Raw genomic sequence first — 57671 nt, 5'->3', positions numbered from 1 at the left:
ATTATCTAGGGCATAGGGATCTAGGTTTGCGTCAAAGTTAAGGTCTATGTTCTTAGTTATGGGTATGACACCACGTAGGGTGACTGGACTCCAGTTAAGGGAATCTCCTGCAATGTTGTATGAGGTGTTAAAGGACAGTGATTTAAGTATTTGTACTTTACGTAGATCGGTTTTTGTAGAATCGCGATCGCGCACTTTTGCCTCTATGTTGTTTTGTATACCTAGACTAACGCTACTAGAAAAATTACGTCCTGGCGCACCGAACAAGGTTCCTTCAAAACGGCTGAAGAACTGCTCTTCTTCGGTAGGAGCGTCTAGACCTTGCTCTGTTAACACACGGTCGTAGTATTGCTCAAAACTAGGGTTTGCACTATAGCTTAAATTAGGACGTATGATGTGGCGTATGGCCTGTATTTTTGATTCTGGATTTTTTGATTTCCAGCTACCATAAACGGTAGTACCTACACTGGCTCCATAACTATAGGTGCGGTAAGCGTCAAAACCGCTTATGGTGTCTGTCACGGTTTCAAAAACACCGTCTTCATCTTCTACAAGACTTTGTCTGAAGGTTTCAAACACCCAGTTTTCTTGATAATTTGCATTGGCACTAAAACTGAAGTATCCTACTTTAAAGTTAGTCGCCACCGGTATGCTGTGTTGTAAACCAGAAACAGCGTTATCAAACATTTTTTCTGTCAGGAAGTCGTCTCCATTTGTGGTAATGCGATTTTCTCCTCTTAAATTGTACTGTAAATTTATATTTTGAATCACTCCTTTTTTTACACCTTCTTTGGGTGCAAATGGATAGACTCTAGAAACACTACCTTGTAGAGTAGGTAGGGTTAGGTTTACGACGTCTGTGTTGGTATTTTGGTTTTGAGTCACACTGGCGCTCACATTTACTTGCGGCTCTCCACTGAAGGATTTTGAATAAGATATGGAACTGCTCAGGTTATTTACTAACGTAGCACTCTGGTTGATCTGGTTAAAAGACTCTCTATAAAACTCACTACTACCCAGGTTTACACTAGCGCTAAATGTGGAACTAGGGCTGGACTTGCTGTCTTGTGAGTGCTGCCAGTTAATGTTGTAACGAGAGGTTTGTGAAAAGTCAGAAAAACCGCGCTCGCTTTGTAGCTGGTTTTCATATAAAAATCTCAAGCTACCGTTATATTTATACCGCACGCGGTAATTGCTTTCTACTCGTGCACCATAACTACCGTTAGTAAAATAATCACCTAATACGGTAAGGTCCATGTAGTCGTTAACGGCAAAATAGTAACCACCGTTTTGTAAAAAATATCCCTGCGTGTTGTTGTTACCGAAGGATGGAATAACGACACCACTCTTGCGCTCTGTAGTCATAGGGAAATAAGCAAAGGGTAAACCTAGCGGTGTAGGCACGTCTGCAATGTACATGTTTACCAGACCGGTGACGATCTTTTTACCTGGGACAAATTTTATTCTACGCGCCAGAAAATAATACTCTGGATTATCTGGATTCTTTGAAGTGGTAAAACGTGCGTTTTTCATGTAGAAAACAGAATCGTTTACTTTTTTAGTCACGTCTGCCACGACATTAAATTCTCCTTGTGTGGTGCTGGAATTATAGGTAAGTGCCTTTTGAGAATCTTTATTAAATACTATAGAATCTGGTTTTACGATATTGGTACCTTGTGTAAAGACCGGTTTTTGTGTGTAACCTAGAGAATCTTGCACGATACCATAGGCTGTTATATTACCAGTATTATTATTTATAATTATAGTACCAGCTTCTATAGTAATGTCTCCATAAGTAATTTTTGCCTCGTTATAAAGGGTAACGGTATTTGCTCTTCTATCGATGCGTTTATAGTCCTTTGCGGTAGATTCTACCACATATTCTAGAACGGCTTTTGGTTTTTTTATAGAATCGTTAACGACAGTGTCGTTCTCTTTTTTAAGGTCTTCTATATTCACCACAGATTTGGCAGGTTTTTTTTCTTGCTCTTTTTCAGTAGGTTGTGGCGCTGGTGCAGGTATAGGTATACCTTTTTCTGGTAGCTCTTGTGCTATTGCAGTAGCAGCACTTATTAAAAAGAGCGTTAAAAAAATTATATGCTTTAAATGTAAATGCAATCTAGGTTGTACTATTTTCGTTGTTAGAAATGGTCTGGTTTTTGAAATGTCAAAACTACATATAAATTTTAAGCGTTTTTTGATAATTACGCTTTCGCGAAAGCGAATTAATAAACAACACATTCACAACTCATAAGTTTAATATGAAAACGAAGTTATATCTTATTATTGCCTTAATCATTATTCCAGTGTTATCGATTGCAAATATACCCATCGATTCTACAAAAACTAATGTTAAAAAGGTTTTTACCGTTGTACTGGATGCAGGCCATGGTGGTAAGGACTCTGGTAAATTTGTAGCCAATACAAAAGAGTCGGATATAGCGCTTAAAGTTGTTAAAATACTGGGAAAACAACTCGAGTCACACGCCGATATTAAGGTGGTTTACACTCGTACGACAGATAAATTTTTAGAATTATATCAACGTGCAGACATTGCAAATAATGCAAAAGCAGACCTTTTTGTATCGGTACACTGTAATGCTGCTGCGGCAACACAGGCCAAAGGAAATGAAACATGGGTGCTAGGAATACATAGAAATGCAGATAATCTAGAGGTGGTGCAACGAGAGAACTCTGTTATTTTATTAGAAGAAGATTATAAGGAAAAGTATGTAGGTTTTGACCCAAATGATCCATCTAGCTTTGCTACTAACCTGATGATTCAAGAGGAATACCTGGATAATAGTATAGAAATGGGTGCCAATGTTCAAAAAAGATTTGCCGAAGATTTAAAGCGTAAGAATAGAGGTGTGAAGCAAGCAGGATTTGCCGTTTTGAGACTTTCTTATATGCCTAGTGTACTTATAGAGACTGGTTTTCTTACCAATAAAGAAGAGCGTACTTTTCTTAAAAGCAGCGCTGGACAGAAAAAAGTAGCAGCCTCTATTTATGACGCGATATTAGATTATCAAAAGAATAGAGATATCAACCTTTTTGAGGTAGAACAGGTAGATACTTCTAGTCCTACGGTTATAAAACCAGCTGCTAGTAATGCTATTTATAAAGTGCAAATAAGTGCCAGTAGTAAGAGACTTGAAGCAAAGTCCTACAACTTTAATAAGCTGCCAGAAATCTCTAGAGAGAAGGATGGTGGCATATATCGATACTTTACTGGTAATTTTTCTAGCCTAAAAGATGCCTCTGATTTACGTAAAAAAGCCATCGCAAAAGGTTATAAATCAGCGTTTATCGTGGTTTATGAGAATGGAGAACGTCGCAGGTTGTAATAACTCATAAAAAAATGTTAGTCCATATAAATTAAGCTTGCCGTATCTTTACCTTCGTAGAAAAGGACATAAATGAAATTATCAAAGGAAATTAAAGTTGGAATGCTTACTGTGGGAGCAATAGCACTCTTTATTTTTGGGTATCAATATTTAAAAGGCCGCAATCTTTTGAGTGATGATCGTTCCTTCTATGCTGTGTATGATAATGTAGAAGGACTTACATCATCTGCGCCAGTGACTATTAACGGTTTACGTGTCGGTAATATCGATAACATAGACTTTCTAGACAGCTCTGGTAGATTGCTGGTTAAGTTTCATGTAAATGAATCTTTTAAGTTTTCTTCAGAAAGTGTAGCCTCTGTTTATAGCACGAGTATTATAGGTGGTAAAGCGCTAGCTATTGTACCTAATTATCAAAGTAAAGCAAGACCTGCACAACCTGGTGATACTCTTAAATCTAGTACAGACGAAGGTTTACAAGGTAAGGTAATGGAAGAGTTTTTACCTTTAAAGGATAAAATAGAAAGCATGATCGTTAATGCAGATTCTGTTCTTTCTGCAGTAAATCAAACATTGAATCCAGATACTAGACTTGCGATTACTAACAGCCTAGACGAAGTGAATAAAACGCTTGTAGAAATAAGAGGGCTTTCTAAAAATGCAAGCTCTTTACTAGTTGATAATAAAACAGAACTTAATAGCACGATTAAGAATCTAGATGTTACTACTAGAAACTTTGCCGCTATATCTGACACATTAGCACAAGTAGAAATAGCCGGTACGGTAAAAGAATTAGAAAATGCTATTTCTAAATTTAATGTAGTTCTAGATGATGTGGCGTCAGGTAAAGGAAGTCTCGGTAAATTAATGACCGATGATAAGCTTTATAACAACCTAGAAAGAACCACACGACAGGCCGAAATGTTGATGCAGGATATCAAATTAAATCCTAAGCGTTACGTACACTTTTCTGTATTTGGAAAAAAGCCTGGAGAGTATGAAAAACCAGAAGATAGAGACCAATAATAGACCATGGAATATATACCTAATATAATTTTTACTTTACTCCTTATTGCTGGAGTAGGATTTTTTGCGAGCAACATTAAGAAAATGATTCGCAACATTAAACTAGGAAAAGAAGTAGATCGCTCTGACCGTAAAGGAGAACGATTTGCTCAAATGGCACGTATCGCTTTAGGGCAGTCTAAAATGGTGCGCCGTCCAGTTGCTGGTTTCTTACATATAGTAGTTTATGTAGGATTTGTAATTATTAACATAGAAGTTCTGGAGATTATCATCGATGGGATTACAGGACAGCATAGAATATTTGCTCCTTTCTTGGGTGGTGTTTACGATTTCTTAATAGCAACATTTGAGATTCTAGCATTTTTAGTTCTAGCCTCTGTAGTCGTATTCTGGATAAGAAGAAATGTAATGAACATTAAACGTTTCATTATGGGTGAGCTGAAAGGCTGGCCTAAAAATGATGCCAACTATATTCTTTATTTTGAAGTAGTTTTAATGTCGTTGTTTTTAACCATGAACGCCGCAGACTTTACGATACAACAAGGTGTTCTAACTGGACAATTTACTAGCGAGGCAGCTTTGCATTATATCAACGCAGGTAGTTTTCCTATCAGTGGTTTTATAGCGCCGTTATTTGATGGTTTAAGTTTTGAAACTTTACATATTATAGAAAGAGCTTGCTGGTGGTTGCACATCGTAGGTATTCTTATTTTCTTAAACTATTTATACTGGTCTAAGCATTTACATATTATGCTTGCCTTCCCTAATGTATATTTTGCAAAACTTACCCCTAAAGGGCAGTTGACTAACATGGAGGCTGTTACTAAAGAAGTAAAAATGATGATGGATCCAGACGCAGATCCATTTGCAGCACCAGACCCAAGTGAGGCAGACGAAGTTCCTGCAGCGTTAGGAGCAAATGATATTTTTGATCTCGATCAAGTACAGTTACTTAACGCATATACGTGTACAGAATGTGGTCGTTGTACCTCTGAGTGTCCAGCAAATATTACTGGTAAGAAATTGAGCCCGCGTAAAATCATGATGGAAACTCGTGATAGACTAGAAGATGTAGGTGCGGTAATTAATAAAGAAGGTGAGTGGAAAGATGACGGTAAGACCTTGTTAAACGATTACATCACACCAGAAGAATTATGGGCTTGTACTACATGTAATGCATGTGTAGAAGCTTGTCCTATAGGTATCGATCCATTAAGTATCATAATGGAAATGAGAAGGTATTTAGTATTAGAAAATAGTGCGGCACCTACAGAACTTAATGTTACTATGGGTAACATAGAGAACAATGGTGCGCCATGGCCGTATAACCAAATGGACCGTTTAAACTGGTCAAAAGAGTAATTTATGAGTGAAGAACAGTTTAATGAAGCCCTTAATGAAGATGGATCTCTAGCTAGTCCAGTACTTCCAGAAGGAGTAAAGAATTATTTAATCGATATAGATGGTACCGTTACAGAAGACGTGCCTAATGAAGAACCAGAAAGAATGGCTACTTGTGAGCCATTTCCAGATGCTTTGAAAACTCTTAATGAGTGGTATGATCAAGGTCATGTGATTTGCTTCTTTACTTCTAGAACAGAAGAGCACCGCGAGGTGACGACAGACTGGTTAAATAAACATGGATTTAAATTCCATAGTTTATTAATGGGTAAACCTAGAGGTGGTAATTATCACTGGATAGATAACCACATGGTAAGAGCGACTCGCTATACTGGTGAGTTTACACACCTAGTAGAAAAAGAAGTGACTATAGAGGTTTTTAAAAACCATAAATAATTGGAGTGTTTCGCTTTTGCGAAAGCGAGATTCTTTCTAATTAATAATAAAAATATATACCTATTCTGAATTCATACTTTCTGGATTCATAATTTTTAAGATATGAGTAATAATTTAGTAGTACCTACAGCGGCAGAATTTATAGCGCAAGGCAAACAACCAGAGGTTTTATTCTGGGTAGGATGTAGCGGTAGTTTTGACGATAGAGCAAAGAAAATAACTAAAGCTTTTGTAAAACTTTTAAATAAGGCAGGTGTAGAATTTGCAGTTTTAGGAGCAGAAGAAAGTTGTTCTGGAGATCCTGCAAAACGTGCTGGAAATGAATTTTTATTCCAGATGCAAGCCATGATGAATATCGAGGTCTTAAATGGTTATGGTATTAAGAAAATAGTAACGGCATGTCCACACTGTTTTAATACGCTTAAAAATGAATATCCAGAATTAGGTGGTACCTATGAAGTAGTACACCACACTTCTTTCCTTAAAGATCTTATTGCAGACGGTAAATTAACCATAGAAGGTGGGAAATTTAAAGGTAAGAAAATCACGTATCACGATCCATGTTATCTAGGTCGTGCAAATGAGATTTATGAAGCGCCACGTGATTTAATTGAAAAACTAGATGCGGCACTTATAGAAATGAAACGCAGCCGTCGCAACGGTTTATGTTGTGGTGCTGGTGGTGCACAAATGTTTAAAGAGCCAGAAGAAGGTAATAAAGACATAAACGTAGAACGTACAGAAGAAGCGGTAGATACTGGTGCAGAGATTATTGCTGCAGGATGTCCTTTCTGTAACACAATGATTACAGACGGTGTTAAGGCGGTAGAAAAAGAGGGTCAGGTAGAAGTAATGGATGTCGCAGAATTAATAGCAAGCGCAGCAGATTTATAGATGAGAAATTTATTATTACTTAGTATCGCATTTCTTGCAACCGTAGTTGTAAATGCACAGGAATTAAATAAAGAAGCTATCACAAAGATGGCTGATGGCGTTTGTGAATGTATAAGCGGTAAAGAAGGAATCGACACTAAAAAGAAAGCTGAACTAGAAATAGGGATTTGCTTGATGAAAGTGTATTCTGAAGATGAGGCATATTATAATGATAATAATATGAACTTTACGGACCAGACTGCTATTTACAACGCAAGTAGACAAGTTGGTGTAAAGCTAGCTGTATCATGTCCGTCAGCAATGGAAATTTTTGTCATGATTGCTGGTGCTGAAAATGATACGGAAGAAGAAGAATACGATGAGCAAGAATACATCGAGTTTACTGGTAAAATAGTAAAGTCTGACGATAAGAAATTTACCACATTTGAGATCAAAGATGAAGACGGCCGCAGGCATAAGGTTGTATGGCTTACTTATGTGGATAATGACGAGTTACTAGAAGATGCTGTAAAGGGCAAGAAATCTTATGTATTTACTGCAATGGAACTTGATATTTATGACCCACGTATAGCTGAATATCGCAACATGTTAGTTCTAGATAGAATTGATACAATAGAAGAGTAATTGAAAGAGAAATTAGATTATAAAAGTATTGTATTATCAGGAGCATTCGGTGGTCTTGTGTATGCTATAATCATGTCTATCTTCTATCAAATTACTGAAGATACAGGTTTTAGTATTCTCAAGTTTGCGGTAGATTTTTTAATGTTCGGTTTATTAGTAGCTGGTATTATATGGTGGTCCATGAGAAATAATAGTAAAAATAAAAAGTAATGAGTTTATTTAACTTTGATAAAGTGCCTGTTAAGACACGTTTTATCTACGCTTTTTTAAGTTCTGGTTTTACTACCTTATTTTGTTACATCATATTTACTGTTTTTGATATGGCAGACTATGATTGGGGATACTACATTTTCTTTTTTGTAGCGATGTTTATCTTTGGGTTTTTTAGTTCTGGTTATTCCATAAATAAAAAGAAAAAGTAATGTTTACAAATAAACAGAATAGAGCATCTCTTAAAGCGAGATTGATTTATACCATTACGGTTACGGTAATATTTACTTGTATTATGGAATCGTATGATTACTTTTTTGATGACGAGCCTTTTGACCTCAAGGCTTCTTTGCTCTCTTCTCTTTTGTTTGGGGTTTTATTATTTTTAATGAGTTACTTTACTTTAAAAGCAAAAAAATAAATTATGCACGCAAATTTCAAAGATCTTCCAGACGATGCTAGAGTATGGATTTACCAAGCAAATAGACCTTTTACAACTGATGAGATCAATGAGTTGAAGCCACAAATGGATAACTTTTTACAGAAGTGGACGGCACATGGTAAAGATCTTAGAGCAGGTGTAGACTATCCTTATAATAGATTTATAGTTATAGGTTTGGATCAGTCAGAGGCTGGTGCGACAGGTTGTTCTATTGATGCGAGTGTGCGTTTTATACAGTCTATAGAAAAAGCTTATCGTGTGGATTTAATGGATAAGATGAATGTTACTTTTAAAAATGGGCAATATGTAGCACACAAAGATCTAGCAGATTTTAAAAAAATGTGTAAAGCAAAATCAGTCTCTCCTAAAACCATAGTTTTTAATAACCTGGTAGAAACAGTAGGAGAATATAAAGAACACTGGGAAGTACCGGCAAGCGACAGCTGGCATTCTAGATTTTTCTAGAAAACACCTTTTGTTGTGACTAGAGTAATCACCTTTATCGATAAGTTTAAAGTGGTCATAGCGATCTCCATGATATTGATCATGATAACGACAGTTAGTTTTAGTTACCTGAATACTAAAAGTTCTGATGAATGTCTTGAAACGGCACGATTCATCTGTCCAGACGGTATAGCAAGTTACCATCACAGCAATGATTTTTTTGAAGGAAATAGTTGCACTTGTGAGTGTCTTTGATGTATAATATTAGTTCATAAAACAGTTAAAAACCAGCTTACTTTTAAGCTGGTTTTTTTATGCAGTCCTTTTGTTTTTCGGTATCTTTCGAGTAAGGAACGATTCTTGGTTTCCTTATTTAAAATTCTGGATATATTATATGAAATTTAAAAATGCATCATTGCTTTTGGTAGTGTTAGCTTTCGCGAAAGCGTACACATCACAAGCGCAATTAACTAATAACAAGCCTCTTATTGCCGCAGACTCTATTGCTCAAATGCATTGGGTAGATAGTGTTTATAACAGTCTATCTCAAAAAGAAAGGATAGGGCAGCTGTTTATGGTAGATATGTTTTCTAATAAAGGAAAAGCTCATGAAGATCATGTGCGCAATCTGGTAGAGAAACATAAAATAGGTGGCGTTATTTTTTCTAAAGGTGGTCCTGTAGAGCAAGCTTATTTAACTAACGAGTTACAAGCAAAATCTAAGACTAAAATGTTAATCGCGATGGATGCAGAATGGGGTCTCTCCATGCGTCTAGAAGATACGTATGCTTTTCCATGGAATATGACGCTGGGTGCAACGCCAGGTAATACTTCTAGTTATGAAGTGGGACAGCGCATAGGTGAGCACTGTAAAAGACTGGGCGTTCATATCAATTTTGCTCCGGATGTCGATATCAATACAAATCCTAAGAATCCTATTATAGGGAATAGAAGTTTTGGTGAAGACATGTACAATGTGACTGATAAGGCTGGTGCTTTTATGAAAGGTATGCAAAGTACAGGGACGCTGGCTTGTGCAAAGCATTTTCCTGGTCATGGAGATACAGATAAAGACAGTCACAAGACGTTGCCTACGGTAGATTTTAGTGCAGAGCGTATAGATAGTGTAGAATTATATCCTTATAGAAAATTGATTAACGAAGGTATGGCTAGTGTGATGATAGCGCATTTAAATATACCTAGTCTAGAACCACGTGCTGGTTATCCTACAAGCATCAGCCACAAAGTAGTGACCGATATATTGAAAACTAAATTAGGTTTTAACGGTCTTATTTTTACAGATGCTCTTAATATGAAGGGTGCGAGTAACTTCAGTGCGCCTGGTGAGATCGATCTTGCGGCTTTTAAAGCTGGTAATGATGTATTGCTTATTTCTGAAAACATACCTAAGTCCATCGCAAAAATTACAGAGGCTATCGCCAGCGGTGATGTTACTGAAGAACGACTAGCTTATTCTGTAAAGAAAATTTTAATGTCTAAGTATGTGGTGGGCCTACATGAATACAAGCCTATTGTTATTTCTAATCTAGTAAAGGATTTAAATACAGAACAAGATGACGTAGTGTATGAAAATGCTATTTCTAAGGCAATTACAGTATTGAAAAATGAGAATAATATCTTACCAATTCAAAATCTGGAAACTAAAAAAATCGCTTATGTAGAATTAGGTGATGATAGTGGAGATGTCTTTTTTAAAGAATTGAATAGATATACTAATGTAGATAAGGTAGTGGCAGATAAGTTAGATGTGTTACTTACTATGTTAGAAAAATACAATACGGTTATCATAGGGTTACATAGAAGTAATGCAAATCCATGGAAATCATACCAATTAAAACAACGTGAGCTGACATGGCTGTATGAAATAGCAAGAAAACACGATGTAGTTTTTGATGGTTTTGTAAGACCCTACATGCTAGATCAGATTAAAACTACCGAAAATTTTGAAGGTATAGTTATGTCTTATCAAAATAGCAAAATGAGCCAAGAGGTGAGCGCGCAAATTATTTTTGGCGCGAGAGATGCTGTAGGTACATTACCTGTAAGTTCTGGACTATTTAATGTTAATGATGGTATTAAGGTAAAGAATGTGAAACGCCTTTCTTACGGACATAACCCATCTAGTGTAGGATTTGATTCTCGTATGGTAGCAAAAATAGATAGTATAGCAAATTATACTATAGATGGTAAAGGCGCTCCAGGTATGCAAATTATAGTGGCTAGACGTGGTAAAGTGATTCTTGATAAAACATATGGTTACCATACTTATGATAAAAAAAATAAAGTAAATGAGAGTGATGTGTATGATATCGCATCGGTTACTAAAATTCTGGGAACATTACCGCTGGTTATGGAGTTAGAAGAGTCTCATGTAGTGTCTCTAGATGATTCTATTTCTAAATTAGATATAGACCTAACTAGTTCTAATAAAGAACAAATTACGGTAAAACAAATGCTGTCACATTATGGTCGTTTTAAACCATGGATACCGTTTTATATCTACACGCTAGATTCATTAACTAAGCTGCCGTTATCACAATACTACAGTAATGGACCGCAACAAGGGTTTGATATACAGGTGGCAAATGGAATGTACACAAATATACAGGTACAAGACACGATCTTTAATCGTATTAAAAGAAGTGATTTAAGGAAAAAGCTAGAATATAAATACAGTGATCTTCCTTATTACTTGATGAAAAAGTACATTGAGAAGCATTATAACAAAAACCTTGATGAGTTGACTCAGAATCATTTTTATGAATCTTTGGGTATGAATCGTACTGGATATTTACCACGTAATAAATTTCCTTTGAATCAAATTGTTCCTACAGAAAATGATACCCTTTTTAGAAGACAGCTGGTACATGGTTATGTACACGATCAAGGTGCTGCAATGCAAGGTGGAATAGGTGGTCACGCAGGTTTATTTTCTACCGCAAATGATGTGGCAAAAATGATGCAAATGTATATGCAAGGCGGTACTTATGGCGGTAGACAGTATTTTACATCAGAAACCATAGATAAATTCAACACTTGTTATTATTGTGAAAACGATGTGAGACGTGGTGTAGGATTTGATAAACCACAATTAAAAGTATCAGGACCTACTTGTGGTTGTGTAGGTAAAAGTAGTTTCGGTCACAGTGGATTTACCGGCGCATATACTTGGGCAGATCCAGAAGAAGAAATAGTTTATGTATTTTTATCTAACCGTGTACATCCAGATGCAGGGAATAGATTTATCATTAAAGAAAATATTAGAACTAACATACAGCAAATAATCTATGACTCGATCATAGACTAAAAATATACTAATGAAACTAGCTATAGTTTGTTATCCTACCTTCGGTGGTAGTGGAGTAGTCGCTACCATGTTGGGTACTGCACTAGCTCAACGTGGGCACGAAGTTCATTTTGTTACTTATAAACAACCGGTACGACTAGAGTTGTTGTCTAGAAATATATTCTTTCATGAGGTGAATGTAGAAGAATATCCTTTATTTCATTACCAACCTTATGACCTTGCATTATCTAGTAAACTAGTTAATGTGGTACAAGAATATGGTATAGAATTGCTCCATGTGCATTATGCCATACCGCATGCTTATGCAGGTTACATGGCACAACAAATGTTAAAAGAACAAGGTATCATAATACCTATGGTCACCACACTGCACGGTACAGATATTACTCTAGTAGGTAACCATCCGGTTTATAAACCATCTGTTACTTTTAGTATAAATAATAGTGATGTAGTGACATCTGTATCAGCTAGTCTAAAGAGAGATACATTAGAGCTTTTTGATATAAAGAAAGAGATAGATGTAGTTCCTAACTTTATAGATATGTCGTTGTATAAGACCGAGTTTAAAGACTGTGACAGGTCTGTAATGGCTTTCCCAGAAGAGCGCATCATCACTCATGTGTCTAACATGCGACCAGTAAAAAGAGTGATGGATATTATTAAAATATTTGAAAAAGTTCAAAAAGAAATCCCTTCTATACTAATAATGGTAGGTGATGGACCAGAACGATTTGCTGCTGAAGAATATGCAAATAAAGCAGGCTTAAAAATGAAAATTAAGTGGGTAGGAAACAGTACAGAAATTGATCGCATCCTTTGCTTTTCAGACTTGTTTTTACTGCCTTCTAAAAAAGAAAGTTTTGGACTTGCAGCGCTAGAAGCAATGGCAAATCGCACACCAGTTATTTCTTCTAACACCGGTGGTCTTCCAGAAGTGAATGAAGACGGCGTTTCTGGTTTTACCAGTAATGTAGGTGATATAGATGAGATGGCTGCAAATGCTATTAAGATCTTAAAAGATGATCAGGTTTTAAGTGATTTTAAGAATGCCGCTTTCGCGAAAGCGGAACAATATGACATACTAAATATAATACCACAATATGAAAAATTATATGAAAACGTGCTTGCTGGCACTAAGTCTAATTAGTCTAAGCTCGTGCTGTAGTAAAAAAGAATTAGTGAACCAGACTCTTAAATCTGATGGTGAAGATTTTATTACTATTCTTAAAGATAGTAACACAAATATTACAGAAGAAAGTACTTATGTAATTGATAATAAGGAAGACCTTATAGCTCTTTATGACCAGCTTAATGAAACGAGATCACCTAACTATGAACTGCCAGTTATAGATTTTAAAAAGCAGTCTGTTATCGTAGCTGCTATGGGACAGAAATCTACAGGAGGCTTTTCTTTTACTAAAGTAAAGGTGAATAAAAATGAAGTAGTTGAATATATAATTTACTCTAAAGCTCCTGCACCACAAGATATGGTAGCCACAGTAGTAACCACACCAGGAATAGTACTACTAGCTAACCAGCCCGCAGGCTCCATAAAGGTGACTGTTAAATAATAAGGAAAAAATATTCCACATAAAAAAACGGCGATCATTTCTGATCGCCGTTTTTAGTATGTTTATTTTACGTCTGTTCTAGAACTGATATCTTATTCCTAGAGCGATGTCAAGATCATTTCCATCTCTAAAATCACCAAAATAAAATTCTGGTCTCACGTCTAGAGAAAGTAGTAATGGAATATCAAAGTTATATTCTATACCTACTTGACCAGCTGCAAAAATGAAAGTTTCAGAATCGTCATCAAAGTTGCTTCTTCCAGGAAAATCATCATCTAGACTAACAGTTCCTAAACCACCACCAGCACCTGCGTACCAGTTAAAACCACCTTCTATGTTCCACATCCACTGGTATAATCCTGTTGCTTTAAAACCATCAAAATTATCCCCACTTTCATAACCTAGATCTATTTCTAATCTATTGTTATCGTTTAAAGCTCTTTGGTAAGAAATCTCTGTACCAAAACCGTCACCATCACCAGTACGTATTCCTATCGCATTTTTAGAAACTTCTTGTGCTTCACTTATCGCAATTGCACCTATAACTAGCATTACTGTAAAAAATACTTTTTTCATAATTGATTTAATTTTTTACAAATATCAATCAGTCAAAATATTGATTAAGTTTATTTCTTGTTAATAAAAAGCGATGTGGTCTTAAAAGAAGTTAAGGTTTACCCTTCAAATTCAAAATCTTCGCCGCCACCACCGTTGGCACCGCCATTACGAGCATTTTTCTTCTTTTGATTAAATCTATAAACAAAGCTCAAGTTCACTTGTCTCTCTCTCCATTGAAACTCACTATCAGTGATGAAATCATCAGTGGTTGTTGTACTTTGTCTTTTACGACTATTAAATAAATCACTTACGTTAAGAGATACGGTAGCGTCGTCGCCTAGAATATCTTTACTTGCTGCTAGATTCATAGTAAAAATTCCATCGTTAGTACTTTGCGCATTTTCTGAAGCTCCACGATAGTTTATTCTAGTCTGTAGATCAATTCCAGATGGGATACTGAATTTTTGATTTAGTCTCGCAAAATAAGAAGTGTTTTCAAAATCAAAATTTTGACCTCCAAATTCACCATCAGTACTAGCTCTATATAAATTAAAGTCTGTATTTATAGTCCACCATTTAAAAGGTCTATACATCATAGTTAATTCATAACCTATACGTTCTTGTGTAGATAGGTTTACTGGTGTACGTCTTATAATTGGGTCACCATTATCAGTTATAGCACCTGTGTCTTCTTGGATAAATTCCCAATTGTCATCACTACGGTTGTAATAGATAGAAGTGTTAAAAGTAAATTTACTCCATCTTCTTAGGTATCCTAAATCTATAGAGTTAGTAAAAGTAGGGTCTAGATCTACGTTACCTTGAAACACGTTAGACTCACTAGATCTACTAGGGAAAGGATTTAAGAAACGGCCTCTAGGTCTTCTTACACGTCTGTTATACCCTAAAGTTATATTCTCACCGTCTTGTAACTCATATCCTAAGTTAAGAGTAGGGAAGAGGCTGCTGTAGTCTTTCTTATCTTCACTATTAGTAGTTGCCTGCGTTATGGTGACATTAGTTTGCTCAAATCTTAAACCTGCAAGGAAAGAAAATTTACCAAATTCTTTACCGTACTGACCATAAACAGCATTTACTAATTCTTCATAATCAAAGGTGTTATTAAGTCCAGCATCTGGAACTAATGGACCAGTAGGAAAAACCAGTTGCTCTTCTAAGAAAAAAGAATTGCTTATATCACGGTAATTACCTCTATAACCAGCCTCAAACTGCGTGTCTTCTCCTATAGGTAAAACATAATCAAATTGCGCTGTAGCATTTTGCTCATCTTCATCAGTAAATGTGCGTTCTACATCATTAACAGTATTAGTAGTAGTTTCAGTTTCTAGAATGTTTGCATTTTGATCACTTATAGAAGTAGAGTACTGTATACTTGCAGTAATTTTCTGTCCGTTATCATCTAGATCATTTTTATAATCAAGTGAGTATTGTATTCTAGTATCATCTTCGGCCTCAGCTTCTACACGTGTGGTAGCTTCATTTAAATTTCCATTTTCATCAAGACGTTCTATAACGTTCGTATTCACATCGTCATCATTACCTAGACGGTAAACGATGTTTGCGACTATACTAGACTGGTCATTTATAAAGTACTCAGCACCTAGACTAGTAAAAAAGTTTCTACCTAAACGATCAAAATCACGCTCTTCATTAACAAATGCATTTTGAGCATTAGCAGATAAATATTCTGTGTTTGTTGTAGAGTTACCAGGAGTCTCTCTGTATCTAAAACCTGTATTAGTAAAAAAGTTCCATTTTTCACTTCTTAGGTTACCGTTAAAGGAAAGACCTAATTGAGGATTATAACCAGTATCTAATTGTAGCGTACCATTGAAACCTAAAAGTTTATTTTTTCTAAGGATTATATTTAAGATACCAGCAGTACCTTCTGCATCGTATCTTGCACTTGGGGAAGTGATTACTTCTACTCTTTCTATAGCATCTGCAGGAATTTGTCTTAATGCTTCAGCACCGTTAAAACCTACTAGAGCACTCGGTCTACCATCTATTAAAATAGTAACATCGTCATTACCTCTTAAAGCTACATTTCCTTCTACATCTACAGATACAGATGGTACGTTATCTAGCACATCACTTGCACTACCGCCACGTACGGTTAGATCTTTACCGATATTGTAGATTTTTTTATCAAGACGTATATCTACCGTAGTTTTTTCTGCCACGATTAGTACACCATCTAACTCTGCCACGTCTTGTTCTAGAGCGATAGTTCCATAATCTTGATCTGCGTCAATAACCTGACCTGTTTTTATAAGACTTTTAAAAGTGATGTATTCCCATTTAATGGTATAAGTACCAGGTGTAACACTAAATTGATAATTACCATCTAGGTCAGTAACACCACCTTGTGGAGATTTATCAGGAGTAGCACTAATAAATGAAATAGTAGCAAATTCTAGTGGCTCACCAGAAGTTTTATCTACTAATTTACCCTTAATGGTAATGGGATTTGAATTTTGTGAATAACCCAATGTCGCCGTTAACAACAAGAGTAACGTAATAATTTTTTTCATAACAATCTTAAAGTTTCTTCTAAGACAGCAAATCTATCTGAAGGGTTAATCAGACTTTGCTAAAGTTACGTTAAAGCTCATCACTAGGCTTTTCTTTACTACTTTCCATTAAGAAAGCTTTAAGAAAAGCATCCAGATCTCCGTTAAGAACAGCGTCTGTATTACCAGTTTCATGTCCTGTTCTCACATCTTTAATAAGTTTATAAGGATGCAATACATAATTACGTATTTGAGAACCCCATTCTATTTTCATCTTACCAGCTTCTATCTCTTGTCTCGCGGCATTACGTTTTTGTAATTCTATTTCAAAAAGTTGTGATTTAAGCATTTGCATTGCTTTTTCACGATTTTCTAATTGAGAACGTGTTTCAGAATTATGAATTACTATACCAGATGGGTGGTGAGTAAGTATGGCTTTAGTTTCTACTTTATTCACGTTTTGACCACCAGCACCACTAGATCTGGCAAAATCCCAATTAATATCTGCTGGGTTAATATCTATTTCTATAGAATCGTCTGCTAGAGGATATACATATACAGACGCAAAAGAAGTATGACGTTTTGCATTAGAATCAAAAGGAGATATGCGTACTAATCTATGCACACCGTTTTCACTTTTTAACCAGCCAAAACTATAATCACCTTCTATCTCTAGAGTAACGGTTTTAATACCAGCCACATCACCAGCCTGAAAGTTAAGTTCCTTTACCTTATAACCATTCTTCTCTGCCCACATCATGTACATTCTCATAAGCATCTCTGCCCAGTCACAAGACTCTGTACCACCAGCACCGGCAGTAATTTGTAAGACAGCGCTCATGTCATCACCCTCGTTAGAAAGCATGTTTTTAAACTCTAGCTTTTCAATTAGATTATTAGTGGCGTTGTACTTTGCCATGACATCTTCTTCGCTAGCCTCGTCTTCCTTAAAAAATTCAAAGAGTACTTCCAGATCTTCAGTTAGAGTCACTGCGGTAGCATAATCTGTAGTCCATTGCTTCTTAGTACGCAATAGTTTCATGATGACTTCTGCATCTTTGGGTGTATTCCAAAAATCTGGTGAAAAGGTTTTCTCTTCTAGGTTAGTTATCTCAATTTGTTTGGCATCAATTTGTAGATAATCCTTCAGTTTTTCAACGCGTTCTTGTAATTCTTTAACCTGTTCGGCAGTAATCATAGTTCTGTTTTCGACAATTGCAAAAATAGAATTAAATTCTTTGCCATTATGGATACATATATATGGTATAGATATTATTTTTATATCGCTTTCGCGAAAGCGTAACTAGAACAGAAACATATGATAGATTTAAGAAGTGATACCGTAACAAAGCCTAGTAAAGAAATGATGGAAGCCATGTTCCAGGCAGAAGTAGGAGATGATGTATATAAGGAAGATCCTACGGTGAATGAATTAGAGAGACGTGTTGCCGGAATGTTCGGTATGGACGATGCGCTATTTTTTCCTACTGGTAGTATGGCAAATCAGGCGGCTATAAAAATGCATACGCAACCAGGAGAGCAATTGATATGCGATAAATATGCTCACGTTTATAATTATGAAGGTGGTGGTGCTTCTTTTAATAGTGGTGTTTCATGCAGGTTATTAGATGGAGATCGAGGTATGGTTACGGCAGCTCAGGTAAAGGAGGCTATAAATCCGCCAGATTTTTATCACAGTGCTTTAACAACGTTAGTATGTTTAGAGAATACTACTAATAAAGGTGGTGGTGCCTGTTATGATATGAGCACTTTTAAGAAGGTAAGAAAAGTGTGCGACGACCATAATCTAGGATTACACCTAGATGGCGCTCGTCTATGGAATGCTCTAGTAGCGACTGGTCAGGACCCAAAAGAATATGGAGAAATATTTGATACCATTTCTGTATGTTTTTCTAAAGGTATGGGGACACCGCTAGGAACCGTTCTTACTGGTAAGAAGGAGATCATGAAAAAAGCGATGCGTGTGCGCAAAGTTTTAGGTGGTGGCATGAGACAAGTGGGCTATATGGCAGCAGCAGCTATTTATGCATTAGACCATAATATAGATAGATTAAAACAAGATCATGATAGAGCCAAAGAATTAGGAGAGATACTTAAAACTTTACCTTATGTTATTAAAGTAGAAGAGGTAGAGACCAATATAGTGATCTTTGAGGTAGAAGATGAATTGCAAATAATGGAATACTGTAGTAGTAATGATTTAATTATTAGCAATATGGGGCAAGGAAAGTTGAGATTAGTGACTCATTTAGACTATGCTCATAAGGATCATCTAGCGGTAATCCAATTATTTAAGAATTTTATAACAAAACTATAAGACACACTGTTAAAATGTGTTTCGTCGATAATATTAACACGTTCATCTAAGAGGGGTTATTTTTACTAGGTATTTAATTGGATTACTCTAAATTTAAAAGACCTTTGAATCATAATTATTAATCAAATTTATTCCAAATGAAAAAATTAGTACTATCCTTAGTAGCTATCGCGGCAGGAAGTTTTGCTTTTGCTCAAGATTTACCTACTAACCCAGAGCCAGGAAAATGTTATGTACGTTGTACAACACCTGACGTTTATGAAAACGAAACTATAAGTTTAGTGGCAACACCTGCTTATAAGACGTTAAAAGTTGTTCCTGCAACTTATGAAACAGTTACAGAAAGAGTTCTTGTAAAAGAAGCTTCTAAGAAATTAAGAGTAATTCCTGCAACTTATAAGACTGAAACTAGAACTTACCTTAAAAAACAAGCAGGTTCTACTATTTCTATTACTCCAGCTACTTTTGGTAAAACTACTGAAACTGTAGAGGTGAAGCCAGCTTATGCACAATGGGAAATGAGTTCAGTACCACCAGCAGAATGTACTTCTTCTAACCCAGATGACTGTCGTTACTGGTGTTATAAAGGTTACCCAGCTGAGTATACTACTGTATCTTTAACTACTCTTGCAAGTGATGCATCTTTTAACCGTACTCCAGTAGCTGAGCAATCAGGTACTTATACGGTACGTGTTGTTGATCAACCAGCTAGAGTTGAGGAAATTGAAATCCCTGCAGAATATGCTAACATTACTAAGACTGTATTAAAGTCTGATGCTTCTACAACTGAAAACGTTGTTCCTTCTACATCTAAGTCTGTATCTCGTGAGAGATTAGTTTCTAAAGGTGGTCTTACTGTATGGTCTGAGGTAGACTGTAAATTAGTTGAGTACAATGGTCTTGCGATCAACTGGGCAACTGGTAGCTCTACATTAACTGCTGCTGACAAAAGAGAAATCGATGCTAAACTTCTTTCTGCTCTTAACAGTACTGCTGGTTCTAAAGTAGAAGTTGCTTCTCATACTGACTCTAAAGGATCTAGAACTTCTAACCAAGCTCTATCTGAAAGACGTGCACAGTCTGTAGCAAACTACCTTATCTCTAAAGGTGTAAACGCATCTCGTATCGTAGCTAACGGTTATGGTGAGACTCGTTTAAAGAACAGATGTGCTGATGGTGTTTCTTGTACTGAGCGTGAGCACAGAGCAAACCGTCGTACTGAATTCCGTTTGATCAACAACTAGTCACTAGTTAGTTTCAAAAAAATGTATTAAAAGGGCTGTCGCAAGACAGCCCTTTTTTTTGTTCTATTTTTTTAAAGTGATAATTCTAACATAGATTACTTTATATTAAAATCTGCATACAATAATCACTTTGTAATAATATTTCTGATAGGCAACTATACAAGACCGCTAGTGCCAGTTTTTAACTGGTACCGAGCATTAGTAAAAGAGTAAAGTAAAGAAAGCTAGTAATGTTTTTTTAAGTCTAAATTTATGTTTTACTTTTATGTAGCGTTTTATAGAATTGATTAAACTCTATTCTTAATTGGTTGATGTGGTACTCGTTCGAAACGAGCACTAACGCTAGTAAGGTCTTTAGGCAGTTTACTTTCCTTATTTTCTCAGGAGCCTGAATGGGCGCCAATAGTAAAAAAATAAAATCATGAAAAAAATAGTCATTTTATTTAGTTTTATAATACTAACAAATTGTCATGAATCAGGGAACATAGGCTCTATAATGATATTATCATCAAATATAAAATCTAAGACACTCATAGATGTTACGGACTCCATTCATAGTGAAGGAATTTTTAGTTTACCTAAAAAATATAACCACTTACTTCAATTTAATGATTATGACCATTTAATATATAGAATATTCTATTTTGATAAAGAACCTCAAGAGATTTACATGATTACTTTTCAAGGATCAGAATCTATAAGGTATATTTATTCATTTGAAAAAGAATGCTGGCTTAATAGTGAAAATAACTTTTCAGAAATTGAAAGGCGACGTATACATGATAGATTAGTTTATGAAGTTCTTGAGAAGATTAGAAATAAAGCTATTGAACTTAAATATAATAATGAAGAAATTTATGTGGACTTAAAAACCTGCGGATCTAAATTATTATGTAAAAATGATAACTAAACTCTTGCCCTGCTGGCGCCAATATACACAACGGCTAGTGCTAGTTTGTAACTAGTACCGAGCATGAGTAAAAGAGTAAAGAAAAGCTATTGATGATTTTTGTTTTTTGTAGAGGAAAACAAAATCTTATTTTCATAAAAGTAATCTCCAAAATAAAGAGATACGTTCTAAAACACATACTTCCTTACAACTCTAACATACGCTGTTTAACATGAAACTCCAGATCTTCAAAAAATGCTCTGAAATGACGCTCTAGTTCATTGTAATACTTCATTAAATCTATGGGAGCAAAGTTCATTTTACTTCTTCCTTTTGTTCTTTCATTCATTTGATGGAAAATTCTAGAAATACCTTCTACGGTAGCATAACTATTAATCCAGTTTTGCTCTACCATATAAGGCAAAAAATTTTGTACTTTATCTGGTAAAATACTGTAATGGTCATGCAAGTCTTTGTAAAAACCTTGCACATATTCATCTAGAGGTTGGTCGTGAAAATCTGACCAGTTAGCAGCTAGAAAATGATCGTAATAAATATCAACTATGACACTGCTCCAGTGTCCATATTCTCCTCTTATTAAATCTTTACTTTGACGTACTATAGGGTTAGTGTCTGTATAAGTATCAATGTGTCTATGCAGTACAATCCCTTGTGCCACACGATGAGGAAACATACTGAAATCTTTACCTCTGACAGAATCTGCTATAAAGTTTCCTATTCTTAACTCTTTGTCTTCTTTTGATAAATATATGTGAGCGAGATAATTCATAGGCTTAATTGGGGATTGCTTTTTATAAAGATTACTTTTGTTGTAAATGTAAAGTAATATATAATGACTCTTATAAAATCTATATCAGGAATACGTGGTACCATAGGTGGTGCACCAGGCGATAATCTTACACCACTTGATGCTGTAAAATTTGCCAGTGCTTATGCCATATGGATCAAAGAAAATTCTGGAAAATCAGCCCCTAAAGTTGTAATAGGTAGAGATGCTAGAATAAGTGGCGCGATGATACAGTCACTGGTACAAAATACCTTAATAGGTATGGGATGCCATATTGTAGATTTAGGCTTAAGTACTACGCCTACAGTAGAACTGGCTGTGCCTAATGAAAATGCCGATGGTGGTATTATCTTAACAGCAAGTCATAACCCTAAACAATGGAATGCTTTAAAATTATTAAACAATAAAGGAGAATTCTTAAACGGTGCTGAAGGACAGAAAATACTAGATTCTGCAGAGAAAGAAGACTTCAGTTATGCAGATGTTGATGATCTAGGAACTGTAGAAGTCATAGAAGATTATATCGACAGACATATCAAAATGGTGCTGGATATGCCAGTTACACAAATAGATGCTATAAAAGCGGCAGGTTTTAAAGTAGTGGTAGATGGTGTAAATAGTACAGGTGGTATTGCTATTCCTGCACTTTGTAAAGCGCTAGGAGTAGAAGTGGTAGAATTATACTGCGATCCTACAGGCCATTTCCCTCATAACCCAGAACCTCTTAAAGAACATCTAGGAGATTTATGTAAAGCGGTAAAGACGCATAATGCACACTTTGGTATCACAGTAGATCCAGATGTGGATAGACTAGCATTTGTAGATGAGACCGGAGAAATGTTCGGAGAAGAGTATACACTTGTAGCTTGTGCAGATTATATTCTTGGGCATACTAAAGGAAATACGGTTTCCAACCTTTCTTCTTCTAGAGCATTAAGAGATGTGACAGAAAAGCACGGTGGTATCTATTATGCGGCAGCAGTAGGAGAGGTGAATGTCGTTCAAAAAATGAAAGATCAAGGCGCTGTAATAGGTGGAGAAGGTAATGGAGGTATTATCTATCCAGATTCTCATTACGGTCGCGATGCTCTAGTAGGTGTTGCTATGTTCCTTTCTTTACTTACAGAAAAGAAAATGAAAGTAAGTGAATTAAGAGCTAGTTATCCATCTTACTTTATGAGTAAGAAAAAAGTACAACTAGTTAAGGGAATGCCAGTAGACGCTATTCTAGAAGATATTCATACTAAATATAAGAGTGAAGAGGTAACAAGCATAGACGGTATTAAAATAGATTTTGCAGACCAGTGGGTACACATGAGAAAATCAAATACAGAACCGATTATACGTATTTATACAGAAGCACCATCACAAAAAACAGCAGATGATCTAGCAGATCGTTTTATTGCTGAATTAGAGGCGATAGCTGCACAGCACGCTTAGTATTCTCAAGAGTAGATTTCCATCTCTTATGAGACCATAAATAATATTCTGGTTGCTTGACGATTTGTTCTTCAAGCAACTGGAAAAATTTATCGGTTATTTCCCAGTCCTTTGTTTCTGATCCGTTTTTTGAAATGGTCACAAATTCTGTCTCGTAATAACCGCGTTTAACCTTCTTTACCTTTAGAAATACTACCGCAGTACCGTGTTCTATAGCAATGCGCTCTGCACCTTTAAAAACAGCACTAGGTTTATTAAAGAAATTAGTGAAATATTGAGCACGTCCAGCTTTGGGAGATTGGTCTGCAATTAAAGCAAATAAAGCAGCTTCATTTTCTACAGATTTACTCATAAGTGCCGTAGCTTGTTTCATTGCTACCATTTCACTATTAAACTTTTTTCTTATGTTAACTATGAGGTCATTGAACTTTTTATTTTTTAGAGGTTTATACACCGCGTAAACTTTATAGTCCAGTACATCATCGAGTACCATAGTCCATTCATAACTAGCTTGATGTCCGAACATGATGATTATGGGTTGTTTCGCTTTCGCGAAAGCGTTAACCATTTCAGGATTGCTACAAGTAAATCTCTTTTTCATGGATTCTTTACTCATTCCCATAGATTTAATCATCTCTATAAAAATGTCGCAAAAATGTTGTGTGCTTTTTTTAGCTAACCTAGTAATCTCTTTATCATCCTTTTCAGGAAAAGCAGTTTTTATATTATTTCTTATAACGTCTTTACGGTAACCGATGATGTAATAGGTGATAAAGTAGAAAAAATCACTTATTAAATAGACTACGGGAAAAGGTAATCTAGAGATTACCCAAAGTAAGGGATATATAAGGTAAAAAGCCAAGGCTTGCATCTGCAAATTTTAAACAAATATACTATCTTGTATCTTATAAATTTATCCATGTACGATCTAGATATAGTCACTATAGTTGTAATAGCATCTAATTTAATTATAAGTTTTAAAGGTTTTCAAGATTTTAGTTTTAGAAGTAAATACCTTTTTAATATTGCAGGTATAGAAAGAGGTGAGAAATGGCGCCTTTTTACGAGTGGTTTTCTTCATGCAGACCAGCGCCATCTTTTCTTCAATATGTTGACTTTATTTTTCTTTTCTGGTGTTGTAGTAGATGTTCTGGGAGATGTAAAATATCTCATTATCTATCTAGTAAGTTTATTGGGTGGTAATTTCTTGAGTTACCTTATTCATAAAGATGAATTTCATTACAGCGCATTGGGCGCCAGTGGTGCAGTATCTGGTATTATTTACAGCAGTATATTGTTAGACCCAAGAATGACTATATATTTTGTGCCAGGTTATGTTTTTGGGATAGGGTATTTAATCTACTCTTTTTATGGAATGAAAAAATTAAATGATAATATAGGACACGATGCTCATTTTGGTGGAGCAGTAGCCGGTTTTATACTAACTCTAGTTTATGACTTTAATGTAGTTTATACAAATACCATTACCGCGATAGGGCTGCTAGCCGCGATCATCATATTATTCATTTTAATGCGATTTACAGGAAATCGCTAGATGCTTAGATTCTCTTAGTTTAAAAGCTCCTCTAGTTTATCGTGCAATTGCTGTCCTCTAAGGTTAGTTTCTATAATTATTCCGTTTTCATCCAGTAAAAAAGTAGAAGGAATAGCACTTACATTATACAATTGTGCTATTGGTCCGAAATATTGCAGCCTAGAAACGTGATTCCAGTCCATTTTATCTTTAATAATAGCAGCTTTCCATGCTTTATCACCACCTTTACGATCTAATGAAACACTTATAATATTAAAGCCTTTTTTATGGTATTTGTTATAAGCTGCTACTACATTAGGATTTTCACGTCTACATGGTCCGCACCAGGATGCCCAAAAATCAATCAATGTAACTTTACCTAATACATCATTAAGTTTAATCATTTTACCATCAGGATCTGCTCCTTCAAAGTCAGGGGCTTTTGCTCCTATGGCAACAGATTCTTCTTTACTTAAATACATATCGATTCTAGTAGCCATCAAAGAATTTTGAATACTTGGATCAAATGTGTTGTAAAGTTCACGAGCGCCTTTAGAATCTAAAAGTTTGTTTTTAAGTAATTCACCTAAAATCATAGGTGCTACGATACTCTTATTATTAGTGGTAATTAAATTTGTTGAGAACGATTTAAAATCTAACTCAGCCGCCATCCATTGATTGTTAACGCTAGTCATAGATTCTACATCCTGACTTTTCATGGCTGCAGTTCTTTGTGTATTAAAAGACTTTGCTTTTACTGTATACGCAGCTTGTTTAGATTTAAAATCTTCTAAAGCTTTATTAGAGGCACTACCAGTTACTTCACTAGCAAATAAAGAATCCTTCTTAACGTTTACCTGAATATTTTCATTTTTAATTAAAAGAACAATATTTCCTTCACTACCATCTATAGTAAGAAACCTCATTTGTTCTGTTTCTAATTCTTCTTTTTTGTCAAAGAAGAAAGTCTCATTCATAACAATGTTAGTATCTACAGGAATGGAACGACCGTTTTCATCGAGTGCATTCATGTAAACACGCATACCATTCGCTACTCCAGGAGCACTACCGTCTATAAAATGAGTTTCTTTTGCTTTTTCATTACATTGGTTAATAGCAAAAAAGGTGAAAAGAATCAGTGCGTACTTCATGGAAATGGATTTTCGGCTAAAATAATTGATTTATGTGTAAAGTACAGGTTAAAGAAATCAAAAATTAACACCATAATCTATGGTGATTAAAGAGATAGGGTATCTTTGTATTATGAGAAGAAATTACGACGGTGGATATATGAATGTGAACTTAACCTTTAAAAAGGTTGTAGATCAGTATGTCACTCGTTTAGAGCATGAAGAGAGTAATTTTAAGAAGTTATATATCTCGTCTGTACTTCAATATGTAGATGAACATGAAGAGCTTGTTAGTGGTATTCAAGAAGATGAGCTTGCAATACATAAAGAGTCTATTAATGTTTTACTCTCAGATCTTTTTCCAGCAGCCCTAACTCTTAATGAGATAAAAGCAGCAACCATACCGTTTTCTGATATTTTATTTAATAAAACAGAGCGTCTTAAAAATATATTTAAAGATGCTGGAGAAGATTTTAAGTTGCTCATTATGACAGATAACTCATTTGACACTTTTAGAATGTCTTGTGGTGTTATACTCAATCAGTTATATGGTAAATCTATAGATTTAGGTAGACCGATTTTAATAAAAATACCTGATGCAAATGGTGTTAACCGAACATATCGCGTCGCTTATAATGCAGATTTTGTAGATATAGAATTAAACGATGAACGTTATCGATTATCTGAAAAAGATATAAAAAACCTCCTTAGATCTCCTGATGATGAAGAGTTATGGAAAAAAGGTTTTCCTAAAGGTAGCTATACTTTCAATGGTTTTGGTATCGTTAATTTTACAGATGTCACCATGGATGCCGCAATTTCTGACTTAAAAACGGTTCTCTTAGATTCTACTAATAGTAAGAAGGACCAGACAGAAAAAATGGAATCTATTTTTAGAAACATTTTTAACTTAGAAAATTTACGTGTAGGATTTACGTCTTATGATAATTATGATAAAACATTTGAGTCTGTAGGTTATCACGATTCAGAAAGTTTTTTACTTGCAGACAGTCATGAGAAACACTGTGATAACGCTCTTTGTGCCCATAGTTATCAACTATTAATAGAGGAGTTTGAGCCGTTAGTTATTACTGATGTAGAAGATTATGGAGCTAAAATTCAAAATAAATTTCTAACTGATAACCTGCTTAAAAACGATATAAAAAGTGCTATTTTTTACCCTATTACAAAATCAAAAAAGTTAATAGGAATATTAGAAATAGTCAGTAAAAAGAAATTTGCGCTTAACAGTTTTAATGTCATAAAAATAGACAGTATTGCTGGCTATATTAAAGCAGCTTTAATACGTACAGAGCAGGAGTATGAAAACAGTGTAAAAGCGTTAATACAGACAGAGTGTACTTCTATACATTCTAGTGTGCAATGGAAATTTGAAAGAGAAGCTCGTAGAATATTAAAAGCTCGTGCTCGCAATTCTCAAAGCGAATCTTTTAAAGATGTAAAATTTGAAGATGTACATCCATTATACGGACAGATTGATATAGTAGGTAGTAGTGATGCTCGCAACGAGGCTATTAAATTTGATTTACTTAATCAACTCGATAAAGTTTGTGAGATATTCGCTTTCGCGAAAGCGTATGAAAAATTACCTATTTACGATCAAATCTCGTATCGTGTATTAGAATATCGCAAAGAATTAGAAAACGGCAGTATCGATGCAAATTCTGAAAGAGATATTATCAAATTGCTTACAGAAGAAATAAACCCTGTAATGGAACACCTCATGCAATTATCTCCTGAAATTGTGGAGTTAGTAGGTGATTACCAGTTAGAAATAGATGAGGCTAGTGGTGTTATTTATAAAACTAGAAATGATTATGATAACACAGTACAAGCTATTAATGAATCACTGACTGCATGTATAGATCAAAGACAGTTAGAGGCTCAAAAAATATTCCCTCACTTCTTTGAGCGTTTTAAAACAGATGGTGTAGAACATAACATTTATGTAGGTAGTAGTGTCGCTGTAGACCAAGAATTTAATGTGGTGTATTTATATAACTTAAGGTTATGGCAGCTACAGACCATGATAAAGATGGAGAATAAATTCTATTCGGTTCAAGAAAACTTACCTACGGTTATAGAAGCGGCTAGTATGATTCTAGTATTTGATAATACGCTAAGCATCAGATACCGTATAGATGAAAAACGTTTTGATGTAGATGGTGCGTATAATGCGCGTTATGAGGTTATTAAAAAACGCATAGATAAGGCCAATATAAAAGGTACTAACGAGCGTATTACTCAAAAGGGAAAGATAGCCATTGTTTATACTAATAAAGAAACGGAACGTGAATACCTGCGTTATATTAGTTTCTTACAATATAATAATCTTTTAGGTACAGAAATAGAACACCTCGAACTGGAAGACGTTCAAGGTGTTGTAGGATTAAAAGCGTTAAGAGTAAATGTACTTTATGATGTTAAAGTGGCCAGTGGTACACTTACTTATGAAGACCTCGTTAAGGAATTGCATTTGTAAATTGTTCAAAATCTGTTGTGTAAAATGCTAGTATAAAAGCGATTACACTCGTTATGATACCGACCATAAAGATGGTGTACGTCCATCTTAATAAAGTATATTTTCTGTTCAATACCAGACCTAGTAACCATAAATCTTTAAGTAAAGACTGGTAAACTTCTTCTTTATTATCTAGTAAGCCCATTATAGCTTTTTCATATCTCTTAAATGGGACTTTATGAAAATTACCGAAAAAGAGTAGGTTTACTTCGCGTTTTTGTACTTGCTCATCTGTAAATTCTCCACTCGTTACATTAGGACGTGTAGACATAATAGATAGAACAATGCTCGCAACAGAAAATAATATCAAAACAAGAGTAGGCCATAATAAATGACGGTTAGATATTTGATCCAGTTTAGGGATAATGTTTGCCAGAGCTAGAGATATAATAATAGCATTTACCGATAGCAGTATGTTTGCCTTCGTGTCTGCAATATCACTTAACTTGATGTGATTACGTAGTGTGGTTCTAAAAAGAGTCTGTATAGCTCTTTCTGGACTTTGATTTTTAAGATCTACTTTAACTTGTTCTTTTTCAATCTTATTTTTCTTTTTCTTTTTAGCTTTAATAAGATCTAGTAGGTTGTTATTTTTAGCCGTATTCCAGTTTTTAATGGCATAAGCGCTGTAGTAACGGTGCTTTTCTGTAAAAACTTTTATGTTCTCTTTGCGCCATTGTTTACCAGTATAGTCGCGACCTCTCAGTTTAAGCTCGCGTTTTAATAACTCACTAGTTTCATTATAATAATCCTTAGCAAAGTGTGATGCGTCTGCATCTCTTATAATTTCTTCTAGAGGGCATTCTGGTACACCGCTAAATTTAGTCGCTAGAATAAGTCTTTTAACAAGGTCTATAGAGTTTTGATCTTCGTTTTGTTCCTTTAAAAACTCCTCAGCGATGCGCGCACTTTCTTCTTCATGTCCTTCAGCACCCTTAATATAGCCGGTATCGTGCAGCCATGCTGCAAGTAATAGTCCTTTTTGCTCTTTAACATTGATTTCAGAATTGTCGATTATTTCCTGTGTACTTTTAACAACTCGTCGAGTATGTGTATAATTATGATACACATATTTTTCATCGAGATGGTTTTTTAACAGATTTAATACAAAATCGTCAGTAATTTTTAAAATATCGCTCATTCCTGTTCTTTGGGCTAAAATTAATATGATTCTCAAACTTATGACTAAAAATAACATTCTTTTATTATTAATAGCAATAATTATTACTGGATGTGCCAGTTTTAAAGCTCAATATAAAGAAGAGGTTCAACAGCAGTTCCCTTCTGGGCTAGAAATAGAAAAGTCGTTCTATCTTATAGGTGATGTAGGTAAATCACCTATAGGTGGTAAAAGTGATGGGTTAATAGCGCTAGAAAGCTATATCAAGTCTCAAAAAACAGAAAATGATCATCTTATATTTTTAGGTGATAATATCTATCCAGTTGGTATGCCAGAAGAGGGCACTGAATTTAGACCTATTGCCGAAAATCATCTGAATGCTCAAATAGATGTGGCAAAAGTATTTCAAGGTTCTACAGTTTTTATACCAGGTAATCACGACTGGTTCAATGAAGGACTTGATAATGTAAATAGAGAAAAAGATTATATTGAAAAAGCACTGGATAATAAGAATATTTGGGAACCTAAAGTTGGATGTCCTATTAACAGCATAGATATCAATAAGCAAATACAGCTTATAATCGTAGACAGCCAGTGGTATTTAGCAAAATGGGATGATCACCCAACTATTAATGATAACTGTGATCAGATCAAGACCAGAGAACAGTTTTTCTTAGAGATAGAAGGCGAGTTAAAGAAGAACCAGGATAAGACTATCGTTTTTGCATTGCACCACCCATTATTTACTAACGGTATACATGGTGGTCAGTATGCAGCGGTAAAACATTTATATCCATCGCAGTCAGCATTACCTGTTCCTATCTTAGGTTCACTAGCTACACAAATTAGAACGAGTGGTGGCGTTAGTGCTCAAGATAAGCAGAATAAGAGATACCAAGAAATGACGAATAGAATTACTACGCTGGCGAGAGCATCTGCTGCTCCTAGAATAATATTTACTAGTGGTCATGAGCATACCTTACAGTATATAGAAAATGATGGAATACGTCAGATAGTTTCTGGTAGTGGTGCAAAGCAAAGTTATGCAACCTTAAGTTATGACGGTTTGTTTTCTTATGGAGGTATGGGATTTGCTCGACTAGATGTTATGAAAGATGGTAGCAGCTGGGTGAGGTATTATGGTTTTGAGAACGGAAAAGAGAAACTACTTTTCACTTATGAGGCTATTAAGAAACCAGTAGAATTTGATTTAGAGACATTGCCAGATGAGTATCCCGCTTTCGCGAAAGCGAGTATATACGATCAAGAAAGAGTAGAAAAAAGCGCTGTATTTGAATCTGTCTGGGGTAATAAATACAGAGATCTTTATGGGACTAAAATCAATGCAAAAGTTGCATTACTTGACACTTTAAAAGGAGGACTGGTAGTAGATCGATCTGGTGGTGGTCATCAAACTCGCTCTTTGAGATTAGTGGCAAAAGATGGAAGACAGTACAACTTAAGAGCACTTAAAAAAAGTGCTGTGCAGTTTTTACAGACTACTGTATTTAAAGAAAATACCGTGGCAGAATCTTTTGAGGATACCACAGCAGAAGATCTCCTTTTTGACTTCTATACTGCTGCGCATCCCTATGCGGCATTAACGCTACCTAAATTAAGCGATGCGATAGGAGTATATCATACTAATCCAGAGATCTATTTTGTGCCTAAACAAGAGGCTTTAGGAAATTATAATAATAATTATGGTGACGAGCTTTACATGCTAGTCGAGCGACCAGAAGAGAATCAAAAAGACCTAGCAAGTTTTGGAAACTCTGATGATATAGAAAGTACGGCAGACATTTTTGAGAAACTAAGAGAGGACGAAAAGTACAAAATAGACCAAGCAGCATTTGTGAGAGCACGTATGTTTGATATGCTACTAGGAGACTGGGACAGACATCAGGATCAATGGAGATGGGCACAGTTTAAAAAAGATGGTAAAAGTACTTTTAAGCCTATTCCTAGAGATAGAGATCAGGTGTTTTCTAATTTTGATGGTGCTTTATTTGCCACTTTAAGAACTATGGTTGGTCTTACTAAACAATTTGCGACCTATGATGAAGAGTTAGATAATGTAAAATGGTTCAACAGTGCAGCTTCCTATCTAGACCGTAGTCTAGCACAAGAAGCAGATAGAGATATGTGGATAACACAAGCACAATATATTCAGGATCATTTAAGTGATGAGGATATTGAAGCCGCTTTTAAAGAATTACCTGCCGAAATTTATCCAGATGAATCTACACAAAAGATCATCAATAATATGAAAATACGTCGTGGCAATATTGTGAAAATAGCTGAGCGTTATTATGACTATTTATCAGATCTGGCCATAATAACAGGTACGGATAAGGATGACTTTGTAGTAGTGAATAGAGTAGAGGACGGAAAGACTAGGGTAACTATTTATAGAAATAAGGATGGTGAAAAAGCAGATGTTGTCGTTGATCGTTTATTTCTTGCGGAAGACACAAAAGAGATTTGGGTATACGCACTAGATGATGATGATATTATAGAAGCCGTAGGAACTGGAAAGAACCGAATAAAAGTAAGAATTGTAGGAGGACAAAATAATGACATCTATAATCTAGAAAATGGAAAATCTATTTCTATTTATGATCATAAAACTAAAAAGAACACTTTTACAGATAAAGGTGGTGCGAGATTGAGACTGTCGGACAGTTACAACAGAAACCTCTACGACCCACGCAAGAGTATTTTAAAATCTAATGTATTAACACCAGCTATAGGTTTTAATCCAGATGATGGTTTTAAAATAGGTGTTCAAAATACGTATACTGTAAATGGTTTTAACCGCAACCCTAATACGAGAGTACATCAAATAAGAGCAGGTTATTACTTTGCTACAGAAGGTTTTGATATCAACTATAACGGAACATTTGCAGGTGTATTTAATCAAATGAATCTTACGGTAAAAGCAAGATTTTCTAACCCTACATTTGCAGAGAATTTCTTCGGTTTTGGAAATGAAACGGTAAATCTAGACGACGATTTGGATTTTGATTTTAACCGTGTGAGATTAAGTGAGATTTCCGGTGGAGTAGGTGTAAGCTATAAAGGTGAGTATGGTTCTAACGTAAAAGGAGGAATAGAAATACAGAGTTTTGAAATAGAAGAAGACGAAGGTAGATTCTTAGAAACGCAATTTGCTACACCAGCAGAAGATCCTGAGTTTTTTGAACGCAAATGGTTCTTAGAATTAAATGGTGGTTACAATTATGAGAGTTATGATAATAAATTGAACCCTACACGAGGGATGATATTTGACATAGTAGCTGGAATAAATGCCGACAAAGATGACTTAGGAAATACATTTGGTTTTATTAAACCTAAACTAGGTTTTTATAACGCATTAAACCGCAGCCGTAGTCTGGTTCTTAAGACGCTTACACAAGCTACATTTAATATAGGTGATGATTATCAGTTTTATCAAAGTGCACAGGTAGGACAAAATAATGGTCTAAGAGGTTACCGCACACAACGATTCTCTGGAGAAAGCGCTCTTGCTGGTAGTGCAGATGTAAGATATAGTTTTAACGAGTTTAAGACAGGATTTGTACCGTTGCAAATTGGAATATTCGGTGGTGCAGACGTAGGTCGAGTGTGGCAAGATGGCGAGAACAGTGATAAATGGCACAACGATTTCGGTGGTGGATTCTGGGTAAACAGTTCAAATGCAATAGGAGCCACCTTTAATCTATTTACTGGAGAAGATGGGCTGAGATTCAGTTTTCAAGTTGGATTTAGTTTTTAAGCCCAAATTCTAAAAATTGTAACAAAGCCTTCTCGGTAATTATCGAGAAGGCTTTATTTTTACCGTATGAATAAAAAAGGATCTATTTATATGATCGCTCTAGGCAGCATCATAGTCTTATTAGGTGTTGTCATGTACCTTACCGAGATATTAGGAGCAAAGGGTATGATAATAATAGGCTTCTTTACAGAGCTAGTAGGCGTTTATTATTATTGGCAAAATAAGAAAACGGAAAAGTAGTATTTTCTAGTTATTGTGAAAAGGAGTTTTATCTACAGGTAAATCCAGTTGCTGCAACACTTTATTTAACTTTAAAAGTGAAGATTTTTCTATCCAGTCTGTTTTAATTTTAAACTCTTTATCTTCTGTAATTAAGGTGTAATCTTCATTGATTTTTTTAATCCGGATGACATCGCTTAGATTCATTTTTATAGGAATCCCCAAGGAGTTTAATTTACCGATCGTGTTATTATGTATAGTAAGATACTGACCCCATAATGCATATAGAAAATAACCTATATATAAAAGCCCAAATAATAGTTGGACATAATCAGTCCACCAGATGTCATCATTATAAAATAAGTTTGAGACACCAAGTAATGAGAAAACCAACCCTATAATTAGGAATCCATAAAGTTTTATTATTTTGTACTTGATTTTCATAAGTAGATGTATTTAAAATTATACTTCTGTATTTTTTTGATCAATTTTCATCAAATCTTTAGCCTGCCCTTTCCAGTCGTCGCGGTGTATTCTACCAGGAAAAAATTCTATCACCTTAGTTATCGCATTGATATCTGCATCAGTCATTTGAGCAAGTTGTGAGTAGTTATAAATACCTATTGTATTCAGTTTTTCTTCTACAAAGCTGCCTATGCCTACTATCTTTTTAAAATCATCTGCTTGTGATTTATCTCCTGTACCTATGTTAGAGAAGTCTATCGTTTTATTAGCCATTTCAGCTTTTACTTCTTGACTTAATCTACCAGCACGTTCTCTGGTTTTCATAGCTCTTATTTTACCAGGTTCACTTATATCTGCTATTTCTACGCGGTTCATATCGGTAGCATCTGTAACAGTAGTATTGTTTTTAGTTTTACTTATCGTGTTGGTAACAATACTAGCTTTGTAATTATCTTTATCTACAACAGGTGCAGTAACTGTATCTATACTAGATTTTCCTGATAGAAAACCTATTATAAACGCACCTAACATCATTAAAAAAAAGACCAGAAGTAGACTGCTGTTATTTTCTATAAATTCCATAACTACTTTATTTAACTTTTAAAATAACACACTTACTACTACCACTTCCGTCTACGGCTTTTTCACCCATCGATATAGATTTAATCTTATAGGCAGGTATACCTGATTGAGCCACTATGCGCTGTGCTGTTGCAGAATTTGCTTTTGATATAGACATATTATCGATAGCATTACCTACAGAATCTGTATAAGTATATATTTCAATTTTCTTACCTGGGTTATCCTTTAGATAGGTTTTGATTTGACTTACATAAGAAGTAAAGGTTTGGTTGCCATAAAAGTAATCTCCTTGATAACCAGAGGTAAACTTCTTGTAAGCGAAAGGACCAGTAGGTTTTGTAGTATCTGATGTTACTTCTTTACTTATAGGTGCAGTAGAAATAGTAGGTAAGGAATCACTATTGTTTAGGCGCATTAAAATACCACCATTAGCCTTACCATAGACATAATTAATATCTTGAAAAGAAGCATTAGTATGTAATCTAGATTTATCAATACCTATCCCTACCAGTAACTTTTTAAGATATTCCGCACGTTGTTTACCTAGTGTAGACGGTTCTTCTGGAGAGCTATAGCCGATGATGGTAAGTGAAGATTCTTTGTGCAGACTTAATATTTTTTTGATCTCCACACCATAATTGATACAACCGTATGGGATTTTTACCTTATTGCGATTTTCATAAATTAAAGCAAATAAATTGCAAGGTATTAAAACCTCATTTGCCTCATTAAATACAGAAAATGGTAATGCCTCATATGGAGCAGAGGTCTTTTCTAGCTCTATATCATTACTAGTATCGATATTATTTATATCAATTGAAGAATTACTAGTGGCATTCACAGTTTCAATAGAAACAGAGTTTGTAGTGTCTAGATCTTCTTTTAAACCTATTTCTTCTTCTGTAATTATAGGAGCTGTGTCCGTTAGAATTTTAGAAATGTCAGTATTTTTAACTACAGTAGAATCGAGTGGTGGTACATGAATACCATCACTTTTTATATCGCCTAAAAAATAACCCAAAACAAGTAGGCATCCCATGCAATAGAGAAGGAATATTAATAATCCAGGCCAAAGATTTTTCACGTAAATATATTTGCGCTAAATATACTATCAAACTGTTAAATAATTAACGTTTGGGCGAGTTTCTATAAGAACTTAGATGTTAAATTTGGAGTAGGGATCATGCAACTCTCTTTTTTGCCAAACCATCTGTAACGATTTCTAGCTATAAAGTCATAAATTTTATTAGAAATAAAACTGGGTACGATCTTAAATACATAGAGCAGTGGCCACAAATGATTCAAATGTTTTGCTATGTTTAATGCGGCATCCGCTTTCGCGAAAGCGGAATCACCACTAATTAATACGATAGAATCTATTTTAGTAGGATCTATGTGATGCTTAGAAAGCAGCTCCTTACCGATATCACTATCTAAAGGAGCAAATCTAAAACGGTCTTTTTTATCACGTTTTATAATAAACAGAATGGCGCTATTGCAAAGGTTGCATACCCCATCAAATAATACTATATCGTGCTTTTTATTCATCTATTTACCGACTTTTTCTAACTGTTCTAGAGCTACTAAAGTAGTGAAGAAACCATAGTTTACAGTTGCTTTTCCTTTTTCTATCTGGTCTATAGTACCTATAGATTTAGAACCAGATAGTCGCACACGGTCATTTAATTTAAAGACCACCTCAGGTAACTTTTCTTCTTTAACCGTTGTTACTTTGGCTTTTATTTTTTCGGTTCTTATTTTTTGAACCTTTTGTATCACCTCGTGTTCTACTTGTTTTTGTTTTCCTTTTTGTTGTTTTGCAGCTTTGCGGTTAGGAGCATCCTCTTTTTTTGCTGGTTTTCGTTTTACATTTTCGGTAATAACCAGCTTCATAAGCTCGTCTAGTAATTGCTTTTTCTTTTTGTTATTTTCAAATGTTTCTGCAAGGCCATCAAATTTTTTACCTAGTTGAATATAGCGTTGGTAACCGTCATAGAGTTCTTGAAAATCTTGCAATTTTTGCTGCACACGTTCTTGTGTGTCCTCTAACTTATTAGCACGCTGTGTTGCTTTTACCTCTTTATTTTGTAGGCTTTCATTATTGCGTCGTAGGTTAGATCGTTCTTTTTGTAAAGCTGCGATAGACTTGTCAAAACGTATTTTGCCTCGTTCTACTTTTTTCTTTGCCTTATTAATTAACGAATAAGGAATACCATTCTTTTGTGCCACTTCAAAGGTAAATGAGCTACCTGCCTCACCTAATTGCAACTGATAGATAGGCTCCAAAGTTCTAGAATCAAAGAGCATGTTAGCATTAGTCATTTCTGATAACTCGTTTGCTAGCATTTTTAAATTAGTATAATGCGTGGTGATGATACCATAAGACTTGCGGCTATTTAACTCTTCTAGCATACTTTCTGCTAGGGCGCCACCTAATTCTGGATCAGAACCTGTACCAAATTCATCGATTAAGAAAAGTGTTTTATCGTTGGCCGTTTTAAGGAAACCGCGCATATTTTTTAAACGATAACTGTATGTACTTAAATGGTTGTCAATACTTTGATTATCACCTATGTCTGTAAGTACGTGCTCAAAAACGCAAATTCTACTTTTTTCATGAACCGGTATCAACATACCAGTCTGTATCATTAATTGAAGTAAACCTATAGTCTTTAAAGTAATGGATTTACCACCTGCGTTAGGTCCAGAAATAACAATTATTCTATTATCTGGTGCTAGTCTTATGGTTTGTGCATAGGTAGTCTCGCCACGCTCATTATTTGCAACCCATAATAAAGGGTGATAAGCATCTACTAGTTCTAGTTCTTGATGATCTACCATCATGGGTAAACATCCTTTTATTTTGCGACCATATTTAGCCTTAGCAGCTATGACGTCCGTATGAGTAAGATAGGTTCTGTATTCTTCAAATTCTGGGATAAACGAACGTAAAAAATCAGTCAGTTCTTTAAGAATTCTCTGGATTTCTTCTAGTTCTTCTATTTCTAATTCTGACAGCTTTCGCGAAAGCGTTAACACGCGTTCTGGTTCAATGTAGGAGATGCTTCCAGTCTTAGAACTACCCATCATTTTACCTTTTACCTTGCGTCTGTACATGGCTTTTACGGCTAGTACACGGCGGTTTTCTACTACAGATTCTCTTATTTCATCAAGATAATCCAGTTGTCCATAATGACTTAGTGCCTGACCAAAGCTACCGTTAAGCTGGCCTCGCACAGTATTCATCTCGCGTCTTATGTTTTTTAAATGTGGTGATGCGTCATTTTTAATATCACCAAAACGGTCCATAACAAGATCTACCTGTGTAGGTATCATATCGTTATAAGTAATGTGTTCTAGACGTTTGTATAATTGTGGAAAAAACTCTTGTAATTTCTTAAAGAATTTAATGTGCTCGTTTACCGTACGTGGTAATACGGCTAGTCTTCTTATACTTTCTTTATCTAGGGTACTGTTATCGATGCCTAATAACTGTAGCTCTTTTTCTATAATATCAAAGCCATGATTAGGTATGCGATGCTCGCTAGAAAAAGACCATAAATACTCGTTAGTAAAGGCTAGTTCTCTTTCTATTAAGAAGCGTTTTGTAAAAGGTTTTAAAGTATTCATGGCAGTTTTACCATCTTCTGTAATACAATAAGCACTAGCTTGTTGTAGGACTACATCAAACTCTAAATCCTGAATCGTTTTGTTAGATATTTTTCTCATAAAAGTCTTACAAAAATAAGCTAGGATGGAATGGTTCTAGCGGCATTTTACAAGAAATTAAGTAAAGAGTTGAGAAAATGAACTCAAACTTAAAAGAATGTCGAATATTGAATAATGAATTTAGAAGTTTAATGGCATTTGATTAAACAGTAAGGTTATGGGCAGTAAAAGTTAAGACTTATGACTTAGGAGTTATGAATAAATATGGAATATCGAAAAAGGGAAATTGAAGTTTAGTTCGTTTGATGAACTTTGACTCAATACTATCAACCTACTCATGATGATAAGGTTCATTTCTCAATATAGTAAACGCTCTATAAATTTGTTCTACCGCAAATAAACGTACCATTTGATGAGAGAAAGTCATGTCGCTTAAGGATAATTTAGAATTTGCTCTAGAATAAACGTCTGGAGAGAAACCATAAGGACCACCGATTATAAAAACCAATCTTTTTAAACCAGAAACACTTCTTTTATTGATCAACTCTGCAAATTGCATGCTGCTGTACTTTTTGCCTTTTTCATCTAGTATGGTGACAAAATCACTCTTCTCTAGCTTGTTTAAGATCAATTTTCCTTCTTCGTTCTTTTGTTGGTCTTCGCTTAGATTCTTAGTTTTTTTAAGATCTGGTATGATTTCAAGATCAAAATTAATGTAATGACTTAATCGGTCTACATACATCTGAGTGAGTTGTTCTATGCGAGAATCGTCTGTTTTACCTACGGCAAGAAGTGTAATTTTCATGTTGCAAATTTAATGGAATAGTTTTTTTAATTCCAATTCTAATAGCTCCTTTCCTTAGAAAGGAAAGGTGGATTTGGCACGCAGCGACAAAGACGGATAGGTTGATGCGGTGATTTTTGGAATCTAAACAAATTTTATCCATTAATATAAATTGTTAAGTTATGTACTACCACCTTTCAACCACTCCTGATTTGCAGCTTTGCTGCTAAATCTGTCCTCGCCTTTTCTAAGGCGAGGAGCTTTTAAAAAGTAATTGTTGATTATAGTCTTTTATGGAGAACCTAATTAATAAGCTAAATCAAATACTTTAAATAGTAATTTTCGCAACGACTTCTATATCGTCTTTGTGTGTTAAACGTATTAATTTAAGCTCTTTATTTTCATTAGGTCTTCCGTAATTTCTGATTAGTGTGATCTTCATAAATGTAGGGTTTTCCACTTTTTGATAACGATCTCCATAATATTTTACTTTGATGTAATAATCTCCTTTTTTGGCTTGACTTAGTGTGTATTGCTCTGGACCAAAGCCTTGAGTCATATCTTTACTTAACTGTCCGCCCATTTTTGTGGTAGGATGACTGTAAAAACATTCTTCTAGGTTAGGATCTACAATGTGTAAATCTATATCGGTATCGTTGTGATTCCAGTCTACTAAGATTCTAAGATCATAGGTTTCTTCTTTTAAAAGTTCTTTAGCTACTGTTACATCTTTCAAATCGTTCTGGTACTTGCTCGCTAGTCTTTTAAGCTCTGTTCTAGAAATACTTTCCATAGAAGGGAATACTCTACGGTTTCCTTTTTCATAGATTTTACCAGAAATAATATCGTCGTATAAAGCATATGCTTTATTACAAAGTCCAGCAGTTTCATAGGCGATAGCAAGATCTCTGTAAGATTGAGAATCTTCTGGACGCAATTCTAATACACGATTAAAGATAAAAATAGCTTCGTATAGTTTGGCTTGTTTTTCTAACTCATAACCGTAAACTTTTAGCAATTCATAATTGTCAAAATCAATCTCTGCCACATTAGATAGAATACGGTCTGCAAAAAGGGTGTTGTTTCTTTCTTCTCTAAAAAAGTTAGCTACATCTATGAAGTATGCAGGCTGTTCTTTATAATATTCTCTGTTATTCAAATACAATTGGTAAGCTGCTTCTACACTATTAGTAGCTCTTAATGCTGTTAAATAAGGAACTTGTACTTTTCTATTAGATACTACCAGCTGTTTTAATATTTGCTTTTTGCGTTCTTGTTCTGCTCTAAATTGATTCTGTCGATTAGTTCTACCGGTGTTCTCATCTTGCCCTGAAACGACGACTATTTCATCTAACTCTGGCTCGGTTTCTAACGATCTTGGTGCTTGCATCGCTGGAGCAGCTTCGTAGTCTTCTGAATTTATGAAACCGCTAGTTGTACTAGTTTCTCTAACTTGAATATTACTATTAGCTCTTGGTTGTCCAGAACTTGATTCAACATTAAGTCCTTCAACCTGACCTTGTAATCTTTGGATTACGCTAGAATTAGGTCGGCTTGGTGGTGGACTTTGATCTTCATTGTCATTTATAGATACTTCAATCAGCTCTTTTTTAAATTGAACTTTATTGTTTGCTATAGCTATAGAATCTCTTTTCATTTGCGCGATGGCTAGGTCATATTCCTGCTTTAATTCTGCAGGCGGTTCTATTTTATATCTTAGGTAATCACGTATATCTTCTAGAACGATAAGAGATGTATAATCGGTAACGAGTTGGTATTGTACAGCAAGATCTGTAATAGCTTTTTTGTTCTCCTTTTTATTTAAAGCAAGCTCTGCGATTTTTTGCTGTGCCCAGTATTTTTTAATCTGTCCTTTCTGACCGTTATCTTTTTCAATTTTAATGGTTTTTCTTAAGGTTACTTTTCCATTATATCCATAAAGTAGATCTATAGATTCTCCGGTACTTACATTTCTTCCATAAAGACTGAAGTCACTATCAATAAACTGAGTTGCTCTAGGTAATATCTCTATTTGTTTATTATTTGACGCATAACCTAAATATTCTAATGGTTGATATTTGATCATATCATAAGCAACTCCCGTATCATAAGTAACAAGATTCATATAATTACCACTAGATGCTCGAGCCCATTCTTTTAATAACGGAGCGTTCGATTTTTTTAAACTGTTAATCACAAATACTGGTGCATCGGGATGAAAGTCAGAATTGCTCAGTGTTTTTAAACCATCGGTAAATAGGAGGTAAGCATCTGTTTTAGGTGATTTAATTATAGTACTGTAATCTGTACCACCATCATAAGTTTGATTTTTTAGGATCTCTTTTATTTTATTCCAATTTCCATTTCTAATTTTGATACCAGATAAATTGGTCATTATTTTATTACTAAAAATCTCTAGGTTTACTTTAATATCTTGATTTTCTTTAAAGAAAAGATCTAAAAAAGCGAGCTCTTTTTCTATCTCACGATCTTTCATAGACAGCGATGCATCCCATAAAAGAGTTACTTCCTTCATAGAGGCACGTTTCTTTTTTAAGTTAGAAAAAGTCTGGTAATAATAGAAATGATCGCCAGAAACAGCAAGTTGATCATTTTGAATATCTGTAGGTATTTTGATTTTAAGATTAGTATCTGCCTTAAATTTTTCTAACCTTAAATCGGTCACATAATTATGTTGCCAGTCTGTAAATTTTAACCCAGACAACTGTCCATCTACTAGTATGGGCTTTTTGGACTGGTCTAGAAACTCTATTCTTAAATGAAAATCGTCTATAGTGTTCTTGAATCTTAGAGGCAACTGGTAATAATGTGCTTCATTTTCATAGGTAAGTTCTTGTTCATAAGCTAGAACTACACGTTTATGACCATTTGCAGGAATAGGATAGATGCGTGCTTTGTAATTATTTCCTGTTCCTTTTTCTAATAATGCAGGGTCCACGCCGCGACGTACCACTTCTTCAAAGGCTATACGTCCCAATTCTTTATCGACTACCACGGCTTCTCTTAATTTACCATTTACGTCTAGGGCAAATCGTGACACTTCATGACCATCACCTAGTGGGAAATTAAGCTCTCCTTCTAATATTTGAGAAGTAGGATTGTAAAACAACATATCAAAAGTAGTCACTACTCTGTTTCCAGTGACTTTTACATCTATATCTAATTTTGAGAGACCTACTTCTTTATCGCCCACTTTGAGGACAGGCGATTGCTGTGCAGTGGTGTAAAGTGAGAATAAGAATAAAAACGCGAGAAATGTATTGCAGTACTTTTTCATAAGGTTAGGTTTTATAGAGAAATCAGATTCTCAATTAACATGCCGTTTAATTTTGATACAATTTCTAATATTTAAGCATTAAAATATAGCTACAATGAGTAAACCGTCCGTTTCATTGAGTGAACTATGAAAAGCATGACCCAAATATTCTAACTTCATAAAGGAATGCCTTATTTTTGAGATGTAAATAAACACGATGGACTACAATTCAAAAGAAGCACAAGAAGAAATTAAACGCATTATTCAAAATGCATTAAGAGAAGATGTAGGTGATGGAGATCACAGTAGTTTATCCTGCATACCTGCTACAGCTGTAGGTAAGGCAAGATTACTAGTTAAGGACGATGGGATTTTGGCAGGTGTCGCTTTCGCGAAAGCGGTATTCAAAGAAGTAGATCCTACATTACAGATAGAGGTTAAAATAGAAGATGGAACTCCAGTAAAATATGGAGACGAAGCATTTTATGTAACAGGTTCTTCACAATCCATTTTAAAAGCAGAACGTCTGGCACTTAATGCCATGCAGCGCATGAGTGCGATTGCTACAAAAACTAAATTATTTGTAGACTTATTAGAAGGTACAGGAACAAAAATTCTGGACACTCGTAAAACCACTCCCGGAATACGTATTCTAGAAAAATGGGCGGTAGTAATAGGTGGCGGCGTTAATCATAGATATGGATTATACGACGTGATTATGCTCAAGGATAATCACATTGATTTCGCTGGTGGTGTGTCAAAAGCTATACAGAAAACAAAGCAATATTTAAAAGATACAAATCGCGATCTTAAAATTATTGTAGAGGCTCGAGATCTAGAAGAGATTAAAGAAATTCTTACTAATGATGGTGTTTACCGCATTCTTATAGATAATTTTAATTATGAAGATACTAGAAAAGCGGTAGAGTTAATAGGTGATCAATGTCTTACAGAAAGTAGTGGTGGTATAACACAAGATACTGCAAGAAGATATGCAGAATGTGGTGTAGATTTTATTTCTAGTGGTGCGCTTACTCATAGTGTGTATAATCTAGATTTAAGTCTTAAAGCGGTGCATGAGTAAAGTAAAAAAGATAGTAGACCGTATACCTATAGTATCATGGGTAGTGGCATTAATTGACAAGTGGAAACTTCCTGGATTTGCGGGAATGACCGCTTGGGATTTATGTGAGACCTACTATTTAGGTATCGTTCAAGGAGCATTTTCTGCCCGTGCTAGTGCTATTTCGTATAGCTTTTTTATGGCATTATTTCCTTTTATTCTATTTATACTTAACTTAATTCCTTTTATAGAAATAGATAATTTTCAAGAAGAGGTATTACTCTTTGTAAATGATTTATTACCGGCACAGGCAGCAGGTGCGTTCGATAACATTTTTAAAGAAATTGCTTTACAAGGTAATAGCGGTTTACTTACCGTAGCATTTTTAACATCTTTGTTTTTAATGGCAAACGGTATCAATGCGATATTTAATGGTTTTGAACGCAGTTTTCATTCGGAGTTAAATCGTGGCTTTTTTAGACAGTATGTAGTAGCTATCGCTGTTTCTATCATGTTAGTTGTTTTTCTTTTTCTAGGTGTTGTTTTAGCCGGTGTGGTCGAATACTGGATATCAGAATTGCGTAGTAGAGATTTTATGACCGAAGATTCTATGGAGATATGGCTTAAGTTGTTGAGGTATGTAACTTTAATAATCATGTTATTTTTATTTATCTGTACTCTTTATTTCACAGGTACAAAAGACGGTAGAAACACGCATTTCTTATCAGTAGGAGCGCTGGTTACCACCTTTTTAATTATTATATTTTCATATTTATACGGTATCTACATAGATAACTTTTCTTCTTATAACGAGATCTATGGATCGATAGGAGCGTTACTGATTCTTATGGTTTATATATGGCTCAATTCTAATCTTTTATTACTAGGATTTGAATTAAATGCATCACTTAGATCATTAAAGGCACGGAATTTGAAATCTGTGTAGTATATTTAAGAACTAAAATATTTAAAAATGAAAAAATTACTTTTAGCAGTGATGGCTCTTTTGGGAACTTATACTGCAACTGCACAGCAAACTATCGAAGGTGTCTCTATAGAAAAAAATCTAACTGTATCTGGTCAAGAGCTTTCTTTAAATGGAGCTGGTGTAAGACAGAAATTATGGTTTGAGCTTTATGTGGGTGCTTTATATACTACAACAAAGAGCAGTAATGGATCTACTCTAGTAAGTGCAGACCAGGCTATGGCAATTACTCTAGATATCACAGATAGTAAAGTGACACAAAGCAAGATGAAAAGTGCTGTAGAAGACGGTTTCGGCGATAGTTGTACCGATAGCGAAAGAGCAGCTATTCAATCTGAAATCAATAAATTTATCGGTCTTTTTAGTGAAGCAATTGTAAAAGGAGATCATTTTGAAATCGCTTATGCTCCAGGAACAGGAACTAAGGTTTCTAAAAATGGTAAAGACTTAGGTACTATCGCTGGATTAAAATTTAAGAAAGGTTTATTCGGTATCTGGTTAGGTGAAGACCCTGCAGATGATGATCTTAAAGACGGTATGTTAGGTAAATAATCTATCTGCGACTTATTAATAAATGAAAGCCTATGTAATTTACATAGGCTTTTTAATTCTCATAAAATGAAAAATCTAGTTTTTATTGTTCTTTGTGTTCTCGCTTTCGCGAAAGCGGATGCTCAACAAGTTACTGGTACATGGAAAACCATAGATGATCAATCTGGTGAGGTAAAAGCACATGTAGAAATCTACGAAAGAGATGGGAAGATCTATGGAAAAGTAGCTAAAATACTAGACAAGAATGCGCCTAAAAACGCACTATGCATTAACTGTGAAGGAGAACAGAAAGATGCTCCGATTCTAGGACTGGAAATTATTCAGGGTCTTGATAAAAAAGGAGATGTATATAAAGGAGGTGTTATTCTTGACCCAGAAAATGGTAAAACTTATACCTGTAAAATATGGCTGGATGAGGCTAATCCTAACCAATTAAAAGTACGTGGGTACATTGCCATTTTTTATAGAACTCAGGCATGGATACGACTTTAAATGGACGCTAACTTAATGGATCAATTACCTGATAGTTTACGGTATTGAGTTTCTATGGATTCAAATTGCGTTTTTAACCGATCTAGATCATGAGAGTTTGATATAGATTCTTCAGCATCGTGAATAAGTAATTGTGCTTGTAAATGTAACGTGGTGTAATAAGTCGGCTCACAGGTTTCTCTACCCATGCAAAGAGAGAATAGTTGCAATAGTTTACTCATTACCGACAGGTCTTCTTTACAATACTTGCGGTATGAGGCAAATATATCATAGATAAGATCTTCAAATTTTGTAGTATTTAATTTGATTAGAACCTCTTTGTCCTCATTAAGTACGATGTTGTGATCTTTTTTGAGCATTCTTAAACGCACTAAGTCAGTTAGATAATCTATGGTGTCTATCGCAGTACCAGGATCATTTATACCAGGTGACATGGCTTTTATACCTATTTCGGTAATTTGTTTAAACCCTAAAGCATAGTTATCACTAACTAATTCAGATTCTGTATAGTTAAAGTTTTTATGTACTTCAGTTAATTGTGTGTCGCTCAATTCCATTTCAGATTTAAAAAGGGCTTCTCCATCTAGAATGTACTTTCCCTTAGTAATGAGCATTTCAAATCTTGTATCACAGGTCTCGCAAGATTTTTTTAAACCTTCTACACTTATATTTTGTATCGTACCACTTCTGTTAGTTGGGTACGTATACCATTTACTAGTATTAGGAAATTGGTCTTGTGATGTTTGTTGTTCTATTAAAATTTGTAGTCGTTTACTGGACTTATTATATATGTTTTCTAATATATTATTGATTTGTATGCTGGAAGAAATGCTGTGAATGAAGTAAACAAAAGCTGCTAGTGCTATAAAGGCACTTATGATACCTATTAAAACCGACAGGCCAGGAAGATGGTAGTTATTACCAGATGGATCGATACCTATTACTGTAATTATATTATAAAGAATGGTCGCTAGAAATGCCCCAAGAATAAACTGGTGTTTTCTATTAGATATTAAATTGGGTAAAACACGAGGTGAGTAGTTAGCCGCAGCCTGACTTAATAAAAGCATTACCATAGAAAAGGTAAAGACTAACATAGAAATACCGCCAGCTATTAAAGTGGTTAAAATGCTTCTTGCTGTGTCTACATCGTTAATGATTAAAGAAGGGAAAATCTCTTGAAAAGCTTCAGTAACATTCATTTCTTCGGCCCATTTCATGAATAGACCAAATACTATGGCGCTTACTGCATAAAAAGATGGGTAAAAAGCAATACTACCAGTAATGGTGTTGAAAAAGGACTTGAGTCTTATAAAAATCGAATTCATATTATTAAAAGTAAGAGTAATGTGGTTAACTTAATCCTAATAAATATGTATTTTCACATATTATTATCATATATCATGACCTACACAATAGAAGAAAAGAGACACATTATAAGCGAGTTAATTCTAATGGCACATGCAGATAACCATCTAAAGAAAGAAGAGGTGAGCTTTATAACGTCGGTAGGAAAACGTATGGATTTAAGTGATGAAGAGATAGATTATATGATTAACCATCCAGAAGAGTTAACAACAGTGCCGCCTAAGGATTATACTAAGCGCATAGTTCATTTTCATAGAATGATGTTAATGATGCATATAGATGGTCATGTAGATCAGTTAGAGTTACAACTATTACATGAAGTAGCTTTACAATACGGATTTAGAAAAACGACAGTAGATGCGTTATTGCAAACCATGCTTAAATATCCACATGGAGAAATACCACCGTCAGAATTGATGCAAATACACCTAAGAAATAGTAATTAATGACATTTAGTCATTTTTAAACTATATAAAAGCGACATTATGTCGCTTTTATTGTTTGGTATCTTGTTTGAATAAGCTGAATCATAACAAATAAAAATTAGTATTATGAAATTAGCACATACAACAGCAAACAATTGGTTACCATCTCTTATTGACGAAATGTTTAAAAACGATTACTTGGGTGGTACAACAGAGACCACAAAATCTTTCTTACCTGCAGTGAACGTAGCAGAAAGAGATGAGAGCTATTTATTAGAATTAAGTATTCCTGGTTTTTCAAAAGAAGAAGTACAGATAGAAATAGATCAAGATGTTCTTACCATTACATCGCAAGTAGAAAAAACAGAAAGTGATGCTGCTTTAAAGTTTACGAGAAGAGAGTTTAGTAAAAAGTCATTCAAGAGAAGTTTTAATTTGCCAGAAACGGTAAATCAAAATGTTATTGATGCTTCTTATAACAACGGTGTTTTAATGGTCATACTTCCTAAAAAAGAAGAAGCGTTACCACAACCTAAAAGAACCATTTCTTTAAAATAATTGAGTAAGCCAAGTTTAGATTTAAAAATCCAGCCAGAAATGGTTGGATTTTTTTTTGATTTCGAACTGATTTTGTTAAGTCTATTTATAAATTTTGTTAATTAAGATCTTTATAACTGCTATGGTATTTGATAAGTAATAATATCGCATAAAATTAATAGTTATGAAACGAATTATGTTTTTAGGGTTGCTCATGATATTCGTGACTACCAGTTGTTCTACTACTAATGCGGTAAAACAGACTACACGGGCTATAGATGGTAATTGGACTATAGAGAGTGTGACTTATGAGGGTGCTGGAGAATTTAAATCCACTCTATTACAAGATGTTGCTGCCAGCTGTTTTGAGGGTAGTAGTTGGTATTTTATAGCTAACAATAATAGAGGTACCTATACCATTAATGATGCAAATTGTTCAGCAGGTGAGAGATATTTTATATGGAATGTGCCTGGTAATAAAGAAATGATAGAAGGTGATTTATTGCTCAAAATAACAGACGGAAAATATAAATCAGAATCTAATGCTGGGTACCAACTCGAAATTACCAGAGCAAATGAATCTAATATGACCTGGACTATACCGGCTAATGTAAATGGGAGAACTGTTTATGTAAATATGAATTTTATCAAAAACAATTTTTAAAATTAAAATTATGAAATCAAATATAATCACAATAGTAATCGCAGCCGCTTTATTAGTGAGTTGTGGAGCAGTTAAAAATAGTAATAGTCAGCAAAAAGGTACTGTAATAGGTGCTGCTGGAGGTACTATTCTAGGTTTAATCATAGGTAATAATGTAGGTGATGGTGATAACCAGACCGAAGGTGCTGTAGTAGGTGCCGCTATAGGTGGTATCGCTGGTAACCTCATAGGTCGTAACATGGATAAGCAAGCTAAAGAAATAGAAGCTACTTTACCAGGTGCAGATGTAGAAAGAGTAGGAGAAGGAATCGTGGTAACTTTTGACGAAGGTAGTGGAGTAAAGTTTGCTACTAATCAGTCATCGCTGAATGCAAACTCGCAAACTACGCTCAACAAATTATTAGATGTAATGAATGATTACCCTGGTACAGAAGTGCTAGTGGCAGGACATACAGACAGTCAGGGTGCTGCAGAATATAACCTAGAACTATCCAGGAAAAGAGCTGCGAGTGTAACAGATTATTTGGCCACACACGGTATTTCTAGTGATAGAATAGCGATGACTTATAGCGGTGAGACATCTCCTAAAGCAACTAATGAAACTGCTGAAGGTAGAGCACAAAACAGAAGAGTCGAGATAGGAATTGTGGCAGGAGAAGAAATGAGAAAAGAAGCACAAATGGAGTCTAATCAATAAACGGCCATTAATTGTAAAAGAAAACCCAACCAGTAATGGTTGGGTTTTTTATTTATCGCAACTGGCGCAAGCCTTCATAAGTAATAACAGCCACGGCATTTGCTAAGTTGATACTACGTATGTGCTCGCTGTATTGAGGTATTTTATATAAATGATCTTTAAATCTATCGGTAATATCACTTGATAAACCTTTAGACTCCTTACCGAAGATAATCATAGTTCCTTCTTTAAAAGGAATCTCGGTATAGTCCTTAGTTCCATGACTGCTCAAAAAAGCCATATTACGCTCTTTGTTTTTCTCAAAAAACTCATCAGCATTTTCATAAATACTCAATTCTATATGTTGCCAGTAATCCAGTCCAGCTCTTTTTAATCTAGAATCGCTTAATTCAAAACCTAAAGGTTTTACCAGGTGTAAATGAGAACCTGTAGCTAGACTTAAACGACCTATGTTACCGGTATTGGTATGAATTTCTGGCTCTATGAGAACTATGTGAAGCATAATTGTGTATTAAGAAGGTAAAGATACAGTAGAAGAATGTAGTGAGATGTGTTCCGCTTTCGCGAAAGCGGAATTTTTATAAATATTAATAATAAAACACAATTGCTTTAACGCGTTATTAACCCATTTAAAAGGTATTTCTAGCTAGTTTTGCAAAACTAAATAATAACCATAATACCAGTGCCGATGAGGTGGTATTTAAAATATAAAAAATGCAAGAAGTAAAAGCATACGGAGCAGAAAGTAATGATGCAGATTTGAAGGAAATGATAATCCAGCGTCGTGATTTGAATGAGAATGATGTAAAAATTGATATACTTTATACCGGTGTCTGTCACAGTGATATTCATGCTAAACAAAACGATTGGGGAAATGCAAAATATCCTATCGTACCAGGTCATGAAATTATAGGTAGGGTTACTCAAGTAGGTAACGAGGTTTCAAAGTATAAAATAGGAGACTTAGTAGGTGTAGGTTGTATGGTAGATTCTTGCCAGACTTGTAGCGCTTGTGAAGAAGATATGGAGATGTGGTGTGAAAATGGTTCTACCAGTACATACAACAGTAAAGATAAGTTTATAGGAGGGCATACTTTAGGTGGTTACTCGACCACCATAGTAGTGAGAGAAGAATTTGTTCTATCGGTATCAGAAAAACTTGACATAAAAGCAGTAGCTCCTTTACTTTGTGCAGGTATTACTACATACTCGCCATTAAAACACTGGAATGTAAAAGAAGGTGATAAGGTGGGAATTATAGGTTTAGGTGGTTTAGGTCACATGGGAATTAAATTTGCAGTTGCTATGGGTGCAAAAACCATCATGATTACCACTAGCGAGAGTAAAGCGGCAGACGCGCGACGTCTAGGTGTAGATGAGGTGATTATTTCAAAAGATGAAGAACAGATGAAAGCTCACGCAAATTCTTTTGATTTTATTCTTAACACTATTCCTGTAGGTCATGATGTAAATCCTTATCTAGCTTTGTTAAAAAGAGATCGTACGATGTGTTTAGTAGGAGCGATAGAACCTCTAGAAAATATTCATGGAGCAAATCTTATTCTAAGAAGAAAAAATCTTGCAGGTTCCTTAATAGGTGGCATTAAAGAGACACAAGAGATGTTAGACTTTTGTGCAGATCATAATATCGTGTCAGACATAGAAATGATAGATATGAATGAGATCAATACTGCTTTTGAGAGAGTTCAAAATAATGATGTGAAATATCGTTTTGTGATAGATATGGAGAGTTTGAAAAATTAGAATTTTCAAAATCGTTAAATTTTAAAAGACCGTTTTTATACGGTCTTTTTTTGTGACTAGTTTCTGCACACAGTGCTACTTTTCTTTTATAAATACTTAGATTTACAACTTAACAACTAACTATTTATGCATTCATTTACTGTAGAACAAATTAACGAGATCCTAAAAGGAGAACAAGTAGGCAACACAACTCATGCTGTAACAGGTGTTAACGAGATAAGGAATGCCTCAAATAGCGATCTTACTTTTATAGGAAATAAAAAATATGCAAAATTTTGGGCAGACTCTAATGCGTCTGTGGCTATCATAAATGATAATATAGATCTACAACCTGGAGATAATCGTGCTTTTATCAAGGTTAAAAATGCAGATCTTGCTATGGCGAGGTTGTTAGAAGCTTTTCAACCAGAGACACCTGCTTTTGATACAGATATTCATGCAACAGCTGTAGTTGACGATACGGCAACTATAGGTAAAGGTGTAAAAATAGGCGCGCATTGTTATGTAGGTAAAAATGTGGTTCTAGGAGATGGAGTGGTGCTATACCATAACGTTAGTGTTTTTGACGACACGACTATAGGTCCGCAAACGGTAATTTGGTCTGGTACGGTTATAAGAGAACGTTCTCAAATAGGTGCGCAGTGCATTTTTCATACTAACGTGAGCATAGGAGCAGACGGTTTTGGTTACCGTCCTGCAGACGATGGTCGTGGCCTGGTTAAAATACCGCACATAGGTAACGTGATTATAGGAAATGGAGTAGAGATAGGTGCAAATTCTTGTGTGGATCGTGCAAAATTCAATTCTACCATAGTAGGTGATGGTTGTAAAATCGATAATCTTGTTCAAATAGCACACAACTGTATTTTAGGTAGATCTTGTATAATGGCTGGTCATAGTGGTCTTGCAGGTTCTGTTACATTAGGTGATGGTGTTATAATAGGTGGTAGTGCCAGTATTAAAGACCATACAGTTATAGAATCTGGTGCGACTATAGGTGCTGGTAGTGGTGTGATGAATGATGTAAAAGCAGGACAAACCGTTTTAGGGTATCCAGCAGTAGATTCTAGAGAAATGCTTAAACAATGGGTAGCATTGCGTAGACTAGCAAAAAAATAAATTTAAGATATAGTTTTTACAAAAAATCTCGCTACAGACGTAGCGAGATTTTTTGTAATATATAATACCCAACCACATCGTTTTGTGATTGCAGGTATTATGTTTGAGTGATGAGGTAAATGTTAATAGCAGTCTAAAACATAATGATAAGCTGGCATCATTGACTAAATTTACACGTTTTAATTTTATAACTTAAAAAACTAAACTGTGAATAAACTTTTACTAATCGTCTTAATTTTATCTAGTTTCATTACCCCAGCACAACGAGATCAGGTTAGTGGTTTTAAAGAGTATTATCCTATTTCTATACGACCAGACCTTTCTGTAGGTGCAGGTAATAATCAATATGAAGAGATTTTACTAGAGGCTAGGCCTGTCGTGTATTACAGTTTATATAATGATTTAAGAAAAGCACTTAATAAGGATACGATAACAAATGGTGACGCGGTATATTTATCTTTTCAGCCTCAATTTAGGATATATAATGAAGAGTCTAAACCTGTAAAAACACCTAGTTATAAAGTATTAATAGGGTGGCAAAAAATTATTAAAACTAACGATGATAATTTTCTTACCGTTGCTGTGGAGTCTGGCCATTACAGTAATGGGCAAGCAGGTAGTGCTTTTAGTACAGAGTTTGATGATAATTCTGAAGAAAGTATAGCATTGTACAACAGTTTTACGGACGATACAAATCTTGCAGAATTACTCAATAGAAGTGGAGGTAATTTCTCAACTAACCTCACAAGATTTAGTTTTAACTACCGTCTCAATACCTTTAACGGTGATAATGTTCCTCAAAAAATTCATTCTTTTACAGCGACTTATCAATTGTATCATGATAAATTTTTAGGTTTTGCAGATTTTGGAGGTTACAATCCAGAAGATATTGATATCCTCGGACGTCACCAGTTAGAATTCGGTTATGAATTTACTTCTCACCTTAAAAAGATGAGGTATACTTTAAGTCAGCAGTTTAATTATACCATAGGTTCACATCCATCCAGTGTTCCTTATAGATCAGAAACTAGTGGAATTCTGTACCCATGGGATAGCGATCTAGGTATTCTCGTACAGTTTTCTGTCGGTCGTGACGATTATAACTATCGTTTTTTAGACGATTTTGCACGTTTTAAGGTAGGAATTACTTGGGACTGGTTCACGCCATTTGTCGTTAAGCCTACTAAAAATCAGCGACCACCTGCTTTACCTGAAAAGGAATTGTAGAATTCTAATTTTTAACGTTTTCCATCTAGATTAAAGATGTATTTTTGCGCCGCCTTAAAAAAGAGGAGCACATGAAGCGTATTAATCAGTATAAGAAAATGTTCAACGTAGAAAAGGACATTGAACTTAAAGCACTTAAGAAAAGTTACCGAAACCTAGTTAAAGAATGGCATCCTGATAAATTTCAGGAAGGTGATGATAAGAAGGAAGAGGCAGAGGTAATGAGTAGAACTATTATCGATGGTTACCACTTTCTAGTTAGTATTGCTCCAGAAACTAAGGAAGCTAATCTAGCAGAATATAAAGAAACTATAACTAACACTGGTATAAAGGACTTTGATCACAAAGGACGTGTACTAGAAGTAGTATTTACAGACGGTAGTACGTATGAGTATTTTGGAGTAGATGTAAAAATCTTTAAAAAACTTATAAATGCAGACAACCGTTACAGATTTGCAAAGCGTAATATCTTTGAAACGTACTTATACCGCAAGTCTAAAAAAGATGAAGAACAACAAGCTTAAGATTTTATAATTTTAAACTTTATCAGATAGCCATATCCATAGTGATATGGCTATTTTTTTATGCACATTTGTTATCTTTTCAGAATTATATAAGTAATTGTATATAAGTAAGTTGAGAGTTATTTTGTTATTATTTTACTAATTTTAAATCTATTTCATGTTTTTGTTGCTCTACATTAATTAAAAAGATTATTTTTGCTGTATGATTGGAACATGTGGTCATAAAGATTAGTGAGATTTCTTATTTAGTTTTTTATTCTATTGTCTGATTGTAACGAGCTTTTCCATGGTGAATACTCTTGTGGCACGGCTTTTGAAATCAAATAAGAAGTATTATTAATTTAAATTATTACAAATGAGTACAGGTACAGTAAAATTTTTCAATGACGCAAAAGGATTTGGATTTATCACAGAAGAAGGATCAGGTCAGGAACATTTTGCACACGTAACAGGTTTAATCGACGAGATCCGTGAAGGTGACAAAGTTGAATTCGAACTTAAAGAAGGAAAAAAAGGTTTAAACGCCGTTAATGTTAGAGTAATCGACTAATTCGATTCTTTAAATTTCTTACAAAACCCATCTAATTTAGATGGGTTTTTTTTATGCCCTTTTTTTTGATAACATTAATAGATACTTATCCGTTCTATATCGATTATTGAATTAGCTTTGTCTACATGAATAGAAAAACCGCTTTAATAGGTCTTGCTTTTTTCTCCACTTATGTATTTTGGGGATCTACCTATTTATGGAATAAAATGGCGGTGACCGAGTTGCCACCATTTATGCTTGCTAGTATTCGATTTTCGCTTGCAGGTATTCTTATTTTTATAATAGCAAAAATACTAGGGTATAGCCTCAGTATTACTAGAAAACAATTTTTCAATTGTACGCTAGCAGGTTTTCTTTTTCTTAGTTATGGTAACGGTGTCTTTGTATGGGCATTAAAATATGTAGATACTGGTTTTGCAGCGCTTATTGCCGCATTACAACCTTTATTTATTCTGTTACTCATGCGACTCGTGCAGCGCAAGGCATTGCAAGCCAAATCTGTTATAGGTGTTGTTCTCGGGCTAGTAGGTATGTACATCTTAGTTAGTCAGAATGAAATAACGACTAAAGAAGGCGCAATCACCGGTATTATCATGATCATTACTTGTATTTTAAGTTGGAGTGCAGGTAGTTTATTTGTCGCCAAAGCTGACGTTCCTACTAATTTCTTTGTCTCCACTGGGTATCAAATGATATCAGCTAGTGTTATACTGGCCATAGCTAGTTTTGCTTTTAATGAGTCTTGGTCTTCTCCTATGACTTGGCAAGAGCCTACTTATATCGCGTTAGTTTGTCTTATTATATTTGGTAGTATAGCCGCATTTACAGCATTTAATTTCCTTTTAAAGAACATCTCTACAGAAAAAGTAGCGACTTCTTCTTATGTAAATCCTGTCGTTGCTCTATTGTTAGGTTGGTATTTCTTGGACGAAGAAGTAACTACGCAATCCTTGATTGCTGCTGCGATTATGATTACTGGTGTGTACTTCATTAACAGTAGAAAGAGAGGTAAAGATGACATCAAGCCTTCTCCTAAAAATAGGTAAACAGATCTGATTCTTTAGTAGAATATAGCTTTTAACTGGTTGATTTAAATTGAATTTGTTTCCGCTTTCGCGAAAGCGGAACCTCCATAATCATTCTTTCTAATATCCTGAAAAATAGAGCTCCATATTGATGCGATAACCATTAAATTTGCATTCATAAAAATGCGCTATGAATACGGACCAAACTCAAGGAAATGAAAACACTTCTATAGAAGAATTAGAAGCATGTATTCACACACTGAATAAGTTTATAGAAGATCCTAAAAGTGTATTTGCCTTACCAGAAGAGCAGCGCATTGCTTTAATGACAGCGGCTGGTAAATTATCCAGACCGTCGAGAGAAGAATACAAACGCGGTAAAAAGGATGCTAAAAAAGCTGCGAAAAGAAAACAAATAGAACGTGATAAACATGCACGCAAAGAAACAGGTATAAGAAGTGCGCGTGAAGACGCCATTTTTACGGCTCCTAAATTACTAGCTGCTGCAGATCTTTCTCAAAAAGAAACTGGTGAGCTAGAATCACCACGTAATTGCTACGTGTGTAAAACCATGTTTACAAAATTGCATCATTTCTATGACCAGATGTGTACCGACTGTGGTGATTTTAATTACGCAAAGCGTTTTCAAAATGCCGATGTAAAAGGACAAGTAGCTATTATTACAGGTTCTAGGCTTAAAATAGGATACCACATTACTTTAATGCTTTTACGTGGTGGTGCGACGGTTATTGCGACTACTCGTTTCCCTCATGATAGTGCGTTGCGTTTTTCTAAAGAAGAAGATTTTAAAGAATGGGGACATAATTTACACATTCATGGACTGGACCTACGTCACATACCTAGTGTAGAGATTTTTTGTAACTATATAGAACAGAAATATGAGCGTCTAGATATTCTTATTAATAATGCTGCGCAAACGGTAAGAAGACCGTCAGGTTTTTATGCTCATTTAATGCCTAATGAAGAGTTGACCTTTGAGCAATTACCAGTTTTTGCACAAGAAACGCTTACCGATCATTACAAATGTTTACATGAGTTACAGGAATTAACGCCTGGTGCGTCACCTAATAAAAACATGCCAGTTACCTGGCACGGTCCAGAACCTGGTATAGGTTTAAGAGCAAGTGCAAAACTGTCTCAAATACCATATAGTTTTGATAAGGCACTGGTAACACAAGAGGTTTTTCCAGAAGGTGAACTCGATGCAGATTTACAACAAGTAGATTTAAGAAAAACCAATAGCTGGCGATTAAAACTAGGCGAGATAGAAACTACCGAGATGATAGAGGTACAGCTAGTAAATTCTGTTGCTCCATTTGTACTTTGTAACCGTCTTTCTGAAATTATGAAGAAAGATAATACAGGAAAAAAACACATCATTAACGTGAGTGCGATGGAAGGGAAGTTCCACACCTTTCATAAAGAAGACCGCCACCCACATACTAATATGGCCAAAGCTGCTCTTAACATGTTAACACATACTGCAGCCGGCACACTGGCTAAGGATGGTATTTACATGAATGCGGTAGATACGGGCTGGGTTACCGACGAAGATCCTGTACAACTGTCTAAAAAGAAACAAGAAGTTCATGATTTCCAGCCGCCACTAGATATAGTAGATGGTGCGGCACGTGTTATGGATCCATTATTTGATGGTATCAATACTGGTAAGCACTGGTGTGGTAAATTTTTAAAGGATTACAGACCTATAAGCTGGTAAGAATTCTGTTGTTATTTTAACATCTCATAACACATATTAATACAGTATTAAGTGGTGGTTAGTGTTTCTATCTGTAATTTTATTAAAAATAGAAAGTTATGAGATTTACAGGTATTTTATTTACGCTATTATTTATATCTATTAGTGCGAGCTGTCAGACTAAAACTGATAATGAGGTTCCTCAAGTCGTACTAGATGCTTTTGAAGCAAAATATCCAAGAGAAAACGATCCAGACTTTGCAACCGATGCACATGGCTACTGGGAAGCTCATTTTAAAAAGAACGGAGAGAAATACCGTGCAGATTTTCATGCGGACGGTACTTGGAGAGAAACAGAAAACTCT

At 35.0% G+C, this 57671-nt stretch carries 55 protein-coding genes (2 of these 55 cut by a window edge); 38 read left to right on the top strand and 17 right to left on the bottom strand.

Going from position 1 to position 57671, the window contains the following annotated elements; translation table 11 throughout:
* Nucleotides 1-2118 carry the 5' portion of a putative LPS assembly protein LptD gene (locus ABJF08_RS09350; RefSeq protein WP_348115886.1) on the bottom strand. 603 nt of this gene lie to the left of the window's left edge, so the window shows 2118 of its 2721 coding nt (coding positions 1-2118); the start codon lies at nt 2116-2118; the stop codon falls past the left edge of the window.
* A 143-nt stretch (nt 2119-2261) separates the two neighbouring features.
* Here ABJF08_RS09350 and ABJF08_RS09345 point away from each other — a divergent pair, with 143 nt between their 5' ends.
* The 14 genes from ABJF08_RS09345 (at nt 2262) to ABJF08_RS09280 (ending at nt 13683) form a co-directional block, all read left to right on the top strand.
* Entirely contained in the window at nt 2262-3347 is a 1086-nt protein-coding gene (locus ABJF08_RS09345; RefSeq protein WP_348115885.1) for an N-acetylmuramoyl-L-alanine amidase, read from the top strand.
* 72 nt (nt 3348-3419) lie between these two features.
* Nucleotides 3420-4373, top strand: coding sequence for an MlaD family protein (locus ABJF08_RS09340; protein ID WP_348115884.1), 954 nt, complete (start codon nt 3420-3422; stop codon nt 4371-4373).
* A 6-nt stretch (nt 4374-4379) separates the two neighbouring features.
* The gene (locus ABJF08_RS09335) at nt 4380-5735 is read left to right on the top strand and encodes a (Fe-S)-binding protein (protein ID WP_348115883.1); all 1356 of its coding nucleotides are present in this window, start codon (nt 4380-4382) and stop codon (nt 5733-5735) included.
* Between the two features lie 3 nt (nt 5736-5738).
* Nucleotides 5739-6170 carry a phosphoheptose isomerase gene (locus ABJF08_RS09330; RefSeq protein WP_348115881.1) on the top strand — a complete coding sequence of 144 codons (432 nt, stop codon included), beginning with the start codon at nt 5739-5741 and terminating at the stop codon, nt 6168-6170.
* 102 nt (nt 6171-6272) lie between these two features.
* Nucleotides 6273-7064, top strand: a complete 792-nt coding sequence (locus ABJF08_RS09325; RefSeq protein ID WP_348115880.1) for a (Fe-S)-binding protein — start codon at nt 6273-6275, stop codon at nt 7062-7064.
* Complete coding sequence (locus ABJF08_RS09320) at nt 7065-7688, top strand: hypothetical protein (protein WP_348115879.1); 624 nt, start codon at nt 7065-7067, stop codon at nt 7686-7688.
* Nucleotides 7689-7898 (top strand): hypothetical protein, encoded by a 210-nt coding sequence (locus ABJF08_RS09315; RefSeq protein WP_348115878.1) that lies wholly within the window; start codon nt 7689-7691, stop codon nt 7896-7898.
* Nucleotides 7898-8110, top strand: coding sequence for a hypothetical protein (locus tag ABJF08_RS09310; RefSeq protein ID WP_348115877.1), 213 nt, complete (start codon nt 7898-7900; stop codon nt 8108-8110). The genes ABJF08_RS09315 and ABJF08_RS09310 overlap by 1 nt, the downstream gene beginning before the upstream one ends.
* Nucleotides 8110-8319 (top strand): hypothetical protein, encoded by a 210-nt coding sequence (locus tag ABJF08_RS09305; RefSeq protein ID WP_348115876.1) that lies wholly within the window; start codon nt 8110-8112, stop codon nt 8317-8319. Before ABJF08_RS09310 ends, ABJF08_RS09305 begins: the two co-directional genes overlap by 1 nt.
* A gap of 3 nt (nt 8320-8322) precedes the next feature.
* Nucleotides 8323-8805, top strand: a complete 483-nt coding sequence (locus ABJF08_RS09300) for an ABC transporter ATPase (RefSeq protein WP_348115875.1) — start codon at nt 8323-8325, stop codon at nt 8803-8805.
* 15 nt (nt 8806-8820) lie between these two features.
* On the top strand, nt 8821-9039 hold the full coding sequence (locus tag ABJF08_RS09295) for a hypothetical protein (protein ID WP_348115874.1): 219 nt from the start codon (nt 8821-8823) through the stop codon (nt 9037-9039).
* Nucleotides 9040-9178: 139 nt separating this feature from the next.
* Complete coding sequence (locus tag ABJF08_RS09290) at nt 9179-12112, top strand: glycoside hydrolase family 3 N-terminal domain-containing protein (protein ID WP_348115873.1); 2934 nt, start codon at nt 9179-9181, stop codon at nt 12110-12112.
* A gap of 10 nt (nt 12113-12122) precedes the next feature.
* Complete coding sequence (gene bshA / locus ABJF08_RS09285) at nt 12123-13259, top strand: N-acetyl-alpha-D-glucosaminyl L-malate synthase BshA (protein WP_348115872.1); 1137 nt, start codon at nt 12123-12125, stop codon at nt 13257-13259.
* Nucleotides 13260-13290: 31 nt separating this feature from the next.
* Nucleotides 13291-13683, top strand: a complete 393-nt coding sequence (locus ABJF08_RS09280) for a protease complex subunit PrcB family protein (protein ID WP_348115871.1) — start codon at nt 13291-13293, stop codon at nt 13681-13683.
* Between the two features lie 78 nt (nt 13684-13761).
* Here ABJF08_RS09280 and ABJF08_RS09275 read toward each other — a convergent pair whose 3' ends face one another.
* The 3 genes from ABJF08_RS09275 to prfB form a co-directional block, all read right to left on the bottom strand.
* The gene (locus ABJF08_RS09275) at nt 13762-14259 is read right to left on the bottom strand and encodes a hypothetical protein (RefSeq protein ID WP_348115869.1); all 498 of its coding nucleotides are present in this window, start codon (nt 14257-14259) and stop codon (nt 13762-13764) included.
* A gap of 98 nt (nt 14260-14357) precedes the next feature.
* Nucleotides 14358-16796, bottom strand: coding sequence for an outer membrane beta-barrel family protein (locus ABJF08_RS09270; protein WP_348115868.1), 2439 nt, complete (start codon nt 16794-16796; stop codon nt 14358-14360).
* A gap of 70 nt (nt 16797-16866) precedes the next feature.
* Complete coding sequence (gene prfB / locus ABJF08_RS09265; RefSeq protein WP_348115867.1) at nt 16867-17973, bottom strand: peptide chain release factor 2; 1107 nt, start codon at nt 17971-17973, stop codon at nt 16867-16869.
* 120 nt (nt 17974-18093) lie between these two features.
* On the opposite strand from prfB, the gene ABJF08_RS09260 reads away from it, so the two are divergent.
* From ABJF08_RS09260 to ABJF08_RS09250, 3 genes are all read left to right on the top strand, one after another.
* Complete coding sequence (locus tag ABJF08_RS09260) at nt 18094-19113, top strand: GntG family PLP-dependent aldolase (protein WP_348115865.1); 1020 nt, start codon at nt 18094-18096, stop codon at nt 19111-19113.
* A 137-nt stretch (nt 19114-19250) separates the two neighbouring features.
* The gene (locus ABJF08_RS09255) at nt 19251-20357 is read left to right on the top strand and encodes an OmpA family protein (protein WP_104515067.1); all 1107 of its coding nucleotides are present in this window, start codon (nt 19251-19253) and stop codon (nt 20355-20357) included.
* 421 nt (nt 20358-20778) lie between these two features.
* A complete protein-coding gene (locus ABJF08_RS09250) occupies nt 20779-21267 on the top strand; it encodes a hypothetical protein (protein WP_348115864.1) in 489 nt (162 codons plus the stop codon).
* Between the two features lie 184 nt (nt 21268-21451).
* Here the strand turns inward: ABJF08_RS09250 and ABJF08_RS09245 are convergent, their stop codons facing one another.
* Nucleotides 21452-22036 carry an acyl carrier protein phosphodiesterase gene (locus ABJF08_RS09245; protein ID WP_348115863.1) on the bottom strand — a complete coding sequence of 195 codons (585 nt, stop codon included), beginning with the start codon at nt 22034-22036 and terminating at the stop codon, nt 21452-21454.
* A gap of 63 nt (nt 22037-22099) precedes the next feature.
* Between ABJF08_RS09245 and glmM the strand changes: the two genes are divergently transcribed.
* On the top strand, nt 22100-23494 hold the full coding sequence (glmM, locus tag ABJF08_RS09240) for a phosphoglucosamine mutase (protein ID WP_348115862.1): 1395 nt from the start codon (nt 22100-22102) through the stop codon (nt 23492-23494).
* On the opposite strand, the gene ABJF08_RS09235 is transcribed toward glmM, so the two are convergent.
* Complete coding sequence (locus tag ABJF08_RS09235) at nt 23454-24365, bottom strand: lysophospholipid acyltransferase family protein (protein ID WP_348115861.1); 912 nt, start codon at nt 24363-24365, stop codon at nt 23454-23456. The two genes, glmM and ABJF08_RS09235, sit on opposite strands and share 41 nt — an antisense overlap.
* A 48-nt stretch (nt 24366-24413) precedes the next feature.
* Here ABJF08_RS09235 and ABJF08_RS09230 point away from each other — a divergent pair, with 48 nt between their 5' ends.
* Entirely contained in the window at nt 24414-25049 is a 636-nt protein-coding gene (locus ABJF08_RS09230; protein ID WP_348115860.1) for a rhomboid family intramembrane serine protease, read from the top strand.
* Nucleotides 25050-25063: 14 nt separating this feature from the next.
* On the opposite strand, the gene ABJF08_RS09225 is transcribed toward ABJF08_RS09230, so the two are convergent.
* Complete coding sequence (locus tag ABJF08_RS09225) at nt 25064-26179, bottom strand: TlpA disulfide reductase family protein (protein ID WP_348115859.1); 1116 nt, start codon at nt 26177-26179, stop codon at nt 25064-25066.
* A 112-nt stretch (nt 26180-26291) separates the two neighbouring features.
* On the opposite strand from ABJF08_RS09225, the gene ABJF08_RS09220 reads away from it, so the two are divergent.
* Complete coding sequence (locus tag ABJF08_RS09220; protein WP_348115858.1) at nt 26292-28661, top strand: GAF domain-containing protein; 2370 nt, start codon at nt 26292-26294, stop codon at nt 28659-28661.
* Here ABJF08_RS09220 and ABJF08_RS09215 read toward each other — a convergent pair.
* Nucleotides 28642-29841, bottom strand: coding sequence for a Pycsar system effector family protein (locus tag ABJF08_RS09215; RefSeq protein WP_104515058.1), 1200 nt, complete (start codon nt 29839-29841; stop codon nt 28642-28644). The two genes, ABJF08_RS09220 and ABJF08_RS09215, sit on opposite strands and share 20 nt — an antisense overlap.
* Nucleotides 29842-29881: 40 nt before the next feature.
* Between ABJF08_RS09215 and ABJF08_RS09210 the strand changes: the two genes are divergently transcribed.
* Nucleotides 29882-33598: a metallophosphoesterase gene (locus ABJF08_RS09210; RefSeq protein WP_348115857.1), complete on the top strand. Its 3717-nt coding sequence runs from the start codon at nt 29882-29884 to the stop codon at nt 33596-33598.
* A 66-nt stretch (nt 33599-33664) separates the two neighbouring features.
* Entirely contained in the window at nt 33665-33838 is a 174-nt protein-coding gene (locus tag ABJF08_RS09205; protein ID WP_348115855.1) for a hypothetical protein, read from the top strand.
* 6 nt (nt 33839-33844) lie between these two features.
* On the opposite strand, the gene ABJF08_RS09200 is transcribed toward ABJF08_RS09205, so the two are convergent.
* The 7 genes from ABJF08_RS09200 to ABJF08_RS09170 all read right to left on the bottom strand — a co-directional run bounded on the left by ABJF08_RS09200 (nt 33845) and on the right by ABJF08_RS09170 (nt 42615).
* Nucleotides 33845-34261, bottom strand: coding sequence for a hypothetical protein (locus ABJF08_RS09200; protein WP_348115854.1), 417 nt, complete (start codon nt 34259-34261; stop codon nt 33845-33847).
* 18 nt (nt 34262-34279) lie between these two features.
* Complete coding sequence (locus tag ABJF08_RS09195) at nt 34280-34864, bottom strand: hypothetical protein (RefSeq protein ID WP_348115853.1); 585 nt, start codon at nt 34862-34864, stop codon at nt 34280-34282.
* Nucleotides 34865-34871: 7 nt separating this feature from the next.
* Nucleotides 34872-35948: an OmpA family protein gene (locus ABJF08_RS09190; protein WP_348115852.1), complete on the bottom strand. Its 1077-nt coding sequence runs from the start codon at nt 35946-35948 to the stop codon at nt 34872-34874.
* Nucleotides 35949-36010: 62 nt separating this feature from the next.
* Nucleotides 36011-36412: a thiol-disulfide oxidoreductase DCC family protein gene (locus ABJF08_RS09185; RefSeq protein ID WP_348115851.1), complete on the bottom strand. Its 402-nt coding sequence runs from the start codon at nt 36410-36412 to the stop codon at nt 36011-36013.
* The gene (locus ABJF08_RS09180) at nt 36413-38593 is read right to left on the bottom strand and encodes a DNA mismatch repair protein MutS (protein WP_348115850.1); all 2181 of its coding nucleotides are present in this window, start codon (nt 38591-38593) and stop codon (nt 36413-36415) included. It abuts the gene before it with no gap.
* A 271-nt stretch (nt 38594-38864) separates the two neighbouring features.
* Complete coding sequence (gene rlmH, locus ABJF08_RS09175; RefSeq protein ID WP_348115849.1) at nt 38865-39338, bottom strand: 23S rRNA (pseudouridine(1915)-N(3))-methyltransferase RlmH; 474 nt, start codon at nt 39336-39338, stop codon at nt 38865-38867.
* Between the two features lie 307 nt (nt 39339-39645).
* Entirely contained in the window at nt 39646-42615 is a 2970-nt protein-coding gene (locus ABJF08_RS09170; protein WP_348115847.1) for a VIT domain-containing protein, read from the bottom strand.
* A 196-nt stretch (nt 42616-42811) separates the two neighbouring features.
* On the opposite strand from ABJF08_RS09170, the gene nadC reads away from it, so the two are divergent.
* The 4 genes from nadC to ABJF08_RS09150 all read left to right on the top strand — a co-directional run bounded on the left by nadC (nt 42812) and on the right by ABJF08_RS09150 (nt 45686).
* The gene (gene nadC / locus ABJF08_RS09165; protein WP_348115846.1) at nt 42812-43678 is read left to right on the top strand and encodes a carboxylating nicotinate-nucleotide diphosphorylase; all 867 of its coding nucleotides are present in this window, start codon (nt 42812-42814) and stop codon (nt 43676-43678) included.
* Entirely contained in the window at nt 43671-44603 is a 933-nt protein-coding gene (locus ABJF08_RS09160; RefSeq protein ID WP_348115845.1) for a YihY/virulence factor BrkB family protein, read from the top strand. The genes nadC and ABJF08_RS09160 overlap by 8 nt, the downstream gene beginning before the upstream one ends.
* Nucleotides 44604-44630: 27 nt before the next feature.
* Nucleotides 44631-45194 (top strand): chalcone isomerase family protein, encoded by a 564-nt coding sequence (locus tag ABJF08_RS09155; RefSeq protein ID WP_104515045.1) that lies wholly within the window; start codon nt 44631-44633, stop codon nt 45192-45194.
* Between the two features lie 66 nt (nt 45195-45260).
* The gene (locus ABJF08_RS09150; protein ID WP_348115844.1) at nt 45261-45686 is read left to right on the top strand and encodes a DUF2147 domain-containing protein; all 426 of its coding nucleotides are present in this window, start codon (nt 45261-45263) and stop codon (nt 45684-45686) included.
* A gap of 20 nt (nt 45687-45706) precedes the next feature.
* Here ABJF08_RS09150 and ABJF08_RS09145 read toward each other — a convergent pair whose 3' ends face one another.
* Nucleotides 45707-47014, bottom strand: coding sequence for a DUF2254 domain-containing protein (locus tag ABJF08_RS09145; protein WP_348115843.1), 1308 nt, complete (start codon nt 47012-47014; stop codon nt 45707-45709).
* Nucleotides 47015-47089: 75 nt separating this feature from the next.
* On the opposite strand from ABJF08_RS09145, the gene ABJF08_RS09140 reads away from it, so the two are divergent.
* The 4 genes from ABJF08_RS09140 to ABJF08_RS09125 all read left to right on the top strand — a co-directional run bounded on the left by ABJF08_RS09140 (nt 47090) and on the right by ABJF08_RS09125 (nt 49377).
* Nucleotides 47090-47500, top strand: coding sequence for a hypothetical protein (locus ABJF08_RS09140; protein ID WP_348115842.1), 411 nt, complete (start codon nt 47090-47092; stop codon nt 47498-47500).
* A 105-nt stretch (nt 47501-47605) separates the two neighbouring features.
* Nucleotides 47606-48037 carry an Hsp20/alpha crystallin family protein gene (locus tag ABJF08_RS09135; protein WP_348115841.1) on the top strand — a complete coding sequence of 144 codons (432 nt, stop codon included), beginning with the start codon at nt 47606-47608 and terminating at the stop codon, nt 48035-48037.
* A gap of 163 nt (nt 48038-48200) precedes the next feature.
* Nucleotides 48201-48680 (top strand): lipocalin family protein, encoded by a 480-nt coding sequence (locus ABJF08_RS09130; RefSeq protein WP_348115840.1) that lies wholly within the window; start codon nt 48201-48203, stop codon nt 48678-48680.
* A 10-nt stretch (nt 48681-48690) separates the two neighbouring features.
* On the top strand, nt 48691-49377 hold the full coding sequence (locus ABJF08_RS09125; RefSeq protein ID WP_348115839.1) for an OmpA family protein: 687 nt from the start codon (nt 48691-48693) through the stop codon (nt 49375-49377).
* Between the two features lie 52 nt (nt 49378-49429).
* Here the strand turns inward: ABJF08_RS09125 and ABJF08_RS09120 are convergent, their stop codons facing one another.
* The gene (locus ABJF08_RS09120) at nt 49430-49882 is read right to left on the bottom strand and encodes a tRNA (cytidine(34)-2'-O)-methyltransferase (protein WP_348115892.1); all 453 of its coding nucleotides are present in this window, start codon (nt 49880-49882) and stop codon (nt 49430-49432) included.
* A 209-nt stretch (nt 49883-50091) separates the two neighbouring features.
* Here ABJF08_RS09120 and ABJF08_RS09115 point away from each other — a divergent pair, with 209 nt between their 5' ends.
* From ABJF08_RS09115 to ABJF08_RS09080, 8 genes are all read left to right on the top strand, one after another.
* Complete coding sequence (locus ABJF08_RS09115) at nt 50092-51141, top strand: NAD(P)-dependent alcohol dehydrogenase (RefSeq protein ID WP_348115838.1); 1050 nt, start codon at nt 50092-50094, stop codon at nt 51139-51141.
* A gap of 126 nt (nt 51142-51267) precedes the next feature.
* Nucleotides 51268-52260 carry a UDP-3-O-(3-hydroxymyristoyl)glucosamine N-acyltransferase gene (lpxD, locus tag ABJF08_RS09110; RefSeq protein WP_348115837.1) on the top strand — a complete coding sequence of 331 codons (993 nt, stop codon included), beginning with the start codon at nt 51268-51270 and terminating at the stop codon, nt 52258-52260.
* A 207-nt stretch (nt 52261-52467) separates the two neighbouring features.
* Entirely contained in the window at nt 52468-53487 is a 1020-nt protein-coding gene (locus ABJF08_RS09105) for a hypothetical protein (RefSeq protein WP_348115836.1), read from the top strand.
* 71 nt (nt 53488-53558) lie between these two features.
* Nucleotides 53559-54011: a KTSC domain-containing protein gene (locus tag ABJF08_RS09100; RefSeq protein WP_298952607.1), complete on the top strand. Its 453-nt coding sequence runs from the start codon at nt 53559-53561 to the stop codon at nt 54009-54011.
* A gap of 355 nt (nt 54012-54366) precedes the next feature.
* Complete coding sequence (locus tag ABJF08_RS09095) at nt 54367-54561, top strand: cold shock domain-containing protein (RefSeq protein ID WP_015363839.1); 195 nt, start codon at nt 54367-54369, stop codon at nt 54559-54561.
* 125 nt (nt 54562-54686) lie between these two features.
* Nucleotides 54687-55607, top strand: a complete 921-nt coding sequence (locus ABJF08_RS09090; protein WP_348115835.1) for an EamA family transporter — start codon at nt 54687-54689, stop codon at nt 55605-55607.
* A gap of 169 nt (nt 55608-55776) precedes the next feature.
* Nucleotides 55777-57327 (top strand): SDR family oxidoreductase, encoded by a 1551-nt coding sequence (locus ABJF08_RS09085; protein WP_348115834.1) that lies wholly within the window; start codon nt 55777-55779, stop codon nt 57325-57327.
* Nucleotides 57328-57425: 98 nt separating this feature from the next.
* A protein-coding gene (locus ABJF08_RS09080; protein ID WP_348115833.1) for a PepSY-like domain-containing protein crosses the window boundary here: on the top strand, nt 57426-57671 show its 5' portion. 183 nt of this gene lie beyond the right edge of the window; 246 of the gene's 429 nt are visible here — the first part of the coding sequence; the start codon lies at nt 57426-57428; its stop codon lies beyond the right edge, outside the window.

Source organism: Nonlabens sp. (genome assembly GCF_039941875.1).
Lineage (GTDB): Bacteria > Bacteroidota > Bacteroidia > Flavobacteriales > Flavobacteriaceae > Nonlabens.
The sequence above is the reverse complement of the archived record's forward strand: the minus strand, read 5'-3'. Positions and strand labels throughout refer to the sequence as shown.

Excerpts from the sequence above, each read along its gene's own strand:
- ABJF08_RS09345 (WP_348115885.1), top strand. The coding sequence starts at position 2,262 with ATGAAAACGAAGTTATATCTTATTATTGCCTTAATCATTATTCCAGTG.
- ABJF08_RS09340 (WP_348115884.1), top strand. The coding sequence starts at position 3,420 with ATGAAATTATCAAAGGAAATTAAAGTTGGAATGCTTACTGTGGGAGCA.
- ABJF08_RS09335 (WP_348115883.1), top strand. The coding sequence starts at position 4,380 with ATGGAATATATACCTAATATAATTTTTACTTTACTCCTTATTGCTGGA.
- ABJF08_RS09330 (WP_348115881.1), top strand. The coding sequence starts at position 5,739 with ATGAGTGAAGAACAGTTTAATGAAGCCCTTAATGAAGATGGATCTCTA.
- ABJF08_RS09325 (WP_348115880.1), top strand. The coding sequence starts at position 6,273 with ATGAGTAATAATTTAGTAGTACCTACAGCGGCAGAATTTATAGCGCAA.
- ABJF08_RS09320 (WP_348115879.1), top strand. The coding sequence starts at position 7,065 with ATGAGAAATTTATTATTACTTAGTATCGCATTTCTTGCAACCGTAGTT.
- ABJF08_RS09310 (WP_348115877.1), top strand. The coding sequence starts at position 7,898 with ATGAGTTTATTTAACTTTGATAAAGTGCCTGTTAAGACACGTTTTATC.
- ABJF08_RS09305 (WP_348115876.1), top strand. The coding sequence starts at position 8,110 with ATGTTTACAAATAAACAGAATAGAGCATCTCTTAAAGCGAGATTGATT.
- ABJF08_RS09300 (WP_348115875.1), top strand. The coding sequence starts at position 8,323 with ATGCACGCAAATTTCAAAGATCTTCCAGACGATGCTAGAGTATGGATT.
- ABJF08_RS09290 (WP_348115873.1), top strand. The coding sequence starts at position 9,179 with ATGAAATTTAAAAATGCATCATTGCTTTTGGTAGTGTTAGCTTTCGCG.
- bshA (WP_348115872.1), top strand. The coding sequence starts at position 12,123 with ATGAAACTAGCTATAGTTTGTTATCCTACCTTCGGTGGTAGTGGAGTA.
- ABJF08_RS09275 (WP_348115869.1), bottom strand. The coding sequence starts at position 14,259 with ATGAAAAAAGTATTTTTTACAGTAATGCTAGTTATAGGTGCAATTGCG.
- ABJF08_RS09270 (WP_348115868.1), bottom strand. The coding sequence starts at position 16,796 with ATGAAAAAAATTATTACGTTACTCTTGTTGTTAACGGCGACATTGGGT.
- prfB (WP_348115867.1), bottom strand. The coding sequence starts at position 17,973 with ATGATTACTGCCGAACAGGTTAAAGAATTACAAGAACGCGTTGAAAAA.
- ABJF08_RS09260 (WP_348115865.1), top strand. The coding sequence starts at position 18,094 with ATGATAGATTTAAGAAGTGATACCGTAACAAAGCCTAGTAAAGAAATG.
- ABJF08_RS09255 (WP_104515067.1), top strand. The coding sequence starts at position 19,251 with ATGAAAAAATTAGTACTATCCTTAGTAGCTATCGCGGCAGGAAGTTTT.
- ABJF08_RS09250 (WP_348115864.1), top strand. The coding sequence starts at position 20,779 with ATGAAAAAAATAGTCATTTTATTTAGTTTTATAATACTAACAAATTGT.
- ABJF08_RS09245 (WP_348115863.1), bottom strand. The coding sequence starts at position 22,036 with ATGAATTATCTCGCTCACATATATTTATCAAAAGAAGACAAAGAGTTA.
- glmM (WP_348115862.1), top strand. The coding sequence starts at position 22,100 with ATGACTCTTATAAAATCTATATCAGGAATACGTGGTACCATAGGTGGT.
- ABJF08_RS09235 (WP_348115861.1), bottom strand. The coding sequence starts at position 24,365 with ATGCAAGCCTTGGCTTTTTACCTTATATATCCCTTACTTTGGGTAATC.
- ABJF08_RS09230 (WP_348115860.1), top strand. The coding sequence starts at position 24,414 with ATGTACGATCTAGATATAGTCACTATAGTTGTAATAGCATCTAATTTA.
- ABJF08_RS09225 (WP_348115859.1), bottom strand. The coding sequence starts at position 26,179 with ATGAAGTACGCACTGATTCTTTTCACCTTTTTTGCTATTAACCAATGT.
- ABJF08_RS09220 (WP_348115858.1), top strand. The coding sequence starts at position 26,292 with ATGAGAAGAAATTACGACGGTGGATATATGAATGTGAACTTAACCTTT.
- ABJF08_RS09215 (WP_104515058.1), bottom strand. The coding sequence starts at position 29,841 with ATGAGCGATATTTTAAAAATTACTGACGATTTTGTATTAAATCTGTTA.
- ABJF08_RS09210 (WP_348115857.1), top strand. The coding sequence starts at position 29,882 with ATGACTAAAAATAACATTCTTTTATTATTAATAGCAATAATTATTACT.
- ABJF08_RS09205 (WP_348115855.1), top strand. The coding sequence starts at position 33,665 with ATGAATAAAAAAGGATCTATTTATATGATCGCTCTAGGCAGCATCATA.
- ABJF08_RS09200 (WP_348115854.1), bottom strand. The coding sequence starts at position 34,261 with ATGAAAATCAAGTACAAAATAATAAAACTTTATGGATTCCTAATTATA.
- ABJF08_RS09195 (WP_348115853.1), bottom strand. The coding sequence starts at position 34,864 with ATGGAATTTATAGAAAATAACAGCAGTCTACTTCTGGTCTTTTTTTTA.
- ABJF08_RS09185 (WP_348115851.1), bottom strand. The coding sequence starts at position 36,412 with ATGAATAAAAAGCACGATATAGTATTATTTGATGGGGTATGCAACCTT.
- ABJF08_RS09180 (WP_348115850.1), bottom strand. The coding sequence starts at position 38,593 with ATGAGAAAAATATCTAACAAAACGATTCAGGATTTAGAGTTTGATGTA.
- rlmH (WP_348115849.1), bottom strand. The coding sequence starts at position 39,338 with ATGAAAATTACACTTCTTGCCGTAGGTAAAACAGACGATTCTCGCATA.
- ABJF08_RS09170 (WP_348115847.1), bottom strand. The coding sequence starts at position 42,615 with ATGAAAAAGTACTGCAATACATTTCTCGCGTTTTTATTCTTATTCTCA.
- nadC (WP_348115846.1), top strand. The coding sequence starts at position 42,812 with ATGGACTACAATTCAAAAGAAGCACAAGAAGAAATTAAACGCATTATT.
- ABJF08_RS09160 (WP_348115845.1), top strand. The coding sequence starts at position 43,671 with ATGAGTAAAGTAAAAAAGATAGTAGACCGTATACCTATAGTATCATGG.
- ABJF08_RS09155 (WP_104515045.1), top strand. The coding sequence starts at position 44,631 with ATGAAAAAATTACTTTTAGCAGTGATGGCTCTTTTGGGAACTTATACT.
- ABJF08_RS09150 (WP_348115844.1), top strand. The coding sequence starts at position 45,261 with ATGAAAAATCTAGTTTTTATTGTTCTTTGTGTTCTCGCTTTCGCGAAA.
- ABJF08_RS09145 (WP_348115843.1), bottom strand. The coding sequence starts at position 47,014 with ATGAATTCGATTTTTATAAGACTCAAGTCCTTTTTCAACACCATTACT.
- ABJF08_RS09140 (WP_348115842.1), top strand. The coding sequence starts at position 47,090 with ATGACCTACACAATAGAAGAAAAGAGACACATTATAAGCGAGTTAATT.
- ABJF08_RS09135 (WP_348115841.1), top strand. The coding sequence starts at position 47,606 with ATGAAATTAGCACATACAACAGCAAACAATTGGTTACCATCTCTTATT.
- ABJF08_RS09130 (WP_348115840.1), top strand. The coding sequence starts at position 48,201 with ATGAAACGAATTATGTTTTTAGGGTTGCTCATGATATTCGTGACTACC.
- ABJF08_RS09125 (WP_348115839.1), top strand. The coding sequence starts at position 48,691 with ATGAAATCAAATATAATCACAATAGTAATCGCAGCCGCTTTATTAGTG.
- ABJF08_RS09115 (WP_348115838.1), top strand. The coding sequence starts at position 50,092 with ATGCAAGAAGTAAAAGCATACGGAGCAGAAAGTAATGATGCAGATTTG.
- lpxD (WP_348115837.1), top strand. The coding sequence starts at position 51,268 with ATGCATTCATTTACTGTAGAACAAATTAACGAGATCCTAAAAGGAGAA.
- ABJF08_RS09100 (WP_298952607.1), top strand. The coding sequence starts at position 53,559 with ATGAAGCGTATTAATCAGTATAAGAAAATGTTCAACGTAGAAAAGGAC.
- ABJF08_RS09095 (WP_015363839.1), top strand. The coding sequence starts at position 54,367 with ATGAGTACAGGTACAGTAAAATTTTTCAATGACGCAAAAGGATTTGGA.
- ABJF08_RS09090 (WP_348115835.1), top strand. The coding sequence starts at position 54,687 with ATGAATAGAAAAACCGCTTTAATAGGTCTTGCTTTTTTCTCCACTTAT.
- ABJF08_RS09085 (WP_348115834.1), top strand. The coding sequence starts at position 55,777 with ATGAATACGGACCAAACTCAAGGAAATGAAAACACTTCTATAGAAGAA.